Source organism: Paenibacillus oleatilyticus, from assembly GCF_018998565.1.
Taxonomy (GTDB): Bacteria; Bacillota; Bacilli; order Paenibacillales; family NBRC-103111; genus Paenibacillus_G; species Paenibacillus_G oleatilyticus.
Genome location: NZ_JAHNZO010000006.1, coordinates 115344 through 168057, shown reverse-complemented (window position 1 = coordinate 168057; position 52714 = coordinate 115344). Strand labels below are relative to the sequence as shown.

The 52714-nt window shown below is 33.3% G+C and carries 91 protein-coding genes and 1 tRNA gene (1 of these 92 running past the window's edge); 83 read left to right on the top strand and 9 right to left on the bottom strand.

Annotated elements, in window-relative coordinates:
- The 28 genes from KQX66_RS10225 to KQX66_RS10095 form a co-directional block, all read left to right on the top strand.
- Window positions 1–168, top strand: partial view of a hypothetical protein gene (locus KQX66_RS10225; protein ID WP_216792344.1) — the 3' portion only. It extends 63 nt beyond the left edge of the window; only the last 168 of its 231 coding nucleotides appear in the window; its start codon lies off the left edge, out of view; its stop codon occupies window positions 166–168.
- A gap of 519 nt (window positions 169–687) precedes the next feature.
- The gene (locus KQX66_RS10220; RefSeq protein WP_216792343.1) at window positions 688–888 is read left to right on the top strand and encodes a hypothetical protein; all 201 of its coding nucleotides are present in this window, start codon (window positions 688–690) and stop codon (window positions 886–888) included.
- Between the two features lie 415 nt (window positions 889–1303).
- Window positions 1304–2137: a hypothetical protein gene (locus KQX66_RS10215; RefSeq protein ID WP_216792342.1), complete on the top strand. Its 834-nt coding sequence runs from the start codon at window positions 1304–1306 to the stop codon at window positions 2135–2137.
- 100 nt (window positions 2138–2237) lie between these two features.
- On the top strand, window positions 2238–3017 hold the full coding sequence (locus KQX66_RS10210) for a DUF4367 domain-containing protein (protein WP_216792341.1): 780 nt from the start codon (window positions 2238–2240) through the stop codon (window positions 3015–3017).
- A gap of 289 nt (window positions 3018–3306) precedes the next feature.
- A tRNA-Ile gene (locus tag KQX66_RS10205) sits at window positions 3307–3388 on the top strand.
- Window positions 3389–3543: 155 nt separating this feature from the next.
- Window positions 3544–4662, top strand: coding sequence for a hypothetical protein (locus tag KQX66_RS10200; protein ID WP_216792340.1), 1119 nt, complete (start codon window positions 3544–3546; stop codon window positions 4660–4662).
- Between the two features lie 40 nt (window positions 4663–4702).
- Window positions 4703–5896: an AAA family ATPase gene (locus KQX66_RS10195; RefSeq protein ID WP_216792339.1), complete on the top strand. Its 1194-nt coding sequence runs from the start codon at window positions 4703–4705 to the stop codon at window positions 5894–5896.
- A gap of 118 nt (window positions 5897–6014) precedes the next feature.
- Window positions 6015–6512 (top strand): 3D domain-containing protein, encoded by a 498-nt coding sequence (locus tag KQX66_RS10190; protein ID WP_216792338.1) that lies wholly within the window; start codon window positions 6015–6017, stop codon window positions 6510–6512.
- A 13-nt stretch (window positions 6513–6525) separates the two neighbouring features.
- A complete protein-coding gene (locus KQX66_RS10185; RefSeq protein WP_308647209.1) occupies window positions 6526–6819 on the top strand; it encodes a hypothetical protein in 294 nt (97 codons plus the stop codon).
- On the top strand, window positions 6806–7150 hold the full coding sequence (locus tag KQX66_RS10180) for a dATP/dGTP diphosphohydrolase domain-containing protein (protein WP_216792337.1): 345 nt from the start codon (window positions 6806–6808) through the stop codon (window positions 7148–7150). Before KQX66_RS10185 ends, KQX66_RS10180 begins: the two co-directional genes overlap by 14 nt.
- A gap of 430 nt (window positions 7151–7580) precedes the next feature.
- A complete protein-coding gene (locus KQX66_RS10175; RefSeq protein ID WP_216792336.1) occupies window positions 7581–7850 on the top strand; it encodes a hypothetical protein in 270 nt (89 codons plus the stop codon).
- A gap of 39 nt (window positions 7851–7889) precedes the next feature.
- Window positions 7890–8321: a hypothetical protein gene (locus tag KQX66_RS10170; protein WP_216792335.1), complete on the top strand. Its 432-nt coding sequence runs from the start codon at window positions 7890–7892 to the stop codon at window positions 8319–8321.
- Entirely contained in the window at window positions 8318–8680 is a 363-nt protein-coding gene (locus KQX66_RS10165) for a hypothetical protein (RefSeq protein ID WP_216792334.1), read from the top strand. The genes KQX66_RS10170 and KQX66_RS10165 overlap by 4 nt, the downstream gene beginning before the upstream one ends.
- 43 nt (window positions 8681–8723) lie before the next feature.
- Entirely contained in the window at window positions 8724–8915 is a 192-nt protein-coding gene (locus tag KQX66_RS10160; protein ID WP_216792333.1) for a hypothetical protein, read from the top strand.
- A gap of 87 nt (window positions 8916–9002) precedes the next feature.
- Window positions 9003–9563 (top strand): hypothetical protein, encoded by a 561-nt coding sequence (locus KQX66_RS10155; protein WP_216792332.1) that lies wholly within the window; start codon window positions 9003–9005, stop codon window positions 9561–9563.
- Window positions 9564–9714: 151 nt separating this feature from the next.
- On the top strand, window positions 9715–9915 hold the full coding sequence (locus KQX66_RS38800) for a hypothetical protein (protein ID WP_498047043.1): 201 nt from the start codon (window positions 9715–9717) through the stop codon (window positions 9913–9915).
- Window positions 9916–9929: 14 nt separating this feature from the next.
- Window positions 9930–10172, top strand: a complete 243-nt coding sequence (locus tag KQX66_RS10150) for a hypothetical protein (protein ID WP_216792331.1) — start codon at window positions 9930–9932, stop codon at window positions 10170–10172.
- Between the two features lie 553 nt (window positions 10173–10725).
- Window positions 10726–11013, top strand: coding sequence for a hypothetical protein (locus KQX66_RS10145; RefSeq protein WP_216792330.1), 288 nt, complete (start codon window positions 10726–10728; stop codon window positions 11011–11013).
- Window positions 11014–11130: 117 nt separating this feature from the next.
- The gene (locus KQX66_RS10140) at window positions 11131–12279 is read left to right on the top strand and encodes a phosphoadenosine phosphosulfate reductase family protein (RefSeq protein ID WP_253957051.1); all 1149 of its coding nucleotides are present in this window, start codon (window positions 11131–11133) and stop codon (window positions 12277–12279) included.
- Between the two features lie 704 nt (window positions 12280–12983).
- A complete protein-coding gene (locus KQX66_RS10135; protein WP_216792328.1) occupies window positions 12984–13379 on the top strand; it encodes a hypothetical protein in 396 nt (131 codons plus the stop codon).
- 32 nt (window positions 13380–13411) lie between these two features.
- Window positions 13412–13765: a hypothetical protein gene (locus tag KQX66_RS10130; protein ID WP_216792327.1), complete on the top strand. Its 354-nt coding sequence runs from the start codon at window positions 13412–13414 to the stop codon at window positions 13763–13765.
- Between the two features lie 290 nt (window positions 13766–14055).
- A complete protein-coding gene (locus tag KQX66_RS10125) occupies window positions 14056–14223 on the top strand; it encodes a hypothetical protein (protein ID WP_216792326.1) in 168 nt (55 codons plus the stop codon).
- A 30-nt stretch (window positions 14224–14253) separates the two neighbouring features.
- Window positions 14254–14457 carry a hypothetical protein gene (locus KQX66_RS10120; protein ID WP_216792325.1) on the top strand — a complete coding sequence of 68 codons (204 nt, stop codon included), beginning with the start codon at window positions 14254–14256 and terminating at the stop codon, window positions 14455–14457.
- Between the two features lie 39 nt (window positions 14458–14496).
- Window positions 14497–14721: a hypothetical protein gene (locus tag KQX66_RS10115; RefSeq protein WP_216792324.1), complete on the top strand. Its 225-nt coding sequence runs from the start codon at window positions 14497–14499 to the stop codon at window positions 14719–14721.
- A 273-nt stretch (window positions 14722–14994) separates the two neighbouring features.
- Window positions 14995–15807, top strand: a complete 813-nt coding sequence (locus KQX66_RS10110) for an HNH endonuclease (protein WP_216792323.1) — start codon at window positions 14995–14997, stop codon at window positions 15805–15807.
- A 51-nt stretch (window positions 15808–15858) separates the two neighbouring features.
- Window positions 15859–16281 carry a DUF6884 domain-containing protein gene (locus KQX66_RS10105; protein ID WP_216792322.1) on the top strand — a complete coding sequence of 141 codons (423 nt, stop codon included), beginning with the start codon at window positions 15859–15861 and terminating at the stop codon, window positions 16279–16281.
- Window positions 16282–16285: 4 nt separating this feature from the next.
- Complete coding sequence (locus tag KQX66_RS10100; protein ID WP_216792321.1) at window positions 16286–17098, top strand: hypothetical protein; 813 nt, start codon at window positions 16286–16288, stop codon at window positions 17096–17098.
- Window positions 17099–17109: 11 nt separating this feature from the next.
- A complete protein-coding gene (locus tag KQX66_RS10095) occupies window positions 17110–17628 on the top strand; it encodes a VUT family protein (RefSeq protein WP_216792320.1) in 519 nt (172 codons plus the stop codon).
- Window positions 17629–17739: 111 nt separating this feature from the next.
- Here KQX66_RS10095 and KQX66_RS10090 read toward each other — a convergent pair whose 3' ends face one another.
- On the bottom strand, window positions 17740–18141 hold the full coding sequence (locus KQX66_RS10090) for a hypothetical protein (RefSeq protein WP_216792319.1): 402 nt from the start codon (window positions 18139–18141) through the stop codon (window positions 17740–17742).
- Window positions 18142–18337: 196 nt separating this feature from the next.
- On the opposite strand from KQX66_RS10090, the gene KQX66_RS10085 reads away from it, so the two are divergent.
- Entirely contained in the window at window positions 18338–18874 is a 537-nt protein-coding gene (locus tag KQX66_RS10085) for a hypothetical protein (RefSeq protein ID WP_216792318.1), read from the top strand.
- Window positions 18875–18882: 8 nt separating this feature from the next.
- Here KQX66_RS10085 and KQX66_RS10080 read toward each other — a convergent pair whose 3' ends face one another.
- A complete protein-coding gene (locus KQX66_RS10080) occupies window positions 18883–19107 on the bottom strand; it encodes a hypothetical protein (protein ID WP_216792317.1) in 225 nt (74 codons plus the stop codon).
- A 94-nt stretch (window positions 19108–19201) separates the two neighbouring features.
- On the opposite strand from KQX66_RS10080, the gene KQX66_RS10075 reads away from it, so the two are divergent.
- Window positions 19202–19366, top strand: a complete 165-nt coding sequence (locus tag KQX66_RS10075) for a hypothetical protein (protein ID WP_216792316.1) — start codon at window positions 19202–19204, stop codon at window positions 19364–19366.
- Window positions 19367–19401: 35 nt separating this feature from the next.
- Entirely contained in the window at window positions 19402–19635 is a 234-nt protein-coding gene (locus tag KQX66_RS10070) for a hypothetical protein (RefSeq protein WP_216792315.1), read from the top strand.
- Between the two features lie 320 nt (window positions 19636–19955).
- Here KQX66_RS10070 and KQX66_RS10065 read toward each other — a convergent pair whose 3' ends face one another.
- Window positions 19956–20261, bottom strand: a complete 306-nt coding sequence (locus tag KQX66_RS10065) for a hypothetical protein (protein ID WP_216792314.1) — start codon at window positions 20259–20261, stop codon at window positions 19956–19958.
- A gap of 101 nt (window positions 20262–20362) precedes the next feature.
- Here KQX66_RS10065 and KQX66_RS37785 point away from each other — a divergent pair, with 101 nt between their 5' ends.
- Together KQX66_RS37785 and KQX66_RS10055 are read left to right on the top strand one after the other, a co-directional pair.
- Window positions 20363–20491 carry a DUF3797 domain-containing protein gene (locus KQX66_RS37785; protein ID WP_216792508.1) on the top strand — a complete coding sequence of 43 codons (129 nt, stop codon included), beginning with the start codon at window positions 20363–20365 and terminating at the stop codon, window positions 20489–20491.
- Between the two features lie 40 nt (window positions 20492–20531).
- Entirely contained in the window at window positions 20532–20885 is a 354-nt protein-coding gene (locus KQX66_RS10055) for a hypothetical protein (RefSeq protein WP_216792313.1), read from the top strand.
- Window positions 20886–20932: 47 nt separating this feature from the next.
- Here the strand turns inward: KQX66_RS10055 and KQX66_RS10050 are convergent, their stop codons facing one another.
- Window positions 20933–21253 carry a hypothetical protein gene (locus KQX66_RS10050; protein ID WP_216792312.1) on the bottom strand — a complete coding sequence of 107 codons (321 nt, stop codon included), beginning with the start codon at window positions 21251–21253 and terminating at the stop codon, window positions 20933–20935.
- Window positions 21254–21345: 92 nt separating this feature from the next.
- Here KQX66_RS10050 and KQX66_RS10045 point away from each other — a divergent pair, with 92 nt between their 5' ends.
- The 34 genes from KQX66_RS10045 (at window position 21346) to KQX66_RS09885 (ending at window position 40622) form a co-directional block, all read left to right on the top strand.
- Window positions 21346–22011 (top strand): hypothetical protein, encoded by a 666-nt coding sequence (locus KQX66_RS10045; RefSeq protein ID WP_216792311.1) that lies wholly within the window; start codon window positions 21346–21348, stop codon window positions 22009–22011.
- A 44-nt stretch (window positions 22012–22055) separates the two neighbouring features.
- A complete protein-coding gene (locus tag KQX66_RS10040; protein WP_216792310.1) occupies window positions 22056–22295 on the top strand; it encodes a hypothetical protein in 240 nt (79 codons plus the stop codon).
- Window positions 22296–22333: 38 nt separating this feature from the next.
- A complete protein-coding gene (locus KQX66_RS10035; RefSeq protein ID WP_216792309.1) occupies window positions 22334–23212 on the top strand; it encodes a Rha family transcriptional regulator in 879 nt (292 codons plus the stop codon).
- A 13-nt stretch (window positions 23213–23225) separates the two neighbouring features.
- Window positions 23226–23543, top strand: coding sequence for a hypothetical protein (locus KQX66_RS10030; RefSeq protein WP_216792308.1), 318 nt, complete (start codon window positions 23226–23228; stop codon window positions 23541–23543).
- Window positions 23544–23566: 23 nt separating this feature from the next.
- Complete coding sequence (locus KQX66_RS10025) at window positions 23567–23800, top strand: hypothetical protein (RefSeq protein WP_216792307.1); 234 nt, start codon at window positions 23567–23569, stop codon at window positions 23798–23800.
- A 120-nt stretch (window positions 23801–23920) separates the two neighbouring features.
- Window positions 23921–24136: a LexA family protein gene (locus tag KQX66_RS10020; protein WP_216792306.1), complete on the top strand. Its 216-nt coding sequence runs from the start codon at window positions 23921–23923 to the stop codon at window positions 24134–24136.
- Window positions 24137–24151: 15 nt separating this feature from the next.
- Window positions 24152–24529, top strand: coding sequence for a YhjD family protein (locus tag KQX66_RS10015; protein ID WP_010497798.1), 378 nt, complete (start codon window positions 24152–24154; stop codon window positions 24527–24529).
- A 3-nt stretch (window positions 24530–24532) separates the two neighbouring features.
- Window positions 24533–25801: a DNA polymerase IV gene (locus KQX66_RS10010; RefSeq protein WP_216792305.1), complete on the top strand. Its 1269-nt coding sequence runs from the start codon at window positions 24533–24535 to the stop codon at window positions 25799–25801.
- The gene (locus tag KQX66_RS10005) at window positions 25798–26136 is read left to right on the top strand and encodes a YolD-like family protein (RefSeq protein ID WP_216792304.1); all 339 of its coding nucleotides are present in this window, start codon (window positions 25798–25800) and stop codon (window positions 26134–26136) included. The genes KQX66_RS10010 and KQX66_RS10005 overlap by 4 nt, the downstream gene beginning before the upstream one ends.
- Window positions 26137–26283: 147 nt before the next feature.
- Window positions 26284–27114: an ATP-dependent DNA ligase gene (locus KQX66_RS10000; protein WP_253957050.1), complete on the top strand. Its 831-nt coding sequence runs from the start codon at window positions 26284–26286 to the stop codon at window positions 27112–27114.
- A 9-nt stretch (window positions 27115–27123) separates the two neighbouring features.
- Window positions 27124–27687 (top strand): YorH family phage-derived protein, encoded by a 564-nt coding sequence (locus KQX66_RS09995; RefSeq protein ID WP_216792303.1) that lies wholly within the window; start codon window positions 27124–27126, stop codon window positions 27685–27687.
- 186 nt (window positions 27688–27873) lie between these two features.
- Complete coding sequence (locus KQX66_RS09990; protein ID WP_253957049.1) at window positions 27874–29238, top strand: replication protein; 1365 nt, start codon at window positions 27874–27876, stop codon at window positions 29236–29238.
- Window positions 29239–29260: 22 nt separating this feature from the next.
- Complete coding sequence (locus tag KQX66_RS09985) at window positions 29261–30343, top strand: DNA primase (protein ID WP_216792302.1); 1083 nt, start codon at window positions 29261–29263, stop codon at window positions 30341–30343.
- 252 nt (window positions 30344–30595) lie between these two features.
- Window positions 30596–30889, top strand: a complete 294-nt coding sequence (locus KQX66_RS09980; RefSeq protein WP_216792301.1) for a hypothetical protein — start codon at window positions 30596–30598, stop codon at window positions 30887–30889.
- Between the two features lie 38 nt (window positions 30890–30927).
- On the top strand, window positions 30928–31428 hold the full coding sequence (locus KQX66_RS09975; RefSeq protein WP_216792300.1) for a hypothetical protein: 501 nt from the start codon (window positions 30928–30930) through the stop codon (window positions 31426–31428).
- 9 nt (window positions 31429–31437) lie between these two features.
- Window positions 31438–31992 carry a hypothetical protein gene (locus tag KQX66_RS09970; RefSeq protein ID WP_216792299.1) on the top strand — a complete coding sequence of 185 codons (555 nt, stop codon included), beginning with the start codon at window positions 31438–31440 and terminating at the stop codon, window positions 31990–31992.
- A 272-nt stretch (window positions 31993–32264) separates the two neighbouring features.
- Window positions 32265–32573: a hypothetical protein gene (locus KQX66_RS09965; RefSeq protein WP_216792298.1), complete on the top strand. Its 309-nt coding sequence runs from the start codon at window positions 32265–32267 to the stop codon at window positions 32571–32573.
- A gap of 119 nt (window positions 32574–32692) precedes the next feature.
- Window positions 32693–33460 (top strand): hypothetical protein, encoded by a 768-nt coding sequence (locus KQX66_RS09960; RefSeq protein ID WP_216792297.1) that lies wholly within the window; start codon window positions 32693–32695, stop codon window positions 33458–33460.
- Between the two features lie 9 nt (window positions 33461–33469).
- Window positions 33470–34495 (top strand): hypothetical protein, encoded by a 1026-nt coding sequence (locus KQX66_RS09955; protein WP_216792296.1) that lies wholly within the window; start codon window positions 33470–33472, stop codon window positions 34493–34495.
- 4 nt (window positions 34496–34499) lie between these two features.
- Window positions 34500–34913 (top strand): hypothetical protein, encoded by a 414-nt coding sequence (locus KQX66_RS09950; RefSeq protein WP_216792295.1) that lies wholly within the window; start codon window positions 34500–34502, stop codon window positions 34911–34913.
- Between the two features lie 29 nt (window positions 34914–34942).
- The gene (locus KQX66_RS09945; RefSeq protein ID WP_216792294.1) at window positions 34943–35686 is read left to right on the top strand and encodes a hypothetical protein; all 744 of its coding nucleotides are present in this window, start codon (window positions 34943–34945) and stop codon (window positions 35684–35686) included.
- A gap of 60 nt (window positions 35687–35746) precedes the next feature.
- Entirely contained in the window at window positions 35747–35911 is a 165-nt protein-coding gene (locus KQX66_RS09940) for a hypothetical protein (protein WP_216792293.1), read from the top strand.
- 761 nt (window positions 35912–36672) lie between these two features.
- Window positions 36673–36897 carry a hypothetical protein gene (locus KQX66_RS09935; RefSeq protein WP_216792292.1) on the top strand — a complete coding sequence of 75 codons (225 nt, stop codon included), beginning with the start codon at window positions 36673–36675 and terminating at the stop codon, window positions 36895–36897.
- Between the two features lie 93 nt (window positions 36898–36990).
- Window positions 36991–37212, top strand: a complete 222-nt coding sequence (locus tag KQX66_RS09930; RefSeq protein WP_216792291.1) for a hypothetical protein — start codon at window positions 36991–36993, stop codon at window positions 37210–37212.
- A 36-nt stretch (window positions 37213–37248) separates the two neighbouring features.
- Window positions 37249–37431: a hypothetical protein gene (locus KQX66_RS09925; protein ID WP_216792290.1), complete on the top strand. Its 183-nt coding sequence runs from the start codon at window positions 37249–37251 to the stop codon at window positions 37429–37431.
- A gap of 53 nt (window positions 37432–37484) precedes the next feature.
- The gene (locus KQX66_RS09920; protein ID WP_253957048.1) at window positions 37485–38267 is read left to right on the top strand and encodes a PD-(D/E)XK nuclease family protein; all 783 of its coding nucleotides are present in this window, start codon (window positions 37485–37487) and stop codon (window positions 38265–38267) included.
- A 27-nt stretch (window positions 38268–38294) separates the two neighbouring features.
- On the top strand, window positions 38295–38522 hold the full coding sequence (locus KQX66_RS09915) for a hypothetical protein (RefSeq protein ID WP_216792289.1): 228 nt from the start codon (window positions 38295–38297) through the stop codon (window positions 38520–38522).
- Window positions 38523–38573: 51 nt separating this feature from the next.
- Window positions 38574–38819, top strand: a complete 246-nt coding sequence (locus tag KQX66_RS09910) for a hypothetical protein (protein WP_216792288.1) — start codon at window positions 38574–38576, stop codon at window positions 38817–38819.
- Between the two features lie 16 nt (window positions 38820–38835).
- Window positions 38836–39012 (top strand): hypothetical protein, encoded by a 177-nt coding sequence (locus tag KQX66_RS09905; protein WP_010497757.1) that lies wholly within the window; start codon window positions 38836–38838, stop codon window positions 39010–39012.
- Window positions 39013–39057: 45 nt separating this feature from the next.
- A complete protein-coding gene (locus tag KQX66_RS37780) occupies window positions 39058–39189 on the top strand; it encodes a hypothetical protein (protein ID WP_284439799.1) in 132 nt (43 codons plus the stop codon).
- Between the two features lie 191 nt (window positions 39190–39380).
- Window positions 39381–39737, top strand: a complete 357-nt coding sequence (locus tag KQX66_RS09900) for a hypothetical protein (protein ID WP_216792287.1) — start codon at window positions 39381–39383, stop codon at window positions 39735–39737.
- Between the two features lie 25 nt (window positions 39738–39762).
- Window positions 39763–39990, top strand: a complete 228-nt coding sequence (locus KQX66_RS09895; protein WP_216792286.1) for a hypothetical protein — start codon at window positions 39763–39765, stop codon at window positions 39988–39990.
- A 16-nt stretch (window positions 39991–40006) separates the two neighbouring features.
- Window positions 40007–40225: a hypothetical protein gene (locus KQX66_RS09890; RefSeq protein WP_216792285.1), complete on the top strand. Its 219-nt coding sequence runs from the start codon at window positions 40007–40009 to the stop codon at window positions 40223–40225.
- Between the two features lie 43 nt (window positions 40226–40268).
- Window positions 40269–40622, top strand: coding sequence for a hypothetical protein (locus KQX66_RS09885; RefSeq protein WP_216792284.1), 354 nt, complete (start codon window positions 40269–40271; stop codon window positions 40620–40622).
- Window positions 40623–40662: 40 nt separating this feature from the next.
- Here the strand turns inward: KQX66_RS09885 and KQX66_RS37775 are convergent, their stop codons facing one another.
- Window positions 40663–40794 carry a hypothetical protein gene (locus KQX66_RS37775; RefSeq protein ID WP_284439798.1) on the bottom strand — a complete coding sequence of 44 codons (132 nt, stop codon included), beginning with the start codon at window positions 40792–40794 and terminating at the stop codon, window positions 40663–40665.
- A 194-nt stretch (window positions 40795–40988) separates the two neighbouring features.
- On the opposite strand from KQX66_RS37775, the gene KQX66_RS09880 reads away from it, so the two are divergent.
- The 10 genes from KQX66_RS09880 to KQX66_RS09835 all read left to right on the top strand — a co-directional run bounded on the left by KQX66_RS09880 (window position 40989) and on the right by KQX66_RS09835 (window position 47873).
- Entirely contained in the window at window positions 40989–41159 is a 171-nt protein-coding gene (locus KQX66_RS09880; protein ID WP_216792283.1) for a hypothetical protein, read from the top strand.
- A gap of 259 nt (window positions 41160–41418) precedes the next feature.
- Window positions 41419–41766 (top strand): hypothetical protein, encoded by a 348-nt coding sequence (locus KQX66_RS09875; RefSeq protein ID WP_216792282.1) that lies wholly within the window; start codon window positions 41419–41421, stop codon window positions 41764–41766.
- Between the two features lie 39 nt (window positions 41767–41805).
- A complete protein-coding gene (locus KQX66_RS09870; RefSeq protein ID WP_216792281.1) occupies window positions 41806–41952 on the top strand; it encodes a hypothetical protein in 147 nt (48 codons plus the stop codon).
- A 32-nt stretch (window positions 41953–41984) separates the two neighbouring features.
- The gene (nrdI, locus tag KQX66_RS09865) at window positions 41985–42374 is read left to right on the top strand and encodes a class Ib ribonucleoside-diphosphate reductase assembly flavoprotein NrdI (RefSeq protein WP_216792504.1); all 390 of its coding nucleotides are present in this window, start codon (window positions 41985–41987) and stop codon (window positions 42372–42374) included.
- Window positions 42310–44433, top strand: coding sequence for a class 1b ribonucleoside-diphosphate reductase subunit alpha (gene nrdE / locus KQX66_RS09860; RefSeq protein WP_438804187.1), 2124 nt, complete (start codon window positions 42310–42312; stop codon window positions 44431–44433). The genes nrdI and nrdE overlap by 65 nt, the downstream gene beginning before the upstream one ends.
- An 18-nt stretch (window positions 44434–44451) precedes the next feature.
- Window positions 44452–45426 carry a class 1b ribonucleoside-diphosphate reductase subunit beta gene (gene nrdF / locus KQX66_RS09855; RefSeq protein ID WP_216792280.1) on the top strand — a complete coding sequence of 325 codons (975 nt, stop codon included), beginning with the start codon at window positions 44452–44454 and terminating at the stop codon, window positions 45424–45426.
- 37 nt (window positions 45427–45463) lie between these two features.
- Complete coding sequence (locus tag KQX66_RS09850; protein WP_216792279.1) at window positions 45464–45967, top strand: pyrophosphohydrolase domain-containing protein; 504 nt, start codon at window positions 45464–45466, stop codon at window positions 45965–45967.
- A gap of 53 nt (window positions 45968–46020) precedes the next feature.
- Window positions 46021–46896 (top strand): thymidylate synthase, encoded by an 876-nt coding sequence (thyA, locus tag KQX66_RS09845; protein WP_216792278.1) that lies wholly within the window; start codon window positions 46021–46023, stop codon window positions 46894–46896.
- Between the two features lie 211 nt (window positions 46897–47107).
- Complete coding sequence (locus tag KQX66_RS09840; RefSeq protein ID WP_216792277.1) at window positions 47108–47644, top strand: CPBP family intramembrane glutamic endopeptidase; 537 nt, start codon at window positions 47108–47110, stop codon at window positions 47642–47644.
- A 4-nt stretch (window positions 47645–47648) separates the two neighbouring features.
- Window positions 47649–47873, top strand: coding sequence for a hypothetical protein (locus KQX66_RS09835; protein ID WP_216792276.1), 225 nt, complete (start codon window positions 47649–47651; stop codon window positions 47871–47873).
- A 153-nt stretch (window positions 47874–48026) separates the two neighbouring features.
- On the opposite strand, the gene KQX66_RS09830 is transcribed toward KQX66_RS09835, so the two are convergent.
- Both KQX66_RS09830 and KQX66_RS09825 read right to left on the bottom strand, forming a co-directional pair.
- A complete protein-coding gene (locus KQX66_RS09830; RefSeq protein WP_216792275.1) occupies window positions 48027–48659 on the bottom strand; it encodes a hypothetical protein in 633 nt (210 codons plus the stop codon).
- 12 nt (window positions 48660–48671) lie between these two features.
- Complete coding sequence (locus tag KQX66_RS09825) at window positions 48672–49004, bottom strand: helix-turn-helix domain-containing protein (protein ID WP_253957067.1); 333 nt, start codon at window positions 49002–49004, stop codon at window positions 48672–48674.
- A 111-nt stretch (window positions 49005–49115) separates the two neighbouring features.
- On the opposite strand from KQX66_RS09825, the gene KQX66_RS09820 reads away from it, so the two are divergent.
- The 3 genes from KQX66_RS09820 to KQX66_RS09810 all read left to right on the top strand — a co-directional run bounded on the left by KQX66_RS09820 (window position 49116) and on the right by KQX66_RS09810 (window position 50488).
- Complete coding sequence (locus KQX66_RS09820) at window positions 49116–49310, top strand: hypothetical protein (RefSeq protein WP_216792273.1); 195 nt, start codon at window positions 49116–49118, stop codon at window positions 49308–49310.
- A gap of 116 nt (window positions 49311–49426) precedes the next feature.
- Window positions 49427–50260, top strand: coding sequence for a hypothetical protein (locus KQX66_RS09815; protein ID WP_216792272.1), 834 nt, complete (start codon window positions 49427–49429; stop codon window positions 50258–50260).
- Window positions 50261–50290: 30 nt separating this feature from the next.
- Window positions 50291–50488, top strand: coding sequence for a hypothetical protein (locus KQX66_RS09810; RefSeq protein WP_216792271.1), 198 nt, complete (start codon window positions 50291–50293; stop codon window positions 50486–50488).
- A 51-nt stretch (window positions 50489–50539) separates the two neighbouring features.
- On the opposite strand, the gene KQX66_RS09805 is transcribed toward KQX66_RS09810, so the two are convergent.
- Window positions 50540–51121 carry a hypothetical protein gene (locus tag KQX66_RS09805; protein ID WP_216792270.1) on the bottom strand — a complete coding sequence of 194 codons (582 nt, stop codon included), beginning with the start codon at window positions 51119–51121 and terminating at the stop codon, window positions 50540–50542.
- A 101-nt stretch (window positions 51122–51222) separates the two neighbouring features.
- On the opposite strand from KQX66_RS09805, the gene KQX66_RS09800 reads away from it, so the two are divergent.
- The 3 genes from KQX66_RS09800 (at window position 51223) to KQX66_RS09790 (ending at window position 52293) form a co-directional block, all read left to right on the top strand.
- The gene (locus KQX66_RS09800; protein ID WP_216792269.1) at window positions 51223–51657 is read left to right on the top strand and encodes a hypothetical protein; all 435 of its coding nucleotides are present in this window, start codon (window positions 51223–51225) and stop codon (window positions 51655–51657) included.
- A 77-nt stretch (window positions 51658–51734) separates the two neighbouring features.
- Complete coding sequence (locus tag KQX66_RS09795) at window positions 51735–51968, top strand: hypothetical protein (RefSeq protein WP_216792268.1); 234 nt, start codon at window positions 51735–51737, stop codon at window positions 51966–51968.
- A gap of 1 nt (window position 51969) precedes the next feature.
- Window positions 51970–52293 (top strand): hypothetical protein, encoded by a 324-nt coding sequence (locus tag KQX66_RS09790; protein ID WP_216792267.1) that lies wholly within the window; start codon window positions 51970–51972, stop codon window positions 52291–52293.
- A gap of 25 nt (window positions 52294–52318) precedes the next feature.
- Here KQX66_RS09790 and KQX66_RS09785 read toward each other — a convergent pair whose 3' ends face one another.
- Complete coding sequence (locus tag KQX66_RS09785; RefSeq protein ID WP_216792266.1) at window positions 52319–52672, bottom strand: RhiA family protein; 354 nt, start codon at window positions 52670–52672, stop codon at window positions 52319–52321.
- Window positions 52673–52714 lie beyond the last annotated feature (42 nt).

Sequence of the window (52714 nt, the reverse complement as noted above, 5' to 3'; positions counted from 1 at the left end):
GATAAAGAGAAATTATTAGTAGTCTCAAATGAATGTTTAGGCATCGTAAATACGCTTGATCAAATTGAGCATCTAATAAAAATTAAAAGTATAGTGAAAGAACCTAAGCCATTTCATTTGCAGAGTGAAGAGTATAAAAAGGGAAGCATAGAATCCATGAACGATTAAAGCATAAATGGTGAATTTTATGAGGAGGGTAAATAAGGAATGTACATGATGTTTATTTAAGTTGATGGGAAGGCTCATAATAGCATGGGAATTCGCGGAGAACTTGAAGAACTATATACTATTGCAGCACAAGAAACGAAGAAATTATTTGGAACCAATCCAAGAGCAGAAATTTCAACTAAAATTACAATGTATATTTAAGCCTATAAACGGATTTCATTGGAGAGGAATATAAGAAAAACAATAGCTGATCACATGATTGATGTGTTGAAAGAAAATAAACGTGATGGAGTATGGTATGGGAATTTAGACGAAATTCATGATTGTGCACGTAGAAGTGGGATGTACGATTAAGGAGCCAAACATCATCCATTGTTGATAATCAATAAGTGCATTGGACCGTAGCAAAAAGTTTGATAAGTTTAATATTAAACATCTTGGTCGTCCAGCACGTAGCTTTAGATTAAAGGAAGAATTCCGATGAATCATGCATTTTATTAAGAAATAGAAGGTGTAATGATGAGTTTCGAATTGGTGAAGTATTATGATACAAATTGTGATAAGTGCGGAAATTGGGCCAGTCATGATTTCCATCCGTCTGATATTGGATCAACTAAAAAGGCTGCTGAAAAATTCTTAAAAAATATGGGTTGGAAAAGAATCAACGGAGAAACTTGGTGTGCGTATTGTATTCAGGGCAAAATTAGATTTTCACAGTAAATTTCCAATAAAAAGTACATTTTAAGGGGTGAAGTATGGGAGTATTTATAAATGGATCGGTGTTTGTAAATCAAAAAGACAGAGTTGTTGTTATAGGTGATAAAGTAATACCTTTTCCTGATGGTATGAAAGGTACTAATGTAACTACTATCAATGGTAAGGTATACATTGATGGATATGAATACAAGAATGGGAAGTGGAAGAGGACATTAATTGCATTGTGGCACAAATATTTTTAGGCAATAAAACTCATGTTTTATTTGGTTGAATGCTGGAGGTCTTGCGAGTGAATTATATAAACAAAATATGCAGATAAAATTTAATATTCATGATTATAAAGTATAATAATGTAAAATAAACCATATATATTAAATAAACTTTATAAAGCTTGCCTGAAAAGGAATGTTAGTATAATATGGAAATTAGCGGAAGATTCGCTGATTTAATTAGAGATGCATGCATTCTATTAAATCGGACCTACATTTTCTCTAACCGCGGATTGGAGAAAAATGTGCTGGACCTTTCCAGAATTCAAACTAAGATGGGCGGGGTGATTTTTTTGAAAAAATTATCAAAGGTGCTCCTGTCGACAGTTTTAACTTTAGCTGTCTCAGTTCCTACTCTTGTCTCTGCTGAAAAAGTAAGCCCTCAAAATGAAAGGAACATCCCAGTATACTTTGCAAACAATGCTGAAAACAACCTTTCTCCTGAAGACATTTCTAAAATCACCTCTCAGTTGGGTCCGACAGCTAAGAGTGTCACGATTGTTGATTCTATGCCTGTTGCAAACAAATCTAAAGATATCTCTCCTATGGGTAATGTTTGTGAGCCGGGTGATCAATTTTTGGATGCAACACCGAATGGGACCTTTATTTTTAAAAAGGGTAGGGAAGGTACCCGCTATGTAAACAAGACGGGGAGTTCTTTGACGTATACTTCTACATTTACGGAACAGTACGGGCTTAGTGGAGAAATTAATGGCGAAGGAAAGTTCGATTGGGGACCAATTGAAGCTAAAGTGGGGTTTAAAATAGGTGGCTCCATTACATGGGTCGAATCTGAAGCTTCAACAATAACTATCAGACCTCATTATCAAGGTTGGAATGACTACGGCTCTTTGGTTGATTATTGGTCAGGGTACTATGCATATGTATATAATGATTGTTCTACTGGTTCGAAAAGATTTATTTCTGTAATGGGTCCTCGCCAGAAAGCAGTTGTTGCAAACGAAGTTTGGGCTAACTATTAAAAATTAGTTCCTTGATGAGAAAAGTAATTATCCATAAGTGGTTAATTACTTTTCTCATCACTTCTTTGTAGTACAAAATTACTTATGCAGGATGTGGATTATGCTTAAAAGAACAGGTTTAATTTTCGTTGCAACGATTTTGATATTAGTCGCAGGGTGCATGTCTAATGCAACCGATAATGCTAATATCAATAAAGACAAAGAAAACAAGCAAAATGAAATTGTGAACAATAAAAACAATAAGGTGACTTTAAATGAGATTGTTGGAAATGAGACCTCACCAGAGAAAAAACAAACATTGGAGGATTCAGTAACAAATCAAATAGAATGGAAGCTATCAAACAATAAAACACTTTCTGCTTCAAAAGATAGAATTGTTTTGAAGACTGAATTCGGTAATAATGGTGTCGTTGTTTTAAAAGTACCTGAAACAACTATGAAATGGTATAATTTTATCGTGCTAAGAAATAACAATAATATGTGGGAGATTTCAAGTGTTGTGGATATGGCAATATCAGAAAACATGCATACGGAAAAGCAAGGTCTTGATTTACCAATGGATAAATTTATTCATACTAAACTTAAAAGTTTAGATTCTACAGCAGATAACATATGGACTTTTGCAAATGAAGATAAGTTTGTGGTGATTGGGAGATATCCAAGAGAGTCGTTCGTATCTTCTTCTGATACTCAGGAAATATCAATAAATGGTCACAGTGCTTGGATTAAAACCGATAAGAATGGTTCACTCCTCTATTATTTTGACAGCGATTATCTTATTTGGATGACTGGGAATCTGACTAAGGAAGAAGCTGAAAAATTAGCAAATTCACTGCCTTCCTCTTCATCAGCATTTTTTCCTGCGAAAGAACAGGGCTGAAAATATCAGCCCTTAAAAGATTCCCAAACTTCAATTATATTAAAAATAAAAGATGAAAAAATAGAAACAAAAACTATTGACTTTTGTGGTGAGAATTTGGTAAAGTAAGGATACAAATTGAGAGGTGAGGAAAAGGAGGCAGAAGCATGAAAAGTGAAATCCAATAAAGCATACATTTTATCGTGATTTAGCATAGTATATACATACCATGTTCTAGACATGTTTATATATAAATTATGCACTTTGATAAATTCATATAAACAAGATCGTTCCTCTTGTTATCAAACAAGGAGCTTTCGCCTAGTCTGGTCGATGGCAACCAGCTCATAACTGGTCATCCAACATCGTTGGTTCGAATCCAACAAGCTCCATTAAAAATAACACCGAAAGGTGATTATATAGATGCTGTTCTTCAATGAAGGTATTGAAAGGATGTGAGAGTATAGATAGTACTCGTGATCCACCAATTCTCCCAATCACTTAAAAACAAAAAATATAAAAATGAAATGGAGAATTGAAAATACAAATGGCCTCAAATAATAGATATAAAATCAAAACAAATAAAAATCACGGTGGAAAAGAATTCACAAGTTCATTTCATTTCGTTGGAAAGATCAAGCCTGTTAAGAATCAAGAAAAAGGAACAGATAATTGGGTAGAAGTACCATTCTATCGGCTTGAGGAGGAGGGAAAGAAAAAAGTCTTAGAGTTTGTTATAGAGACAGCGTTAAGTAATGATCTTAAACTTAAACTTACTGGAAAAGAAAAGGATTTTGTTTACCCTTATAGTAGAAAAGAAAGTAAGGCTGCTAAAATTAGTTGGGAAGATCGCTTTGATAAAGAGAAGTATCCAAATGATACATATCACTTAATTGATGTTGAATGGGATAAGATTGATAAATTGAAAGAGCTGGTTCAAGCAGATACTTGGGTTGAAGTCAAGGGGAAATACAGTCCTTTTGAGTTCACGGATGAGCAAAATAGAAATATAAAAGGTTTCACTAGAACAATTAATTACATTAATCCAATTGTAGATGGAAAAGTGAAAATTGGAGAAGAATTAAAACCAATTAAAGTTAATGAAAAAGAAATTACATATGTTTGCGATTTTGAATCTCCTGATTTTGTTGAAGTAAATACATTTAATATGCAAATTGGAATTAAAAGCACTTATCAAAACGAGAATGATAAGAGCACAAAAGTAAATGCAGCTTACTTAGTCAATGGAGTTAAGAGATCCGATTCAAGAGATTTGGAATTGGTTGTATATTACAAAGAAACTGATGATGGGAATATTCCATTGGCAGATGCATTTGCAACATTGAATCGAACTGATTTTATTGAGGTTACTGGCACAGATAATAACCGTGCAACTTTTGGATGGGTTGATATTGAATCGAGTATGGACGAAAATGATCCATTTAAAAAAGTTTCTTCTCAGTCCACAAAGCCCAAAAAAGAAAGAGTTGTAAATGGTGAGAAGAAGGGACTTGAAATTACAGGATTCGTTGAGCCGTCTCTTATGAGAAACTTTTTGACAGAAGAAGAAATGAAAAAGACAGTGGAGATTGAGCGAGAACAAAACCCATTTAAACAGGATGATGAACTACCAGTTGATATTTCTGATGACGAATTGCCGTTTTAAAGGTAAATAACGAAAAAATACTAATTATAAGGAGATTTGAATGGGATACAGAGACAAAGTGAAAAATAATACGCCGAAAGTTGAATTACATAGTATTGACTCATTGATTGTTGGAGGATATAAAACTGGGAAAACAAGGCTTTGGAAAGAAGTTACTGAGCGCCATTATCTAAATCCAGAAGAAGCCTTGTTGATTGCATTTGAGGCAGGGTATGAGACATGGGAACTTGATAATATTATCCCAATTCATGAAGAAGGTTCTGACGAAGAGCTATGGAAAGTTTGGGATGTATTTAAGAAAGAAATTGTCCCCGATCTTGTTAAGGAAGCTAAAAATGGAAGAGTAGTGAAATTGGTTGGTATTGATACTGCTGATCGTTGCATCGATGCAGCAACAGCTTGGCTTCTAAATGATAGAGCCAAAAAATATGGAGTTGCAAAAATTGCATCGCTTCAAGAACTAACCGAAGTCTCTAATGGAAATGAGAATGGCTATACAGTTCTTTATGAAGAAATGAAAAAGCCTTTCGATTCTTTGAAAAATGCTGGTTATGGCAAAGTAACTCTCGCATGGACCAAAGAAAAAGAGACAACTTTGTACAATGGTTTGAAATATAATTCTATTGAACTAATGATGCATGCTACTGGTAAGAAGATTTTTGAATCTCAAGCAAGTTTAATTTGTTGTCTTTTTAATGAAGTTGTAATTTATGATAAGAACGGCCAAACAGTAACTGAGAATGCAAAAACTAAAAAAGGAAAAGAGAAAGGCAGTAATTTTCATGAGACAAGAACTGTAATGGTGTTTAGACCTACGGAATACATTTCAATCGCTGGAGGTCGATACACTGAATTACCTAATGATCCTGTTGAATATAGTGCAGAAAACTTCTTGAAAGTTTTTGAGGATGCAGTAAAAGGGCAATTAAAGAAAACAAGAAAATCCCTTGATGAATTAAAAGAGGAACAAAGCCTAGAACGAGATGAAAAAGCCAAAGAGTTTGCTGATATGGTAGAAGCAGCAGAGATTGAGGCAAGTAAACCTAAAGCAGAGGACTACCATGAAAAGATTAAAGAAGTTTTAAATAGCCTCTCTTCTGAAGTGAAGACAAATTCAATCACTCCAAAATTTAGAGAAATTTTAGGAGTAGCAAATTTTCTTACTGTAACCGATGTAGAGAAACTTGAGCAAGCATATGTATATGCCAAAAACTTAAAACCTGAGAATACCTGATAAAAGAATTATTTCATCGTAATTAAAAATAAATAATACATAATTAAATTAACTACCTAGATAGAGCGGCGATTCAATCTAGGTAGTGCTTTATACAATTATATTGTTGGGGGCGGATATGCGGAAGACGATCCTCTCTTCAATCGTTGCAATCATATTAGTTTGTGCTAATTCTAAGGTTGCAATCAGTATTGGAGAAACAAAAAACACGAACAAAGATATTGTGTTAACTGCTGAAGAAGAAAAAGTATTGACCAAATATACATTAATGGACTCTATTGAAGAACCAGAGCCAGTGGACAGTCCTGATGCATATAAGATATATAGTGTAACCGCGTTTACATCAGGATACGAATCAACTCAAAAGAAGAAGGGACATCCCCTATATGGTATCACGGCCAGCGGAGAGCGAGTGAAAGAAGGCGTCACAGCAGCATGCCCAAAGTCATTAGAATTTGGAACAAAAGTTTACGTTAAGGAACTTGATCACACATACATATGCCAAGACCGTGGTGGAGCAATTAAAGAAGGCAATTTAGATATCTACTTTGACGATTTAAAAAAGGCTAAAGAATTTGGAAGGCAAAAGTTGCATGTGAAAATAAAAGATGATTAATTAGGAAAGTGAAGTGAGGCAATTGTCATATTCTGCGCCAGAAAGAGAAACCGTTCTTCAATGTGATGATGAGACTAAAATGTGGTCTATTACTACTCTACAACCAACTGTAATCACAAAATTGAAAAAGGCCAATATAGAGGCTTACAAAGTGACTGAAGATGGCACCCATTGGTACAAAGATATTGATTTTAATCGCATATCGTTTCGTAATGAAAGCAATCGTCGGCCAATGACAGATGAACAGCGTAAAGCAGCCGCAGAAAGGCTTTTAGAAGGGCGCGTGAGAAGAAATGAGCAAGCATAAGATTATTGATTCCGGACAACGACAAGAGTATGATACAGGATCACTAAGAGAACCAAGTAAAGGTAAGGGGAGGTTTGACTTGATTTCTCCTCACGCTTTAAAACGAGTAGCTCAGAGGTATGAAGCAGGTCTTGAGAAGTACCCTGAACGTAATTGGGAAAAGGGGCAACCAACTTCAAGATGTCTAGATAGTGCCCTCAGACATTTGAATCAATATATGACTGGTATGGATGATGAGGATCATCTGGCAGCAGCCGCATTCAATATCTTTGCAATTATGCATTTTGAAGAAGTATTACCAGATATGCAGGACTTACCAAATAGAAAATAACTCTTTGTTTGGAGGCTGCTCAGTGAGAAAAAAGAAAGCAAATGATGAAAAAGTTAATAATACATATTCCAAGTTAACAAGAAATGATGAGGTTCTGAAGAAGTGTTTAGAGAGTGGTTATATTCTGAATATTCAAGGATTGAATTCGACTAAGTTTTATGATTTGTATACATAAAAGGATTAAGATTGAAATGAAATGACGCTTTCATGGGGATTGGGGTGAACATTTAATGAAATGGGCTGTGATGATTTGTGAAGAGTGTGAAAACGCATTTGCAATTCCAGTAGAACCAAACTTTCAGACATGTCCTTATTGTGGATCAGAGGAAACAGCGGGGACAGGAGAATACCTGTCGGATACATTGTATACTGCATCAGGTAAGAAAATTCAATAGGTCATAAAAGTAAATATTCATAAGGATAGAGGTGGATGGAAGTGGAAACAAACAAAGATGATTATGTTGAATCTCTAGAAAATCTACTTATATTTATGTGTCAAGTTTATCAAAAGAACCATGAAAAATTTTTCAACATGATGTTCAATAAAGAAAACGATGCATATATGAAGCTCTCTACTGTGCAAGGTAGCCATCATAGATTCGCCATTAAAGATTTAAGTGAACTCAATTTTTCTGAACCTGTGTATGGATTTAGAAAAGTTTTCGAGGAAATTATTGCAAAACGAAAAGAAAGCCTATGAAACTAGATATTCGTTTGTAATATGAGAGGGGCAAAATAAATGGGAAAGTATGGAGAGGAAATAGTAGCGAGATTAAAAGAAAGTGCCAGCCTTCCAAAGGAAGAAAAGTCTTACCAATATTGTTTGACTCATACACATGATCACGAACCACGTAGATATTATATAGAAGCTCCGTATACACCAGATATCTTTGAAGCAATTTGTGCTTATATTCAATTTGAATGTGCTGAAATTGAAGATACATATTCGATGGATCAAACTGACGTAATAGAAATTCTTGAGAAATTCTATGAGTGTAAAAGTGTCAAAAGAACAAAAGCAAACCAAGTTGACTTATATCTTAATTGGGAATATTTTTGTGGATCTCAATTGCAAATTGTTGAATGTTTGAAACGTGATGGAATGAATGAGTATTTTCAAAAGTATATCGATGAGTATTTATTAAAAATAAAAAATGGTGAAATCAAATGAATGAAAAGAAAACTTATAGAGAAATATGGGAAGATTACTGGCGACCATTTTGCACAAATGAAGATGGAACTCTTAATCTTGATCAGATTCAACGTGAACTTGCTGATTATGCATTTATACTTGAACAATTGCCAAGTGTTTATTCCGAAATTACTGGTGGAACCTTATCGAAGCCCAATTACCATGCAAAAACAGTAATTGCAGTTTATGAAGACAATGTAAATGAAATTGTAAAAAATCATGTTGAAGAAATTATTGATCATATTGATGATATGAAGTTCGGTAGCCAACCTTTTGATGAGTTGCTACAGGAGGTTATTGACTTCCTACAAGAAGAATATGAACTTGAAAGGCGATAAAAGTTGGTTTTTATCAGGATAAAGAGGAGGGTTTGTTGAGAGCATGAAAATAAAGCTCGAACAGCCGATATTAATAGGCTCCAAAGAAGACATTTGCTTCATGATCGTTGAATTTATCGAGATTGATCAACTCATGGCAGACACCCAAATCAGTTATTACGGCAAAGTCTATAATTATGACGAGTTTACTCCCGAAAACGAACGTGATGGACAATGGGTTACGATCTATCATTAAATGTCTGCTTAACTAAAGATGAACACGGACAATACGATTAAATATGCGTAGACCGAAAATTCAAATACATGGGGAAGGGTGAAATCTATGGATAGACGATATACATGTTGGCTCACAAAAGAGGGAGTCGAGAGAATCACCGAGGAACGTGATGAGATCCTAAATGTAACGATTAAGAACATTTATGGAGACGACAAAAAGCGAAAGGTTTTATTAGGGCGTGTACTTCGTCTCAACCGTATGCTTAACTACAATGGAAATCATAAGTCAAGAATTATCCAATATCCTTCTGTCAATGAAGTTAAGCAACGTCATTCATCTCCTATTTATGAAGACAGGATTAAACCAGAAGAGATTGTAATCGATAAAATAAATATTTGGAATGAATTGATCGCTCAAAAAAAGAAGGATCTAGATGTATTTATGAGTTATGACACACCTATTAAGCAAGTTGGATTACTTACTGCGAATAAAGTTATTGAGCTTGAAGATGAGATTGAAGAGCATGAGCGAGAATGGCGTACATTCATTGAAGATGCAAAGTTTATGGGTATTCTGAAAAAGTGTGATTGTGGAGTCCTTTCCAGTAAGCTAAAATGTTATGAATGCCAAGATTCGAAGGACTACGAATTGGGTGAAATGAGATGAAACGACAACCTGATGAGGTAAAGCAGAAATGCCAAAGAGAGCCTTGTGCCCGAGAGAGATATGAGCTTGTTCAATCACCAGTCCCTAATGACAAAAGATTTGTTTGTTGGAATTGCTGGAACTATCTTTACAAGCGAGCCAAAACAGCAAAATGAGCATCATAAAGGAGACTACTATGTACGGCATATGGAATGGCATGAGAAAAGAATTTCAATTTGGAATTGCCGAAGAGACGAAGTCTAAGGCATTGAATAAATTGAGGGGTAAGACTGGCAGAGACGCTAACAAGTGGAGATTTGAAGTTAGAAAATTGCCAGACGATCATAAGCTTGTAAAGGTTTCATGTTGTTAGGAGGGACGTAAAATTTGAAGATAAATAAGAGCACGGAAGAGATTTATGCTGTTGGAGTCTACAACAAAGGGTATCTGCGAGAAGATGGTACAATCATTAATAATGTGCTTAAAGCAAACTTTTTTGATGCTTTAGATGCAGCCGAATTAGTACGAGATATTTATAACCAGTCACAATCTGATGATACATATGCTTATATTGCAATCTTCAATTTAAAATACAAAGGGACTCATGAGTTCGAGTATCCATATTATTAATGGTGAAAATGAGGTAATGAAGATGCAAAACATCTCAGAAAAACTCCTGTCTTATCTGGAGACGTTTCGAAAAATGAGAGACGAATTAAATCAATTCAAAGGTCGGAAGTTTTTGATTAAAGGTAGCGCAATTGGCTCGGATATGAATGAAGAATTAATCACGATTGAATCAATTGAACTCAATGAGAATTGTATTTGCTTTACATATTATGATCCAACAGAGAAGGAAGAGTTATGGGACGCAATGTCCATTAAAAAGTTTGTGAATAATATAATCACTCGATGAAATCAATTTTAAACGGAAGTGAGGCGATAAAGTGTTTTGGTTAATTATTGGACTGATTTATATAATTTGTGGGATTGTATGGTTCTATTGGGCAACAAGAGATAATGGGAGTGGATTTTTTGATTTTCCTAAGTGGTGGTATCTTATGTTGTCTATTATTTGGCCATTTAATTTATACATATACTTTGCTCCAAAGATTGATCGCTATCTTTTCAGTAAAAGAAAATAAAACAGATGTTTTATTAGGAAATGGATGGGGGCAGTCATATGGAAACATTACTTGAAATGCATACAAAATGTTGTGAATATAACCAATATATTTTAGATACTCAAAGAATAATGATCGAGAACTACTTAGGAAAAATTTATAGTTTAGATGGTGAAAGATATAGAGTTAATCTAATTGATATCACCGGCAGATGGTCTGGGTATCCAGTAGTACAATTGCAGAGTGTAAGAGAGATTAGTCACGGCATGGTAAAATCCAAAGAGCTAACATTTGAAGAATTTAATGAATTAATGAAGGGTAAAAAATGGGTTTGTAGTAATACTTAAGGCAGTTAATAGGGTTGAAGTTGATTTTGAGTAGTAAACTGTGTTTCAAAGAGATATATATAAGGGAGTTGTTATATGAAAGTTATACATAATTATGCATTACAGGTGAATCCCACAATGGAAGAAAAATTAAATGATAAAGGTAAGAAAATTACTAGGTGGAATGGAACTAGGGCCGATAAGGAGACAAGATATGCTCACTTTAACATACATAAATACACTATTTTAAAAGATAAGGAAAGATGGTCGATTGACTTAATTAAAATGTCGCTTCAACGTTCCGTGAAGCCAGTTATATCCTGTTCGTTTGGAATTGATAGTATTATTGATGTGTATTTAACAAGGAAGGCATTGATTGAACTTGGTCGAGATCCATCAGACATTGATATTGTGTGGAATGATACAGCAAATGAATTCAAAGAGGTTAGGCAATATCAAAAATACATAACTGAATTATGGAAATTAAGATTATATGTAACCAAACCTAAGAAAACATTAAAACATATTATAGATGATAATGGTGGAATAACAAGCGATTATTTTTTTACAAGAAAAGGAGACAGGCGCGGTGGAAGACCATTATCAGAGAAATGTTGTGGCACTCTGAAACATGATCCTATGAAACGTATCACGAAGGATATGCAATGGGATTTACTTGTAGTTGGGCTGAGAGCAGATGAATCATCTCAACGACTCAAGGCTGGTCTACGTGATGGGGAATACTTTTATAGTAGCGCTGAATGGAAAGCATTTGTTGTAAGACCGATTCTATGGTGGACTGAAAAAGATGTTTGGGAGTACGTTGAGCAAGAGGGTATTCCATACAATGAATTATATCTTAAAAATATGATTCAAGAATATCCCATGAATACAGAGGAGATTGTTTTTGCTAACAAAGAATTAATTGAGAGTGTTGGATTGGATTATTACGATCTTGGGGACAGAGAGACGCAAATAGTTAATCGAAAGCAAGCAATTATTTTAGAGAAATTGGGATTCAAACTTTTCACTCCAAGGACTGGCTGCATGATGTGTCCGATCCCTGTTAAGTATGGATATATGCAATGGATAAGGTTAAACTACGATAAGGTTTATAATGCAATGGTTTATAATCTTGGTTATGGAGAAGCTTTGGTTAGTATGATTCCAAAAGAAGTAAGAGAAGAAATTGAATACATAATGGGAATTGAATTAACACCAGAAAATATACATATACACCTAAGAGAAATATTAGAAGTAAAACCATGCACTTTTGATAAATTTTAAAAATAAAAGACAATAAAACCAATTTTTTATGGGGAGAGGAGGGTTGGAATGATTTGGTTAGGAGTTTATCTACTGATCGGAATCGTATTGCTCCTATTGGTAAGAGGATATACACATTTTCCACCACCATCTAGGCTAGTAAAACAAGAAAGTGGGATGTATCAATTTAAGGATTATATTCCTATGCCTGAATGGGTATGGTGTATTGTTTTGACAGTTTTTTGGTTGCCATACATAATTCTATTATTTATAGACATTCGAAATAATTTTAAGTTATAACACAATGAAAACTGAATTGGAGGAACGCAAACTGTCTAAATATCAATTTAAAGATCCTTTAAAACATGACTATAGAAAATTCAAACTTTCGAATAAGCAACACAATAAACTATTCAAGTATCGTCAAATTCGTTGGACTGATAAAAGTTATATAGTCAGAAGAAATATGGCAGTTTTGTTAGCGACTCAATTCCTAGTAAAACTGAAGGCATGAGGAAATCATGAGAATTATTTCGGCAAAAAGAACTTGAAATTGGACTTTTAAGTAAAATTGGAGTTGATTTAGTTGAGGAGAATTGATGAAGTCAAGAATAAGAAAATGAAGAACGTTAAGACAGTTGAAGTGATCGATAAGCAAAGATTAAAGATTACATTCTCCAATGGAGCGTTTATTGTAGTTAAATCTTGTGCAGAAGACTATGGGTATGATTCTGGATTATACATTGAGGCTGACACAAAGAAAGAAAAGGTCGAGCATTATTGTGACTGCTGTTATTAAATGCAATGAAATGGATCATTTATCTGAATCAAAGAAACGGAGACAGAATAAATTGAAAAAATACGATAATACATATGTTTATCACAACGACAAGTTGCTGTTTATATTCCCACGTCCTCTGAATTTTCAAGTTGGAGAGGAAATTGAATATCTTGATAGGAGTTTTAATGTTATACATATTACTAGAAATGAAAATCTAATTATAAAAATTGAGGATTCAGAAGAAATTTTTAAAAATACTTACATGATTAATGAAATGACTATTGCTCAATTAGAGTATCACCTGAACTGTTTAGGATATAGATTAGTGAAAAACCATTAAAAAGCGAATTTTATAAAGAAAGGTGAAGAAAAATGAGTTGTGATGAGTTTAAAACGTCTATCCGAGCAGAATTGAAACAATTGCAAGGTAAAAGTAAGACTCAAGTATATGAGTACTTCAAAAATTTAATTGGTGAAGCTGAAGAAGTTGATGTTTATGATGATGGAACTGTTGAGTGGTTTCATTATGAAGACAAAGCAGGTGAATTTTGTCCAGTTTATTCATATAAAACAGGTCAGTGGGGAGTCGACTATATACACTTTCTCATACAGATGACTACTCCAATTCCAGATCCAATGTTAATCTCTCAATTGACGAAATTAAAATGTAATGTAGGCTACTCGAAGACAAATTTGGAGTATCCGAAGAAAATTGTAAATTGGTAAGTTATTCGTGGTACAACGGAGCAGATGAGCCAATATTGTTTAGGTCATAAAGGTATATTTCAAGGGAATGCGAGGTGATATAGTTGGGGTTCAGTCCTTTTCCTGAAAAATTTATAGATATTTTTAAACCGAATACATACACAAAGTGGTATTACATGCCGAGTGGAATAGTCATTATGCTAATCCTCTGGGCATATCTAGTGGTAGTCGAATTACCAAATCGCCGGTTAAACAAAAAGAGATGAAAATAGGAATCCAATAAAAGGTAGATTTCATAAGGAAGTGATACTTTGAGTAAGTACAAACTTAGTGGATCTCAAATACGCTACATAAAAAGAGAAAATGAGAGTACATTGATTATCAAACTATATAACGGAGAGCAATTACAATTGAAGGCCGAACCAACTGATTGGGGCTATGATGCAGCAATTCGGATAAAAAAATTGGATGCTAAATAAAGATGAGCCTTTAAAAAGGGAGATAGAAACATGAATTATACGAAACATGATAAATATCTATTAGATAAGATTATGCAAGATAAGAAGCGGTATGAGATTATTGCTGATAATGATTCTGTGCGCATAAAAGACAGACAAGATGAAGAGGAACATTGGATCACATTTGACCAGTATGGAAATTACTTCATAGTCTCCCTATTACAATACTTGGGATTCGATGCTGACTTCGTATAATACAATAAAACAGTGCTTTCTTATGAAAGGAGTCTATATATGCCAAAATCATACACACAAAGAGGTTTCGCAGTCTTCGATGATTTTGAATCTGCTTATTGTGGGAATATATGTGTAGTTGAAAGTAGTCTAGCAACTGATCATTGTGTTTGGATTCAGTTCGATGAGTATGGATCAAATGAAAAACAAGAGGCTTTGCACTTAAACAAAGAAGAGGCAAAAAGAATTATTGCTGCACTAAAAGAATTTGTTGAATATGAATAAGATAATAAAATACATAAACGAACAGGAAATAGAAGATATGGTTCAGACCATAATTAGGAGTGGCAGGGATTTGGATGAGATCGATAAATCAATTCGTATGGCAAGAGTCGAATTTCAGACCAAGTCCCAATATCTTCAGTGGGCATTGCAGAAAGCAAAAGAGACGATGAAATAGCGTTATCCTTTGATGACATCATTAAGGTTGGGGTAGCTGACTCACCTTAGATATGGTAAGCTTATCTAGATACCATATTCAGGAACATAGGTGACAGAATGTTAATTCATACACTCGACCAACTATTAAAAAATATTGAGAAGTTAATGATATACAAGGATTCTGATATTCCAGAAGAACAATCTTTTTTCAGAGAAACAGTGGAAAGAGGAAAATGCTACGTAGTTGTTAAAAAAGGAAATGATATATCTTTTTCACCAAGTCGCTTTATTGGTTACATTGACAATGATATGTATAAGCATAAGTTAAATGATTCCAAACATGGCGGTTATACAAATATTGAGATAGATAAAATACTAGGAAAAAAATATTATACTGATGAGATTGAAAATTTATTTCAAACTTACTGTGCAATTAATGGTCTAAGAGTTCTGAAAAATAAGAGGACTTATTGGTTCGTTAATTTGGATGATGCTGAGAAAAGTTTAATTGATGATATTAAAGATATTATTAACCTTACTCCTTCCAAAACTGATCGTGAAATATTATCATTGGCCAGAATTGGTCAAGGCAAGTTTAGAAAGGATTTAATTAACTATTGGAATGGGTGTGCAGTAACAAAATGCAAGACTTTTGATTTACTAAAAGCCTCACATATAAAACCATGGAGAATAAGCAGCAATGAAGAGAGACTGGATTTGTACAATGGATTATTGTTAACACCCAATTTAGATGCACTATTTGATAAGGGATACATATCATTCGATAAATTAGGAAAGATAGTAATTTCTACGTTTTTGAAAAAAGATGATATTAAATTGTTCGAGTTGAAGAGTAGTATGAGCATAGAAATATCATCAGAACATGAGAAGTATTTAGAATATCATCGAAACAATGTATTTAAAAATTAGAATGTTTAAGTAGAATTCTATTAATTGAACCAATGAAAGGTCCGTGATTCTATGAAATCTATTGCACTAATTGCTTGTAGTAAAACTAAAAATAAGAAACCATGTTGCGCTAAAGAATTGTATACAGGTGACAAGTTTAAGAAGTCTAGAAGATATGTTGAAAAGGTTCATGATGAATGGTTTATTTTAAGTGCTTTGCATGGTCTGGTTCGTCCAGATGAAATTATTGAACCATATGATTATACATTGAAGACGGCAAAAAAAGCCGAAAAGGAAAAATGGTCTCAAGAAGTGTATTCAGAACTGAAAAATTATATTGATAACAAGTACGAAGTGTACATTTATGCAGGTGACGATTATAGAAAATATTTGTTACCTTTACTTGAGAAGGATGGCTATAAAGTTAAAGTGCCAATGAAGGGTCTTTCGCAAGGACATCAAAATTCTTGGCTAAAAAAACAACTTGGAGAGTGATTGTTTGAGACTATATCTTTCAAAATGTAATGATAAATTGAATTCAAGAGACTTAGACACTGAATTTATAAGCGAATATATATGTATCAATCCAAAATATAAGAGCATAACCATAAAAAATAAAAATGTTAAAATGCTAATTGATAGCGGAGCATTTCAAGATACTGAGAATGAAAAAAGAATTACTTTTGAAGAGGCACTAAACCGTCAACTAGCCTTAGAAGAAAAAGTGGGGTTAATTGGAGAAAGAATTGTTGCATATGATTATATAGGAAACATTGAAGAAACAATTAAGGCCAATCAGTTTCTTGCTTCCAAACGCGAAGAACTGAAGCCAAGACAGTTAGTATTAATGGTCCAAGGGATCACCACAAGAGATTATATTCATTGCCTTACTGAGACCTTAAAAGTGGCCTCATCTGAAGATTGTATTGGTTTTGGTGGGGTGGCAATGTCAGGAAGGATTAACGAAATCAAAAATAAGCTACTTGATGCAGTTAAAATTGGCCTTCCTATTATCTACAATAATAAAGTAAAAGATATACATATTTTTGGAGTTGGAACATTCAGTGTATTAAAAGAAGTATCAAAAATAAAAGATGTATTCAGTATGATCGGTATTAATGTGAATGAGTTGAATATAAGTTGTGATACTTCTGCATTTGAAATAATGTCTACTATGGGGAATGTAATTGATGAGGATCAAGAGAGGTGGGTAAAAGTTTTCAATAAAGATCAAAAGTATGTAGATTATCATCCTGCCGATTTAACAAAGGAAAATAGTAAAAAGGCATTGAAAATTATCAATCAATATTAGGAGATATTTTAATGAGAATTCTGTTTTATATTTTAGCAATAGTAATTGCCAACGTTGTGACAGCGTCTTTTGAACCTTTAAATATGGGTATCTTACTGATTCCGTGGGGAACTTTATTCATTGGCGTGACATTTATTTTACGTGACTTAGTTCAAAATCAATATGGACGAACTACAACGTACAAAGTCATTATATTAGCATTAGCAATAAGTGCAGCCTCATCTTACTTGCTTGGAGATACGCTTTGGATCGTTATTGCTTCTGCAATAGCGTTTATTGTAAGCGAAACAACTGATACTGAGATCTATACGCGATTGAGACTGCCTATGCCATGGAGAGTTTTTTATAGTGGAGTTTTCGGAGGTTTATTCGATAGCGTGGTATTTGTAATTATTGGGTTATCTCCATGGGGAGCAAACTTTATTCCTTGGGCTGCTGTTCCAATGGCAATTGTGGGCCAAGTAATTGTTAAAGTGATTCTTCAGTCTATTGGAGCTGGAGTAATCAGCCGAATTAAAAAAGGGATTTAAATCCCCTTAAAATAGTGTTTTCATCAAGAAATATGGATGGTACGTCTAGATGAATGGAAGATCTTTGAGAACTTTTGTGGGGTGTCGGCTAAACAATGGATATATTATTTATTAATTGTAATATACAGTGCCCGTACCTTTAATATAAGCTGAACCTTTAGTCAGGTTAACAAATTTAATTTTGTAGTCGCCATCTGGCAAGTAGTAGGGCCAACTTTCATAATCTACAACAAACCAGCCTCCAGAAGTATTTTTTAATCGATCATGAGTCGTAGACACGACTACTTCGTTAGTAGATGCGTTTATAACATCTACTCTAATAGTGCTGTCGGAGTCCAATTCAAATTCTATACTATGAAGATTCTTGAAACTATTTCCACCATTAACATAAACATAATTAGAGAATGTTGTACTACTAAGACTATAACTTGATGCTGCTGCGGCGACGGATGCAAAAATTAGAAGCAATGTTAACGCTAAAGAAATGCTTACAGTATTACGAATTTTTTTCAATTGAATCTTCCTTTCAACTACCAATTAGTTTAGCCGACAAGTAAATATTAACATTAAATTCCTGTAATATCAATGAAAAATACCCTTATTTATGTAAAAATAGAATAAAATAAGCGATAGTATATTAAAGAGAAAAGACAATTTAGATGAATGAAATAATGAAATGGTAGTTTTATCAGTAAAAGGAGGCGGTAATTTGAGTGTTGCTGAATGGACTAAAGAGGTTGATGAAATTAAACTCCTAAGTAAGTCGTTGAAAAGTTTGGCAGGTCGTCAAGCTCTTAGTGATGCAGTGTATAAGTTAAATAGAAAGATCAAAGATGAACAAAATCGATTGAACTGTAAGTTTGAAACAAAATTGATTGACAACGTAAAATATGAAATTCCACAGTGCATGAAAGAGAAAAATTTCAATAAATTTACTTTGAAAGTAAATGGCGAGGTGCTTTACCTCATCGATAAGCGCAAGAAAATGGATGAGGATATGAGTTATCATTGGTATCATTACGCATGGATTCCTAATGGCAATAAGTATACGAAATTGCTTGTGAGGACATTGGGGGGTGACAAATATGGAGACAGATATTTCGCTGAAACTTTTCATTACAAACATCCTGCTGATGATTTTCCATATCAGAATAGACGACTAGCTCTTGATAATAAATCATATAAGCTACATATAGAATACATATTGAATGAGTTGGATCTGTTGGGAAAAATCAAGCCTCGTTAAAGTTTCTCTTATACATATTCTTTGTAAAGATTGAAACCTAAAATAGCAGTTGCTGCTGCAAGCAACCAATTCTGATTCCAAATAGAATAAACAAGTATTGTAAAGAGTATCAAGGAGACAATGATCTTAACAGGCTTAAGGCCAAACTTTTTCTTTAGAATATATAGAATCACTATTGCTCCAATTGCATAAAACAATAAAATTGCCATCAAGCTTATAAAGGCGAGTATCATTGTTAAGCCTCCAATAATGAATGACTTTATTGTAATTATAACACATGTAATTTGTTGGAATAAAATTCTTCTATATGGGTGGTGCCAAAAAATAATGAGCATTAGTAAAAAAGAAATTGAAATTCTTGAATTTGCAAAAGATTGTATTTTTGATGAATTTAATAATAGTGACTTTGATAAAAAGATCATAAATGAATTTAAGTTTTATGTGGATTATGCAATAGGTCGTATTATCCACGATAATATGTATGACCTATAAGAAAATAAAAACCTTATTTCATGAGAGGAATTTATATGGGGAAACTACTGACCAAAAATATTACAAATATTTATGCATGGGATGATTATGGTGGAATTGTAGTGATTGAATTGGATTGGCAGCAAGATGTAACATGGGAACGAGGAGAACTAAATGATGGTTACGATTCAATTCAAGATTATTTCAATAACAAAACAAGTAAATGGTACGAAACAATAGAGGATTGCTTTAATAAAGTTAGTCACTTTACAGGCATTGAAAGCCAATAAAACCTGTATTTCAATGGGAGGAAAATATGCCAGTTGAATGTATCAAAGATGTAATCATGGAATTGGCAGATGAGTATACAGGGAAGACTGCTTTCGTTAAAGGAAAGGCATATAAAGCATATTATATTGACATCCCAGATAATTAAGAATGGATCACAACTGTTTGAGGGCATGTGGAGTAGATAATTGACAAGGTGGGATGATGTAATTAGCATGTTTGACGCAGAAAGTGAATGAGTACATATTCAAACACAAACTAATGGACACTACGCCATAGGAAATGGATTGCTTGCGTAGTGTCCATTGAAAAAACATCAGTCTTAATTAGCTTTTACGAAAACGTCATAGTCCGTATACCTTCCATTAGAATATACACGAACTGTAGCTTGTCCTGGGTATAATCCCATAACATACTGACCATGTTGAACAACGATTGCATGCTGTGGATTATAAAGGATGGAGACATTGCCGTGAAAATTGTAAACTTCACCTACGCGCAGGATTACATTTGGATTCGCGTAAGGAGAAACGGAGTCTGTATTAACAGGGGAAGCACTCACATTCACACTTCCAAATAGCATAGACACACCTACTAAAGCACCGATAGTTAAAGATTTGATGTTCATTAATATAATTCCTCCTTTGAGTTAATATATGTATACAATACCATAACATGTAAATATAAACATGGGTATTTGGTCTCGTTTAGTAGAGTGAAAATGAACTTATTGGCAATGGTAAAGGCACATTAGAGGTTGATGATAATATTATTAAACGAACCTGCAAGTGTGGATTTAACTTTGTATATGATGTAAATAAAGGAACCAGCAATCGAGGAAGCATTGCAGTTAGTTGAATAATAAAATGAAAAATGCAATTTAATAAGGAGATATGATGTGGAGAAAATTCAGTCGCATGAAATAAAGGACATTTGGCGTATTCAAGAAGGGTTACTTGTCGAGGTACATAAATATAAAACATTAGGGTATCACATACATAGTAAGAAATCAGAGAAGAGAGTAAAGGGGTGCAAGGGACTTACGATTTTAACAGAAGATTATACAGATTCTTATTACAAAAAAACTATTCCTAAAGGAACTTTATTTTATTATAGTTCTCCTGTTGAGCCTGTGACAGATAGGAACTTGTTTAAAATTGAAATCAAGTCAAGTGGTGGATCTATTCTTGGAACAATAACTGAGACCGAAAAAGTGTTGAGAGATCTTGAATCATTGATTAAACAATACTGATGTAACATGATTTAAAAAAAGTAAAAAAGCACCTTTTTAGAGGTACTTTATTTCTCATCATAAAAAAATGAACGAAGTTGTTGACGCATAAGTTTTCTTGCAATCTCGCTTTGTTCCATGACATAAAATATGTTCGTGCCGTTGCGAGCTTGAGCGTCTAAGTCTGAATTAATATAGTTTTTTAGGTTACTAGTCATGCCAATTTGTAATGGAGCAAGGTTATCAAAATCTTTTTTATAGACTACGAGCACACAGGGAACAGAAGGCAAATTTTCATAAGGATATAACGGAATGTCTTGCCAATTCCAATTAAGTATTTCATCTGGCAATGCTTTCCTTATAACTGCAAAATGATTTATTCTATTCACAGCAACACCTTCTTTTTTAATGTTAGGTATATTATAGCATTTAATAGAAATTGTTTGGTAAATAAAATAAAGATAATATAAGGAGAGATTGAATGACTAAATTTGTTAGCAAATTAGATAAAGCAGTATTCGCAAATGAGCAAGAGGCATTTGAACATTTTAAAAATACATATCTTGTCGAACATAAAGAAGATGCAACAGTAAGCGAAGAAATTGATATCTATAATGCTCTAGCCGATGCCTTTCCAGATGCCATTGTTTCAGTAACTTACACCAATAATTCATGGGGAAGATACAACATTAAGTTAGACTTTGGAGATGTGAATTTTGATGAGTATCTTTATCGAAACGACAAAGAAAGTTATTCTTCGGCACATGAAAATATATCAGATTTCATTGAATTGTTCAGGGATCATTATAGAGATGCAAAATACATATTGAATGAAGTGAAAAGCAAATATAATTTTAAGGAATTTCAATTCTCAAGATATCACAGTGATTATAGTAATGGGCATTATCTGGATTTCTATTATAAAACTCATGATGATTATTCTGAATACAAAACATATGAGTCACATAAAGACATTAATGTTTTTATAAATGAGTTCAAAGAACATTTTATTACTGAATTAGAAGGCGAATGTGAGGTTAGATATGACGAAGGTTATTTCGATGATTACTATGTAAATGGGTTGGCAGTTGGAGGTATTTTGAGAAGAGCAAAAGATGGTAGAAAAGTTAAGATTGAATTGCTATAAAATCGTGAATTTATTCAGAAAAATTGATAGGAGAGCAGATAAATTTGTTGTTGCCAGCTAGACCAGTACCGTTCCCTGTTGGCTCTATTTATAAAAAAGATGACTATATTTTCGTCAAAGATGAGAAAAAGGTCTATAAAATTGTAGCAATGTTTGATGAAAATACATATGCGGCGTATAGAATTGATGGTGGAGGAAGTAGATTTTTTGATATAAAAAGAAAACACTATCGTAAAGCAAAAGAAGACGAAGTTTTGCTTGCAACACATAAAATCAAATATTGATGAAATTGTAATTTCAAGAAAAAAAGGAGAATAATGAATTGGATTTTAGTGTTATAAATTTCAATGGAAAGTTGTACGTTGATAGTCGAGACGTAGCTGCTATGGTAGAAAAAGAGCACGACCAATTGATGAGAAGCATTAGAACATATGTTGAATATATGGAGTCTGCAAAATTGCAGAGTCGAGATTTTTTTATTCAAAGTAAATATATAAATTCCCAAAATAAAGAGCAGCCGTGTTATTTTGTTACTCGCAAAGGCTGCGACATGATTGCGAATAAAATGACTGGTGAAAAGGGAGTCCTATTCACAGCAGCATACGTCACCAAGTTTGAAGAGATGGAGAAAAAACTGCTCCAATTATCTCCACTTGAAGTAATGCAATTAGCTATCAATCAGCTTGTTGACCATGAAAAGGAGTTAAAGAATCATGAAAAAGAAATTGATAGTCTTAAGCACAATGATTTGAAGTTAACAGAAGGTCTCATTAACCTAAGAGAAAATTTTGAAAAATACACAATTAGAACTGGCGATAAGTCAGGATACATTGTCGCCAGAGAATTAAAGTTGTTTTCTTCTAATGATAATCCTCATTTTAATTTTGTAGATGCTGTAGCAAAGAAACTTAACATCTATAGTGGCAATTTAGGAGATAGAAATGAATATGTGAATGTTATTATGGAAAATACCCATAATGGAAATTCTGGAGTGGCTGTTTACTATACTGCGACTGCTGTCCATCTTATTCAGGAGTATCTCTCAGAAAATTTTAAACTTGATGTAATTCCATATCAGCGGAATACAGGAGAGTTTAAAAAAGGAGAGCCAAAAGAATTTGTATTTAAACTTAATAATAAAAACTGGCAATTTAACAAAAAGACATATGAACATTTTTGCAATGAATTAGGAATTTTATGAGGAGATTTAAATATTGAAACTCAATGAATTGTTGATTGGACAAATAGAAAATGCACTTAATGTTAAATTAACTGGTGATCAAAAAGGGTATCTTCTAACGAATGAAGTCTATTGTTGGAGTGGTGGAAGGAGTAGCGGTAAAACTTTCGCACATTGTATTAAACTTGCACTGTCTGAGGGTGAGCCATTGGATATGAGTAACCCTGAAAAATTTTCTGATTATGGTGATGGAACAAGAAGATACGCAAGAGATTATTATAGACGAATGTTTATGTATATTTGGTATCAACTTCATGATTATGGTTTTCCAGTAAGGGAAGTCAAGAAATAAAATATATAAAAGGAGAAAGATAGATGGAATGCAATAATCAATATTGTTATTGGAATTATGAAATGCACTGCTGCCCAGAGAGTGAAAAAGCTTACAATAATGCTGTTCCAGATACTCTTGATTGTCCTTCATCTTTGAGAAAGGATTTTGAGGAGCAGTTATATATTCTACATAATGAGTGTGTCCAGCTGCTAAATAAACGCAATATGAAAGAATTACGTGAAATCAAGAAATTTATTGAATCACAAAGGCAATAAAACGAGAGTTTTATCACAATATTTTAAGGTAAAAATTTCCCCTCTTGAATATCGAACGTGTGTTTGGTTATAATAAGAATCACTACAGCAAACATACGTTCGATTACTGGAGGGGAACACATGAAACCACGACACGAACAAATCTTGTTCGCAATAAATTTGTACATGAAAAAATACAACTATTCGCCTTCTGTTCGAGAAATTGGAAGCATGGTTGGATTAAAATCTGTAAGTGCTTTACACAGACATCTTGAAATCTTAAAGGGTAAAGGGTTAATTATGTGGGAACCATCCAAGCCACGGACATTACGATTGGTGGATACTCAGAATAATTAATTGGGAGTGCTTCACATGAGCAAGACACTTTTGGAAACGGAAGAAGACTTGACGCTTGTAAAAGACTTGATCATGCTTCCAATTGTTATGAGTGTGCTTGAGTTAGATATCACAAAGATTAAGTCAGCGGGCTTCAAAGTGCCAGCGGTTTATATAAGTATGTTGAAAACAGTTCAATATCTGATCACATGTGACATGTACTCAACTAAGAAGCGAACAAGGGAACTGGGAATAAAAATTATTGAGCATCAAAGTACAAAAACGGGTGTTGAAGCCTCTTACCTTGTCAGAGGATATCAACATAAAATTTCGATGCTATCCAGCGTAATTAAATCGGAAACACAACTAAGACTCTGCAAATACATGGGGATTCATAAGCTTGAGGAGGGGTGATAGGTGAGTAAACAACAAGTGAGGATCATAGGACTTGCTGATTGTCAATCGTTCTATGCAAGCGTAGAAAAAGCTTCTCACCCTGAATATCGTGATAAACCACTTGTAGTAGCAGGTGACCCTGAGAGAAGGTCAGGTATTATTCTTGCGGCTTGTCCGATTGCAAAAAGTTATGGTGTAACAACTGCTGAAACTTTGAGAGAAGCATTATCAAAGTGTCCCGAATTGATTATTATGAAGCCTAGAATGCAGCATTATATTGATGTTTCCATGCAAATTACTCAAATTTATAGGGAATATACAGATCTTGTTGAGCAATACTCAATCGACGAACAGTTCGTTGATTTTTCCTTTAGTCAGAAGATGTTTGGAGATCCTGTTGAGGTCGCAAAAGCAATTCAGGCAAAAGTTCTTATGTTTACGGGAGTGAGAATAAGATTTGGTCTCTCCTCCTCAAAGGTGCTTGCAAAAATGGCCTGCGATCTGTGGGCCAAAAAGAATCAGTCAGGCATCTTTATGTTAAAACAAGAAGATCTGCCATCTACTCTTTGGGAACAACCAATTGATAAGGCATTTATGGTTGGCTCCCGAATGACAGGACATTTTAGTGCGATGGGGCTTACAACAGTCGGCAAATTAGCCAATACTCCTTTGCCAAAGTTAAAGGAAATGATGAAAAAAAGATTTAAGAAATCATGTGATATTGATGCTGAGATGTACTGGAGGATAGCTAACGGCATTGATGATTCTCCAGTTAGTCCATACACTCACGAGATTCCACCTAAAAGTATTGGGCATATGATGACTTTGCCTAGAGATTACAGAACCTTAGATGAGATTTTAGTACCCATACTGGAATTAACTGAGTTAGTATGCCAAAGGAGTAGATCAAAGGGGTTCATGGGCCATGTGGTTTCTGTAGGCTGTAGAGGTGCAGACTTTGATTACCCTACAGGTTTCCATAGACAAATGAAAATGGCTGATCCCACAAATGCCACAAAACATGTGTATGAAGAAGCAGTGAAACTCTTCAAACAACATTGGGATGGACTTCCTGTTAGACAGCTCGGGGTTGGTTTATCTCAATTAACAAATGAAGACCAGTATCAAATTTCTATGTTTGATGATCGAGACAGAATAAGAAAATTAGAGCGTACAACTGATGCCCTAAAACAAAGATTTGGTGACACAATTATTGTGAGGGCAGCATCAATCAGTCAAGCAGGTCAAGCAAGAGATCGAGCAGCACGAATCGGAGGCCACTACAAATGAGTAAAAAACTTCAAGGAAATGGTCTTTGGGAATCTTCACGGATGATGTTGCCCGAGCATAGGTCTCAGATTCTAAAATCAAACAAAGAATTAACTAGGTCGAAGATGCCTGTACTTCATGAGGACGAGATAACACTTATCAATGAAAATGTGGCTCGATCATATGCTCAAAAGGAAACACTGGAAGTGTTGATTTTTGGAGAGTGGGGCAATCGCAAAGAAATTGGAGTTGTTACTTCGATTCATCATCAGAAGAAATTCAAGTTGGATTTTGATGAAGGCTACGAGTGGATCGATTTTTCTGAGGTTTTATCAACGAAAATTGTTGATTCATAAATAGAAGTTTTCACGGACTAGGTTCCGTGAATTGTCGATAAACATAAAATATTGTGATTACCCAAGAAATAATGTGTGTATAATTTCCAGTAATAATCTGTGCAAATGATAGGCTAACAGGAGTACAATGGCATTGGGTGATAGTTGATGATAAAGCCAATGCTTTTACAGTATGCAAAAAATAACTTGCCATTTGATGATCCTAACTGCATTACAGAGTTGAAACTGGATGGCATAAGATTAATTGTCTCTAACATGGAAAGTTTGAGGCTCTATACAAAAAATACAGATGCTACAGATAAATACCCTGAGTTGCATGATGCTCCACTTGAAAAGGGAACGGTCCTTGATGGGGAACTGATTGTTACGGATGAACAAGGCAAGCCAGATTTTGAAGCCTGTAATGCGAGATTCAAATCTAAGAAGTTGAAGCATCAAGTGACATTTTGCGCTTTTGATATATTGATGTATCGAGGGATCGATGTTACAGGACTTCCACTTCACCGCCGTAAGGAACTTCTGGAGGAATCCTTTGAGGAGACACCTTACTATACACGGGTAAGGCCTGTAACTGGCAGTGCAACTCAATACTTTGATATTGTGAAGCAATATGGTCTTGAAGGGATTGTAATCAAGAAGAAGCAAAGTAAATATGAAGTAGGAACAAGATCATGGTCTTGGGTTAAAGTGATTAACTGGAAAGAAAGTGAAGTCTTTATTACGGGATACAATAAGAAGGATTTTTCGTGGTTAATTGGTGTTAAAGAAGGAAATAAAATTAGGCCAATGGGAACTATGGAGCATGGAATCACAAAAGAAGCAAGGGTTTTGGCTTGGCCTATATTGAGGCGAAGTAAAATCAGTGAAAACAATCAGTTTATATTTGTTGAGCCATTGCTTAAATGTAGGGTTAAGTTTAGAGATTATTATAAATCTGGATTAATGAGAATACCTGTTTTTCAGGGGTTTTTGACATGAGGTGATACTTTGGCAAGAAAAACCAAGTGTAGAAGATGCTTAGTACTTGATGAATCCAAAAAAGTAAAATATAATAATATGTACTTTCATGAAAGGGAGTGTTTAAATGAGTATATTGCTCATAAAAGGTTTTTAGAAAAGGAACAAGAGCAAAAAGATGAATTATATTATAAATTATTAAAAATTCATGGCATTGAAAAAACAATTGATATTCCTCCGTTGTTTTATATGAAAATTGAAGAAATAAGAAATGATTCAGGACTATTAGGTAAAGTAAATAAAAAATATAAATGTGGCGTTCCGTATAATGCACTAAGTTATACATATGACTTTTGCAAAAAGAAAATTGAAGATGCTCTTCTAAACATGACTTTTGAAACGAAGCTCGGAGAAATGTATTATTGCCTATCTATTGTGAGAAATAGTTTAATAGATGCTTATAATCACAAATTAAAACTTATGAAGCAGGAGAAATTACAAACTAAAATAATTGATAAAGATATGTCATTAGATTATGAATTTACAGCATCAAAAAAGAAAAAAGATGAAACGGATATATCGGAACTGTTGTGAGGAGTGATTTAAATTTCTGTTAAATACATTGAAGAATTCGTAGTTCCATCCGAAATTCATGAAAGCATGTTCTGTGGGTATCTTTGGAATAAGCCAACTTTATACACGAAATATAAATCTCACAAGATTGTAAAAGAAACTTTTACAAAGAACATATGGCACTTTTTTTATTACATAGGTAAAGAAATGTATGAAAACGGCATTAGATCATTTGAGGATACAACAGTATATTCTTTCTTGGTGTCTAGACCAAAGGAAATTGATAAAAAATCTTTACTTGAAATATATAATGATTTTGGTGGATATGAAACAATGGCAGCGCTCATGGAAGAGTGCAATAAAGACCAAGGGAACGATGAGTATCATTTCAGCGAGGTTCAAAAGTATGAGAGTCTGAGAAATCTTCAAGAACTAGGATTCTTAAATGTACATAGTACAGAATTTATACATAAATTAGCGAAAATGTCACTGAAACAGTTATTGTCATTTTGTCAGCATAAATTTAAAACTGCTTTTTCACAGATTAATTCAGGCGATGTAGTTGAGTATAATCTAACAGAAGATATCGAAGAAGTTGTAGATGAACTTGATGAGGGTGAAGAGGTAGGATTGCCTTTGTTTGAGTCTCCAAGACTGTCTAAAAAAATTAATGGGCAAAAACTTGGAAATCTAATGTATCTTGTTTTATCATCCGGTGTCGGGAAAAGTAGTATAGTTACGGAAAAATATGTATTGTCTATTTTTGAGCATAATGTAAAAGCACTTGATCCAGAAAATAATTTGAGTTTTGAGAAAGCGCTGATATTCGTTAATGAGGAAGGTAAAAAGAGATGGCAAGCTCGCTTGCTTGCAACTGTTGCTTCTAGAATTCTCAAGAAACCAATACCTCGCGATGTAGTAAATAGAGGAAAGTATTCAGAAGAAAATAAAAAAATACTTAAAGAAGCTGCCGCGTGGCTTAAGCAGAATCAGCCTGATTTTATCAAACTTATTGTTCTTAAAAAGTATCGGATAGAAGATGTAATCAGTCGTATTGAGTTATATAGACCGCTTGGATATAAACATATTTATTTCGACACTTTTAAACCAGACCTCACTCAAGAAGGCGACAGATGGCTTGCATTTTCTAATTCCGCACAAGAATTGTACGATTGTATCAAAGAAGAGGCAAATAATTGTGCCACCTTGGCAACTGTACAGATGAAAATCGGAAAAGAGTTTCGCTACATTGATTTAGACAGTATTGGCAAGTCTATGGAGATTGTTGAAGTTGCAGCTATTGTTATGGCTGGTAGGCTAATTTATTCAGATGAGTATGATGGCGAAAAAAATGCAATTTATGCATACAATTATGAGAAGAATAAATCTGATGGGAAGTGGCATAAGGAAAAATATGTACTTGACCCTGAGAAAAAGTATCTGATTCTCTTCTTACCAAAAAATCGTGAGGGATCTGAAGACGAGCAAATAATTTTTGAGGTTATTTCTGACTTGAACATCTGGAAGGAAGTAGCCTATGCGCAGGTTAGAAATAATGGTGTAAATAAATAAGCTTCTTAATGGGAAGTGAAAAATGGAGAATGAATTTAAATTAATAAAAGATAGAATTTTAAATGAAGACAGATTCGAAGAAATTTTAGTGCGTATGGAGTGTGAACATATTACCCCAAAAGGTAATAGATATGAGGCACAACTACCACATAAATTTAATTCGAATAATAAAAGAAGTGTTCAAATCTATGTAAATGAAAACTTATCTTGCCGTGTACGCTCTAAAGGATTTTCTCAAGGGGATATCTTTGGGCTTGTCTCCTTTATTGTTTTTGACTGTTATAGTGAAGAGCAGCAGAATAAAAATTTACCCAAAGCTAAACGTTGGATATGTGAAAATCTAGGATACAAAGAACTTATAACCAATACTCACAATAGTCCAGTTGAAGATCCTTTAAAGTGGTTAAAAGAAGTAAAGAAGAAGAGAAACAAAAAAGTCTTAGATGATACATATGAAAATTTAATTCTTCCTGATGAGATAATGAATCAATTTGTGTTGTATCCTTATTTACCTTATATCCAAGAAGGAATTAAATATGAAATACAAGTTGAATTTCAAGTTGGTTTTGATTTGCTTACTGAAAGAGTAGTGTATCCAATACATAATCAATATGGAGATATTGTGTCTGTAAAGGGGCGTACAATTGATCCACTATACAAACAAAAAGGGATATATAAATTTCTCTACCTTTACAATTTTAATAAAATGATTGAGCTTTATAATTGGCATAGAGCACTGTATTATATCTTAGAAAAAAAAGAAATTATCATTTTTGAAGGGGAAAAATCTTGTTGGTTAGCAACACAGTTTGGATATCGCAATTGTGTTGCTATTGGGGGGGATGACCTAAGTATTTATCAAATACAGATGATAAAGAATTTGGGTATCGAAATAAAAATAATATTAGCACTGGATAAAGATAAGAATCCAGATGATTTCAAAAAACAAGCAAAGAAATTTACAAATGCAAGATTGGTTTATGCAATGTGGGATGGAGAAACCAACCTGTTATCTGAGGATCTGAAGCATAGTCCTGTGGATCTGGGGAAGGATGTCTTCAATGAACTTTACCAAAAAAGTTATAAATATAGAATTTTTGCTTAGGTAAAAACCCTTATAAATACTGACTTTTTTGATCTAGGTATTCCGATGAAATCCACCTTTTATCGGAGATTTAAGAAGTAAAATAATTAAAATTGCGCAAGTCTTAAATTACTGCTTGCGCAATTTTTGGCAATATGCTATATTTTACTCATTAATAAAATATGGAAATGAAGGTGGTTAAGAAGGGAAGGAAAGCAGTAGAGATGAGAAATTTGAAGGAAGTAAATAATACATACTTATGAGGTGTAAAATATGAAAATATCAAAAAATGTAGTTGATAGCTTTCAGGTGAATTGCCCTCTCAGTTCCAGCAAATGTGATAGCTTTAGCGAAATTGAATATAAGATTAAACGTGCGGTAAGTCTCGGCAAGGTGTTGGTGCTACATAATGATGGATCAAGAACACTTGGCTATTATCATTTGAGATTCGTTGTTAAAAGTAATAAAGTCATGGACATGTTCAAAACCGAAGATAACAAGATTATTAATGTAAGTGAACAAGAAAAATATGAATATGATGTAGCAAACAATAAATTAATAGTTTAAAAGCATAAAAAACGATCATTAAGACGAAGAGGTGCGAAATGAAGCAATGCTTTAAGATTAAACGAGGGACCAATTACGATAAAGCGATTAAAAAACACCTTGAACAAAGACCACTATGGAAAAATGTATTTGCTAAAATTGGTGCATTACTGAATGAAAATATAACTGAAATGGCTTTGGTAGTAGATGAACTATGGATTAATACGAATCAACTTACTAGAGATGAAAATAAAAAATTGTTTAATAAAAATGGAAAGTTAAAAAGTAATACAAAACGTGCAAGAGAAATTATGGATGCCTACAAGAAAATAATCGCTGATGAGGGTCTTACTGATTTCCAAGGATTGCAGACTATTAATTTTATGTATGGAGTAATGATGCTTCAAGGACAACACCTAGAAAGCTTTGTAACAAGTGAGAATGACATTTATTATAAAACCGATTTTAATTTGGAAGAAAGAACGAAGGGGCTTGTTGAGTCAATCACTGAGATCGAGTATGAAGAAAAGTACTTAGAAGAATTGAAAAAGAGGAAGTGATAACAATAAATGATTCTTGATAATGACTTTTTACAAAAAATTAGGCCTAATTCCAATGATGAAAATGGAAAGCATAATCGTAAATTATATAATCTATTTAAAGGGATTTCAAAAAGAAAAAACAATAATTTAGAACAAATAAAAATATGGTTTAATGCAAAAAGTCGTTGGGATGGCTCCCATATTGAATTTCACAAGAATATACACAAAGAGCAAAACATACTACGACAAGTCATGATTGACCCAGATGGGCAAATGATTTCTGGCTATTTTCTTATGGATGCATTACGGAAGAATAAACCAACTCGATTCTCCCTATGTACGTTTCTTCCTAATCATATGATTGATGTAACAGATTGGTTTCTAAATACATATATAAGAATTGGGCGTTGCATGTTCGATTCTGAACATTATGACTTTAACAATCAATACAATAACCGTTATTACATAATAAATAAAAACAATCGCAAGTGTAGATGGTGTGGTGAACACTTCAATAGAAATATCATTAAAACAGTAAAAATAGACAAATATGAATGCTGGAAAAGTTCTATTCGAATGTAGAAATGATTAGTATAGAAAGCAAATAAATCTACAATTTGATCGGAATATAAAGGAGGATAAAATGAAAGCATGTAAAAGATGTAGAGTGAAATTTAGAAGTGGCACTTGTCCACGGTGCAGAAGTAGTTATAATGTCGTATCAGTTACAAATAGCTATTATAGTTCCAGTAACGATGTCACTACATATCCTTTGATCGACAGTATTATTGAAAGCTCGTCATATTCAAGTTCGAGTTCTGATTGGAATAGTTCAAACGACAGCGGAAGCTCATATGATTCTGGTTCTTCTTACGATACAGATAGTTCCTATGATTCGGGAAGCAGTTCGTCAGACTGATAATAAAACAACGATTGCATCGGGAGTTGAGAAAAGTATGTTTTCAATTTATTTTAACATCACAGATGGAGCTATGTATAACGAACAGGGACAACAGATATCCATTGAAGATCTAATAAAATTGTACGAAGAAAATGGAGGCAAAGTGGAAAGAACGCATGAACCGAGAGAAGTAGTTTTACTCGATGGCTTGAGCTTTATTAAGAAAAAGGAAATGTGTGAAGTACTTAAATTTAACCTATAAGACACTATTTTTATAAGGAAAATGAAAGGATGATGATAATGAAAACTAATATATTTGTTCCAGAGAAAATTAAGGGTGGCTTTCAAAAGAGAGAGGATACATTGATAGGTGAATAATATATGACAGTAGAAAGAGAAAATAATATTTATACGAATAGACAGGGTAGTGAATTTATAATTATTAAATACACTAACACCCGAAATATTAGAATAAAATTTTTGGATAAATTCGGGTATGAAAAAAACGTAAAATGGGATCATATAAAAAAAGGATCTATTAAAAATCCATACTTTCCTTATGTATTTAATATAGGGTATATGGGAAATGGCAGGCATAAATCAAAAATTAATGGGAAAACAAATTTATTTTATTCTAAATGGATTAACATGCTAAATAGATGTCATGGGGATAAAATCAAAAATAATACATCCTATACAGATTGTACAGTATGTGAAGAATGGTATAATTATCAGAATTTCGCAAAATGGTGTGAGGAAAATTATTATAATATTGATGGCGAACAACTTGAATTAGATAAGGATATTCTTTATAAAGGTAACAAGATTTATTCGCCAGAAACTTGTGTTTTTGTACCACATAATATTAATTCTATATTAGTTAAATGCAATACAAAAAGAGGTAAATATCCTATAGGAGTACATTACGACTCAAAAATAAATAAATTAAAAGTACAATATATGAATCAAATAACTAACAAAAGAGTTTGTATAGGAACTTTTGAAATAAATGAAGAAAAGAAGGCTTTTAATTGTTATAAAACATATAAGGAAGCACATATAAAAGAAGTTGCAAACAAATATAAAAATAAAATTCCGAATAATTTGTATCAAGCACTTTTAAATTATGAGGTTGAAATAATTGATTAGGAGGATACCATGAAAAGTACTATTTTTATACCAAAAATAATCAAAGTTGGATTTCAAAAAAGAGAAGGGACATACACAGGTAAGTTGGCATACATAATTTATTATGATGAAAAAGGCAAGTTAAGAAAAGAAAACTCATGGAATAAATGGGTAGATAAAAATATTGAAACAATAGAATTAGAAAATTTGCCTACAAGCGGATTTGTTTTAAATAAAAAAGTAGGTGGCTATTCATCCGGGTGGAATCATAGGCAAACATATTGCAGAGTACATGATGAACGTAATTTTGAGTTTGAAATCAGTGTTCTAAATCTCTTATACATATTGGAAAATACAAATTCAATCAAAGGAAAAGGGTTAGATGGTGAATTTGTCTATGGTTGGGATCGTGACGAGCTTATTCTAATCCCAACAAGTTCCCCAGACTATGTTGAAATTTCACAATTCACTAAAATTCTTCAAGAGAAAAATTATATTAAATCTAAAGATTTAATTATTGGAGCAACATATCGAACAAAAGACAATGAAGAATGGATTTATATGGGCAGATATGATTACTATGGTTACCGTGGCGATAATGAAGGTAAAAAATATTACTTTTATAAAAAAGGAAAATATTACTCGCATTTCGAAACAAGAAAATCGCTTGGAGATAAAATCATTGGTGTCATATCTGAAGATTGCGTCGAAAATTATGCTGACTTAATAGATAAACTTGAGAGAGACTATCACTATTCGCCAATCGATGATTCAAAAGATGAATATGTGTATTATGACTTCGAGACATTTGAAAACAAGGTAAATTCATATGGATGGGGAACCGCAGTTTATACAAATGAAAGTAACTACAATTTAATTAAAATTCGAAAATCAAATGAACCAAATAATTTCGTTGTTTATGTAGAAGGTACAGATTATTGGAGACGAGAAAATAAACTTTTTGAGGGAACTCTTATGGAAATATATAAACACTATAAGCCAATGTACAAAAACAAATATCTTGCCAATGGAAAACTGTATCAAAAAGGAGAGTAATTAAATGGCAAACAATAACGATCAAAAAATCTTGGAACTGAAGAAACAGATTGAGGAAAAGAAAAAGAAGATTGGCAAGTCTCAAAAATTTACGCCGACAACAAACTGTTCAATCGAACTCGATGGTGTAAGACACAATATTCAAGTTTTGCAGAAGGATCAAATCATTCAGCTTATGGTTAAGCTTAACTCATATGCAATGTCAGCGAGGGACTTGAGTGTTTTAGATGAGTACTCAATCAGTGGATACAATGCAAAGGACTGGATTAGTGATTTAAAATCAAAACTTGATTTCATGAACAGAAAAGAAGAAGAACAAAAACTTAAAGCGGTGGAAGCAAAGTTGGATCAACTCCTTTCTAACGATAAGAAGGTTGAACTTGAGATTAACGCAATTGAGTTTCTATTGAAAGATTAATCATAAAATATAAAGGGTGATATATACATATGACAATTGAAGAAAATATTAAAAATGTGATTACCACAAAATTGAATGATGGAACCATTGAGAAATTAGTATGTGAACAATTTGAAAAATGCGTTAACAATGCACTTGATAATTTATTTAGATCATATGGAGACATTACTAAAACGATTGAAAAGCAGCTTATGTCTACAATTACGCCAATGGTTGAGGCATATGACTTTTCCGAGTATCTTGTGAAATTAGATACTGTTCTGACAGACGTGTTAAAAAATACAACTCAAGAAAATAAGGCACTTTTGAATAATTTCAAAAAATTCTATACGAGTGAAGCGCCTAAGCAAATCAAAACATCTGAGTTATTTGATAAGTGGATGAAATATGTTGAGGAAAATGTTGAAACTGATGGACTGGAAGTAGATTATGACGATGAGCCAACTTATGAGTATGTGCCAGTTACATTTGAAGTTCAGCACGATGAAGGTAGATCGTGGAGTTCACTGGAATCTGCAAGCCTAATTTTTGAGTGTGAACATGATGAAGAAATGAACTTTATGGTCAAGATAAAGAAGTGGAAAGACTCGTCATGGTCAAAATGGAATATTGAACGCAGTAGTGTTTCAGATATTAAATCATTAAGAAACATTAATGAATTTGAAGTGTTCTTAAATCTATTGGCTCAATCAGGCACAGAAATTGTCATCGATGTCGATTCAGATGATGGTGAAGTTCGACCAGAGCAAAAGCCAGAAGCAACATTTAGTTAAAAACATACATAAAAGATCCAATGAATTAGCGATTTTATTATGAAAAGGAGTGGGAGTTTATTGAAGCAATTTTTATTAGACCAGTTCTTTTGTGATGAATGTAATTTTGAATTTTATGTACCAGAACAGCACTCCCCTGAACACTGCCCAAAATGCACAGGCATGTTATTATCTGATGCACAAACAGTAAAAGCGGAGCAATGGCGCGGAGAACAATTGCTTTAGAATGTCTCTTCAGTAATAAAAGAAAGGAGAACGTAAAGAATGTATGAGAGACTAAATAGGTCTAAATTTAGAAGAAGACACAATTTACTTTTCAAACTAATAACTGTAATGATAATTTTAACCGTTATATTTATTATATCGTGGTATGCGTTTGTTGGAACTATTTTATATCAAACTATAGAAGATCCTTCTGAAGTAGGAATGTGGATCGGCAAGCTTTTGAATGGTGTTAAGGAGCAAATAAAATAATGGTTTCATGTGAACATGAGGTGCTGAAATGTGGTTGACTGATATTGAATTATGTAATGGGAGTCTGCTGAAAGATTGCCACATTTTCAAAGAAGACTTAGATGTTAATATTATTAGGATGGTTTGTATCGGCAGTAAGGAAGTAATTGAAGAACAGTTTAGTAAAATGCCATGGGGAAATAGACATAGGTTTGTGTTCTTTCAGAACGAGGATATGAACGGAAAAGTAAATGTAATGAACATCAAGAATTATACAATTAGAGAATCAATTACATCAAGATAAAAGAACTCTTTTATGGGGAAATTGAGGTGATTATAATCTCGATATTGTTCCAACTATTAATTTTATTTGGCATATGGGTTTTGTTTATTTGGTTAGCTTCCGAAAAGAATCTTAGTTTAGTTGCAACGATTCTCTTTTTGTTATATCTAATTGAGCTTGGAAGTGAATATAAGCCCATATCATGGATTTCACAAGGCATTAAAGTTTTGATTTCAAAGTGGGGTTAAGTATGAAGCAAATTGAAAAAGACATGATTATTATTAATGCTTTATTTTATTTATTCCGCAATGAAAATGACAATGACATAAAGCGTATCATTCCAGATTTTGATGCTGAAGGAATAAGAATGTTAGCAAAAAGACTGGAGTGTTATAAAAGCGATAAAAAATTAGAAGAGGCAATAATAGAACTTGCTAATGAAACTTATAAAAGATTAAAGAAAAAAATCAAGTGACTTTTAAAAATAAAAAATAAATTTATAAAACTATTGACTTTGGTCTGTAAAATTTGGTAGATTGTTTTCACCAAAGGAAAAGGAGTCGTCAGAGTGAAGAACTTAGTCATAAGCAAAAGTGAGGAAACAATAAGTCAGACAGTTGGAACCTTCACATTCACAGAAACGAAGCTTAGGGATCTTCATAGTGCAGTGATGAAATCCTTAGAAGCTGCACATATGATGGATAAAGAGTTAGTTTTGACCCCTAACGAAGCATTAGTGCTTGGAAGGATAATGTTTGATATTGAAGAGGCTGGATTCGTAAATACATAAAGTATGAAAAATTATACATATGAGGAGTGTTGGGGGATGAATCAGCATGCAGATTCGAATGAAATAATCGAAATAAGATTAAATAGTTTGATGGAATCAGTATTTGAATTGATTGATGAAATGTATCAAAAAGATGAAGAGACGATGAGTAAAGGAGAAAAAAGGTTTTTTGATGCGTTTCATGACTATATGGAAGCACTTGATGACTCAGACGAATAGAATTGAATTCATAATTTTATCAGGTTGCCTACTAAAACAAGGAGAGTGATGAATTGCTTGAAGAAGTAAAAAACGAAACTGTTTGGTCATGGTCAAGATTAAACTCTTATGATATGGCCGAGAAATGCGAGGGTTGCTACTATAATTTCTTCCTTCAGTACTACAAGGGTGATAGAGGGGAGGGGAATTTCTTTAGTTCCTACGGAACACTGGTTCATGAAACTATCGAAAAACTGCATAATAATGAATTGTTTGCGTGGGACTTAGAAAAGGAATTAATGAATGGCTGGAAAAAGCTCGGTCACAAGCCACCATTTCCGCGTATGGGTAAGTCTTATGAAGAAGCACTGTTTGATTTTTTTAAAGAGGGATGCTATAACTACATATTCGATCAATATCAGATCCTTGAGGCGGAGGAGGAAAAGCTATTTGAAGTAGATGGCATAAAAATTAAAGGATATCCTGATTTAGTAGCTCAACACAATACATATAATCTTGTCATTGGTGATTATAAAACTAGCAAAAAGTATGAAGGTGAAAAACTACATCACAATATAATGCAATTATATCTTTACAGTATACCCATTAAAGAGAAATATGGTAAATATCCTGATTATCTTATTTATATATTTCCTAGAGAAAAAGGTAAAAAAGAGTTTGCTTATCCCTTTAAACTAGAGGATTTGGAAAGAACAAAGACTTGGGTTAAAAGAACTGTAGAAAAAATTGAAAATACATATGAATGGAAACCAAGGTGTATTGATGTAGACGGAAAGAAAGATTTTTTTGCAAACAATCTCTGCAACAATAGATTCGGTTGCTCTTATAAACACTAATTATACATAATAAAAGGAGAATTTGAAATGGCAACTTACTACGGACTGGCACTAACACAAGAAGGTAAATCTGTAATTATTGAAAATCTTGCAAATGATTATCTAACGGCATATAAGGATGCTGAACAACAAGCAGCGAAAGAAAGGCTTTATTTCGAGGGTTTGCGAATCGTAAAAGGAACACAAAAAGGCGGAAGCACAATGCAAAAGCGTTTTACAAGTGGTGAGCCAACTCCCAGAGCAAAAAGAAAATGAGGAGTCGTTTATACGGCTCTCCGTTTTCGAACGGAAATTGAGGTGAACAACATGAAAATTAAATTTTCTGAGCATGCAGTAAAGAGGTGCAGACAACAAGGAATTTGTATCAACAAAATGAAGAAAGAATTGAATGGAATTCCGGACTTCATTGAAAAAATCAGATGGCTTAGTACCGATGGACATGTTGCAGTACTTTACAAGGTAAAGAAGAACAGTGTTAAAGTTGCAACAGTAATTGGACTTCATAAGTATGATCCTAGAACCAGACATAAGGGTAGGATCGTGACCATCTAAGTAAGGGGAAATAGGAATGGACAAGTTTAAAATCCTTGAGTTATTAAAAAATGAACAACTGACAAATTATCATGATCATGGAAGCGAGATTATTCTAGAGTTTGGAGATAAAGTTTTAGTGGTATCTGGAACTTACACAAAAAATGTTTATGCAGAACTGAAGCGAAAAGTTGTTTCATATGAAAGCCTTTAAAAGACAAGTTTTATGGTGATATAAAAAATATGGGAGAGTATTTAGTTGAAAAATAATGAAATGTATGCAGGTATTAAAACATTTATTTCAGTTACCCTGCTAATTGCTTTAGCACTTTTTATTACACCAGTAATTCATATTGGCTTCGGGTACCTTGGAGGTCTCGTTGCTAAGTAGGTGTTTGGTGGGATTATTACAGATGGGCTAAATATTTTGTTTGGCACTAATAGATTCAATGAAGATCATATTCCAATTATTGCAGCAACATTAGCAATGATCGCTAGTTATTTTAAATCAACATCGAGTCAAAAGTAACTGTAGAAAGAAAATGAACTGCATATTTTATTAGAAAAGGATGAGTATTAGTTATGGCACAAAAAGTAAGTAAGAAAATTGCAAATGCAATTGATTATGTATTTATGAATAACGATGGTAAAGCAATTATTACAAATATCAATAACCTTGTATTTTGTGACCCAAACCAATTGAATAAGCAAGGTAGGCTATTACAAGAGCATTATATAGATAGTGGCGAATTTTTAAGTCTACTAGACGTTATTGTAAATGGATATGAAATTGAAGAAACCCCAGAGGAAAAAGTACTGGAATTGTATGAAAGAGCGACTTGCCTAAAAATTATTGATCGTTCCGAAGCTTACCGTTCGGGCATGAGAGATTTTGCGCGAATCTATAATATCCCTATTAACTGGACTGAAATTGATTAATTAACCAACAAAAGGAGAATTACGATTGTTTAGTAACGGAACAGAACATATGTGTTTTCAAGAGGCTAATTGTTATAAATGTGAATTTTATGTTCATCCTGAGGATGCTACTGAAGAAGAGCCAGTTTGTGATGTTGAAGAAAGAATTGCTTTGGCCCTCGAAGAAGATTTCCCTTTCGAATGGCTTGATGAGAATATACATATCAGCAGATATTTTTGTAGGAAGAGACTTGGTAAAGAACCAAAATCTTAAAAAGGAGATGTAAAGTATGGATGAAAGGATGAAAGAATACATTTCTGACACGCTTAGACATCGAGAAAAAGAAGCATTGAAGACCGTTGTGAGTGCAATCTATTTTATGGATAGCTCTGATTATCTTACGGCACTTTGGGAAGCAGCAAATGAATTACTTGATGAAAAAATTCCTGAGAACGCTGGCAATGATTTTATTTGTGATTTATATGATTATTTGAGTGATGAACTATAAAGCGATAAAAGAGCCATTTCATAAGGAGAAAGGGAGGTGTCAAATGGGAGTTCGCAGCCATAACTTCATACTAATTGGATGTAACATTGGATCAGAATATTATAATGACGAAGAATGGGAAAAAGAAGATTCACTATACACAAAGTACGACTTTAATCGTAAAAGTAAGTCAGGAGACATTGTAATTTTAGACGATGTTTACAGTCAAAAATACTTCATTGTTGGAGAGATCATACAAATAGATTATGACTGTGAAGGATCTGGATTAGAAATGACTGTAATAGATGAGAGTACCGAACAATTTAAAAAGGCTGCGCAAAGAGTGAAGTCATTTATTCTGGACACTTATAACCTAGATGTTGAACCGAAATATATCGTTTTGACACATCACACATAAACCAATGAAATCATGTTTTTATTAGAAAAAGAAGAGGAGATTACTCCTCTTCGGGAAGAATAATTTCCTCAACTTCAAAGCCTTTTGCAATCCAAGTTAATAAGAATTTTTCAGTAGTTTCAATTCTAGCATCATTCTCTTTGTTTATCATAATGTACTTTTTTTCTGCCATATTGTTTTCACCCCCTATAACTATATTTTACTAGATTAGTACAAATTGTGCTGAGGAGCGGAGTCCGATTTCTCCACAATGCTTCTATGTGACTCACTGTAAAATCTCTTTATTTTGCCCTTTTTCGGTATTAATTAATAACTTTGAGAAAGTCAATAAAATTAACATTTTATCCTGTAACAGAGGTGAGGAAATTGCCGTTATTAGATCAAATTAAAGAAATTCTAGCATTACTTGAAACCGCAAAAGATGATTTGCAAAGTTGGATTGATGATTTTGGTGATGACGCAGAAGAAATGGGAGTAGAATCAACACGCAATTTAATTTCCAGCATCGAATCAACATTACACGATATAGGATATTAAAAGCACTTGAAACTGTTCTTTAATGGGTTTCTAGAGAGGAGGTGATAAGATGTTAGTTGTATTATTACTAATATTTAGTTTGACAGTACTCGTTAACTCAGTTAAAAGCATTTTGAAATTAATAAATAATGAACAGTTATCAAAGACAGATATTTTTATTCATGTTACGGTTTCAATCTTGTTATTTGCACACTTAACATCGAGATATGCAATTGAGTTATTAAAATAAAATAGTTTTTTGTTGTAAAGGAGAATTTGGATGGGAATGTTTAGTTGGACATGTGCTGTTAGTGGTAAAAGTTTGGCAAACATACATAGTGGAATGCCTCCAAAGCAGAGCAAGTGCTATCTTGTTACGCCAACAGAAACAATTTACGAAGATGCATATGATGGATATGGAATTTTTGGTGGGAAAGATGTATATGAACTATTAGGGAATGGCGATAGAAATAAGGGAATTAGTGAACATTTTTCAGGCAAAGGAAAGTTTGACATAAAAATTGTGCTCAAAGAGAATTATTGTGGGCAAACATATGAAGAATTACCACAGTCCGGAGATTGTGAATATCAAGGATACTTCTATGATTTTGATGATGAGGAAGAATGAGAAACAGATGAAATTATGATTAGGGGAGGTGAACAGGACATGGAGTTAAACGAAGACGTACTGATCGAATATGTGCAGAGTAAACTACTGAATCAAGGTTATGCAGTTGATAAAGAAGCTTTGAGACTCATTTTTGATTATGAGATGCAGTACATGCTTGAGAATGGATTTGCTGAAGAAATGTAATGAAATAGTTATTTTATCAGGGAATGTGATGCATTTTGATTATTGTTTTTGATTCCTTAACTGGAAACGTTGAAAGGTTTGTAAAGAAGATACAAGGATTTAATAAAGAAAAAATACATAATACCTTGATTGTTAATGAACCATATGTTCTTGTTACATACACTACTGGGAAAGGGCAAGTCCCAAGATCCACATTAGATTTTTTGAATAATAACTATAAATACCTAGTTGCGGTAGCAGCCAGTGGGAATAAGGGCTGGGGAGATATGTATGCATTAAGTGCCGACATTATCTCTTCTGCTTATGAAGTGCCAATATTACATAAATTCGAGTTATCAGGTTTAAAATCAGACGTTGATATATTCACTCAGGAGGTACAAAAGCTTGTCACAAATTCCAAAATGGATTCAACTGAACAATGAAGTCATTCTGAAGAAAGATGGACAATTTCAATTCGAAAAGGATAAGGAAGCAGTTAAGAGTTATTTCATTGATCATGTAAACCAAAATACTGTTTTCTTTCATGATCTAAAAGAGAAGTTAGACTATCTCATCGAAAATGAATATTATGAAAAAGAATTTTTAGATAAATATACTTTTAAGCAAATCAAAGAAGTATTTAAAATTGCTTACGATAAAAAATTTCGTTTCCCATCATTCATGAGTGCGTTCAAGTTCTATAATGACTATGCTCTCAAAACAAATGATAGAAAGAAAATTCTTGAGCGTTACGAAGATAGACTTTCTATTATGGCCCTATTCTTAGCTGAAGGTGATTTTGAAAAGGCCAAAAAGTTAGTAAGAATGTTCATTGAGCAAGAGTATCAACCTGCAACGCCTACTATGCTTAATGCAGGTAGAAAACGCAGGGGCGAACTGGTGAGCTGCTTCTTACTGGAGGTTGGCGATTCTTTAAACGATATCTCCAAAGCAATTGATATGTCCATGCAATTATCGAAATTGGGAGGTGGAGTTTCCTTAAACCTTTCAAAGATCAGAGCAAAAGGCGAATCGATAAAGGGCATTGAGAATGCAACAAAAGGAGTTGTGGGTGTAATGAAACTCCTAGACCATGCATTCAGATATGCTGACCAAATGGGACAAAGAGCAGGTTCGGGAGCGGTTTATTTGAATGTATTCCATCGTGATATCAACGATTTCTTGGATACTAAAAAAATCAATGCTGATGAGGATGTTAGGGTTAAAACATTGTCAATTGGTGTTGTAATCCCAGACAAGATGATTGAACTTGCAAGAGAAGATAAGGATATGTATGTATTTTATCCTCATACTGTATATAAGGAATATGGTGTTCATCTTGATGACATGAATATTTCTGAGATGTACGAAAAACTTATTGATAATCCAAATGTTCGAAAAGAGACAATTAACCCACGTAAACTGCTTGAAAAGTTAGCAGTACTTCGATATGAATCTGGGTACCCATATATTATGTTTCAAGATAATGTGAATAAGCAACACGTACTGAATGAAGTATCAATTGTAAAATTTAGTAATTTATGCTCTGAAGTGCTTCAGGTATCTCAGGTTTCCCAATATAACGATTATGGAAACGAAGATAACATTGGCCTAGATATCTCATGCAATCTTGGTTCGTTGAATATTGAAAATGTGATGAAAAATAAGTCCATTAAGGAGACAGTAAAGTTAGCGATAGACTCTTTGACGACAGTTAGCCAGAATACATGCATTGCTAATGCGCCAGCAGTGCAGAAGGCTAATAAAATCATGAGGTCCGTAGGATTAGGGGCAATGAACCTTCATGGTTTTCTCGCAAAAAATAGAATTCAATATCAAAGTCCAATTGCCAGAGATTTTGCAAATACCTTTTTTATGATGGTGAATTATTACTCATTGGAGCGTTCTATGGAACTCGCTGTAGAAACCAATTCAAGGTTTAATGGATTCAAGAATTCTACATATGCAACTGGTGAATATTTTGATAAATATATTAATCAAGATTATTCACCTCAATATGAAAAGACGCAGAAGCTTTTTGAGAGAGTTTATATTCCAACAAAAGAAGACTGGCAAAGTCTAAAAGAGCAAGTTATGCAAAATGGATTGTTTCATAGTTATCGTTTAGCCATCGCCCCAACAGGATCAATCTCTTACGTTCAATCTGCCACAGCATCTGTAATGCCAATTATGGAACGAATTGAAGAGAGAACATACGGTAATTCCAAAACATATTATCCGATGCCCTTCCTCTCTGCTGATAACTGGTTCTTCTTCACCGAAGCATACGACATGGACATGTTTAATGTTGTTGATATGATTTCAACAATTCAACAGCATATCGACCAAGGGATTAGTTTTACCTTATTCCTAAAGGATACTATGACCACAAGAGACCTAACAAAGATCGACCTTTATGCTCATCATAAAGGAATTAAGACGCTTTACTATGCGAGAACAAAAGACACCTCAAGAGACAATTGTTTGTCTTGCCAAGTATAAGAGAAGGGGATTTATCAATTGACAAAAGTATATGACGCTGCGGATTGGTCAAGAAATGATGATAATTTCACTCAAATGTTTTATGAGCAAAATGTAAGACAGTTTTGGCTTCCAGAGGAAATTAGCTTGAACGGCGATTTACTAACATGGAAGTCGATGTCCCAAGCTGAAAAAGATGTATATAAGAAAGCACTAGCTGGACTTACCTTACTTGATACTGAGCAGGGTAATACAGGCATGCCTCAGATTATGAGTCAAGTAAAGGGACATCAAAGAAAAGCCGTTTTGAACTTTATGGCTATGATGGAGAATGCAGTTCATGCAAAGTCATATTCAAATATCTTTCTTTCATTGGCCTCGCTTGAGGAAATTAGAGATGTCTTCGAATGGGTTAAAAGTAATAAGTATCTTCAGAAGAAGGCTTCAATTATTGTCCAAGTCTATAATGAGATTAAAGAAAATGATGAACCGTCTTTGTTTAAGGCGATGGTAGCATCTGTATATCTGGAAAGTTTTTTGTTTTATAGCGGTTTTTATTTTCCTCTACTTTGTTATGGTCAGGGACGACTAATGCAGAGTGGAGAGATTATTAACTTGATCATTCGTGACGAGGCGATTCATGGCGTATATATTGGGTTATTAGCTCAAGAGATTTATAATAGACAGCCAGCAGAGGTTCAAGACGAACTGTATCAATTTGTCATCGATCTGTTGAACAAATTGTACTCGAATGAAGTTGATTACACTGAGGATTTGTATGGGAGTATCGGACTTGCTCATGATGTAAAAAAGTTTTTGCGATATAACGCCAATAAAGCTTTGCAAAACCTTGGCTTTGAGCCATTTTTTGAAGAGGAACAAGTAAATCCAGTGGTGCTCAATGGTTTAAATACAAAAACAAAATCGTATGACTTCTTTTCGTTAAAAGGAAACGGATATGTAAAGGCCAATATTGAATCAATAAAAGATGAAGATTTTATTTTTAACGATTAATTTATAAAACCCAATGAAAGGAGAATTCAAAACTTATATGACAAAATCCAATTATCAGAAGGTTCAAGATTTTCATCGTGCATTTAACATTGGAATGCCTATCGTTCCAACCCCAATGAACAAAGAATTGCTTCTTAATCGTCTTGGATTTCTTACCGAAGAAATTATTGAGATCCTTCAAACGGTTTGTAAAGATGAAACTGAATTTCAAGAAGTCTATACTGAACTTCTTGATCGAATGGACACTTCGTTTGTTAAACAATGTTCTAAGCCGTATCCCAGAAATGAAAATGAGGTCCTTGTTGGACAATCAGACGGATTTACTGATTTAAGTTACTTTAATGAGGGGAATTTTACATTAATCAATGTTGAACCTCAATCACTATTCGATATTGTCCATAATTGTAACATGGCTAAAATATGGCCTGATGGTACTGTTCAATACAACGAGCAAGGAAAAATTTTGAAGCCAACAGAATGGCAACCACCAGAAGAAGAGTTAGAACGAGAAATTCAGCGTCAAATAGAAGCAGCACAGTAAGATACAAAAGGGAGATTCATAAGAGTCTCCCTTAATTCATATGAGGTGATTAAATGAGCAAATACGATCAGATCTACAAAGAGTTAGTAGAAAATATTATAGATAATGGTGTATGGGACAGAGATCAAACGGTTCGTACTAAATGGGCTGATGGAAGTCTTGCATATACAAAAAGTGTGATTTCAAAACAGATTGTTTTTGACAATACTGAAGTACCAATTTTGACAACAAAGAAAGTGGCTTGGAAGACTGCTATTCATGAATTACTATGGTTCTATGTGCATCGTACGAGTGATGTAACTTATCTAAGGGAACACAATGTTAAGATATGGGAAGAATGGACAATGTCTGACGATACAATTGGGAAGGCATATGGATATCAACTTGGGAAAGAAATCTATACAGGAGAATATGAAACTGTTAGAGAAAATGGTTTGCTTACCTATGAGCCAGTAGTCACAAATCAGGTTCATAATCTTATAGAAGAATTGAAAAAAAATCCAGCATCTCGCCGTCACATAATTTCGCTGTGGAATATTGACGATTTGCATCTAATGTCTTTATATCCTTGTGTATGGCATAATCAGTGGCTCGTGAAGGAAGGGAAACTTCATTTGGTTGTAGGAATCAGGTCAAATGACATGGCATTAGGAAATCCTTTTAACGTTTTTCAATATTATGTGTTACAAAGAATGATTGCTCAAGTGACAGGATATGATGTGGGTACTCTTACATTTAATATAAATGATTGTCACGTTTATGAGCGACACATAGAACCACTTAAAGAACAATTAAATCGAACTCCATTAAATCCTCCTACACTATGGATCAATCCTGAAGTGAAAAACTTTGACGATTTCACCATTGATGATTTCAAATTGTTAGATTATGTTCATCATCCAAGTATTAAGATGGAAGTTGCGATTTAAAGTAAAAAATATATAATTGACTAAATTTAAATGTGATGATATGATGATAACTAACAAGAGGAAAAACTTGTTAGTTATTCTTTTATAGAGAGGTGAGGCCATAAACATCGACTGAATATTAATTATTAAAAAGTAATAAGACAGTGAAAGGGAGATTCTCATAAATAAAAAACTTTTGGTATTATTGATTTTCTTTATGCTACTTTGGACCATGGCTGCTTATCCAAGTAATTACACTATTGTTTTATTTCCGCTTATAAACTTTATAGCAATTTGTTTTGCTTTCAGAAACGAAATAGTAGAATTTGATTTTAACAAATACATAAAAGATAGATATTTTTGGATATTAACTTATCAAACCTTGATCATTGGAGCTATTGGGCAAGCAATCGCAAATATTGCTATTCAATTGATCGGAATCAGCTCGCCAGACATTAGTTTTGCATATCACATGGTTGCTGCTCCTGTAATGTCTGTAATATTTTCATCAGTAAACGAAGAGATCATCTACAGAAAAGTCATATTCGGATACTTAGATAAAAAGTTTGGATTTTGGGCTGGAGCTGTGTTGAGTTCTCTGATCTTCGCATTGAGTCATTACAATTACGCTGGCTGGATTGGATTTCTTGCCATAGGACTTGTTTGGTGTTGGGCTTATAAACGGACAAATAATATTGCAATAAACATTCTTTCTCATATGGCTCTTAACTTAATCTTTTTTATCAAAATAACATTCATGGGAGGATGAATAAGTGACTTCTGAGGCTGCACAGTTTTTTATGGATAGATGTTATGAAGGAAAACAGATAAGATCAATCCATCCATATTTTAATGTTAAATATGAATTTGAAAATAAAAAATATATATTCACAAGAGAATTACTTGATGAAATTATCCAAAGTGGTAAAGTCAAAGCGACATATGTAGGCGATAAAAGTGTTAATCTTGTGGGAATCGAGGGAATGAATGAAAGGTAAAAAGAAACAAGCATACGCTAAGAATTGTTTTGAAAGTTATTATGAGAAGTATGATGAACATCTAATTTCAAAGATAAATAAAAAATACATATTAAGTTGTAGAAAATTAGGATAAAATACTTGTTTTATTGAGAAAAAAAGAACTCCGCTATTTTAAAATAGGGAGATGTACAATTTCTGATACTCATTGATTAAAAAACTTTGTTCCAATTCAAGCTTTTCAATGTTTTTTTGAAGAGCATTTATTACTTCCTGATAATTATTTTCTCTTATATTACGAAGAGCAGTGATGGCCGAATAGTTTTCATCGATTTTGATATCAAGGCGATTGATTCTATACTCGACTTGAAACAATGGTGAAAAAGATGAAGGAGTACCCACATTTAATCTTTTGGCATCTTTTCCAGTATAGTCAGTGAAAAGCAGTATGTTTAGATTCGTAATGTGGGTTAAATCATTCCTCTTTATGATAACATTAGATACCGTCGCAATAAAATTGGTTTGAAATTCTTCAGGTACTTTTTTTATCTCGATAAATTCATTTATTTTTAATGATCCACCAGTATATTCAATGTACTTGACATTTTTAGAATTTAATTCGAATAAATCAATTGATTTTTTGTTTACAAGGTTAAGTTCAATTAAGCAGTTATCATCTTGTTGCTTAAACTTAAAAATTATGACGTAATCAAACACATTCCTTGGAGTTGCATCATAACTTGGAATAGATTTCATTCGAACAATGAAATAATCATCGCCGCCTGTGAAATTATATGTACGAAGCATAAAAGTCTCCCTCTAATTAAGATTATTAATGTATTTCCAGTATCTCATGATTTCATCTCTCTTTTGGCTAGGTGAGGCTTGGACTTCAGCAAAAAATTGCAACAGCTCTAAATCGACTTTTACTGGTTCTTTATGCTGATTAAAATCTCGTCCAACCAATTTATCAAGAGTGATTTCATATAGGTCAGCCAACTTAATAAGTGCTTCAAGATCTGGTTTTCGAGAACCTTGTTCCCAATTTGAATATGTTGTTGGATTGATTCCTATAAGCATGCAGAGATACTTCTGCGTCCAGTTACGTCTTTCTCGTTCATTTCTAAGCTTAACATGTAACTCCATCAGCATCACCAACACATATTATATAGATCCTAAAGAAATATTAATTATTTCAACACAATCATAGGTTTACAACACAATATGTGTTGTGGTATCTTCAAATTGTGGAGGATGATTAAATTGGAACTCAAGGAAAAAATTGATGCTTGTAGAAATTTAGAAACACTTCGATCCCAAGTAATTTATTGGACGCAGCAATTGGATAAAGCCGAAAATGTAGAACAAAAGGAATATTGCTTCAAAAATCTTGAGAAGTTTGTTTCCGAAATGGCTTCCCAAGTTGCAAAATATAAATATAATCATTTGCAGAAGTAATCTTAGTGTATATAAATAAAAGCTTCATGTCTATTTTTTTTAATCATATTAAAGTGTACATTATTAATTTTATAAATAAAAGATGCATCTCAATGAAATTTTGGAGGAATGGTAAGTTGAACGATAAAAAGAAAATAATACTATGCAATAATATATGTGCCAGTTATTTAAATAATCTAAATTGGATAATAAGGCTAGGATATAATGAGAATTATGTAAAAACAAATGTAAGAATTTCGGAAGAAGATATGTATAAATATGATTTTTCAGGTAATGCATGGTTGTTGGATGAAAAGTTTAAAGGTGTTTATGAAGAGCATTCCTATAAAAGATACTTTCTTTATTTAGTAAGAGATTTTTGCAATTTTATTAATGAAGCACTAAGAAGTTTAACTCAAATGAATTACAACATAGCACTGACTCTATTAAGAAAACCACTAAAAGATAATCTCATGCTTATAGAATGGTTGTATGTTAACCCAAGTGAACTAATAGACCGATTACTGTACAAACAAGCAAATGTATATGCCCCGGATCACCTTAAAGAATATCAGAAAAAGTCAATAATTGATAAGGCTGTAAAGAAATCTGGTTGTGTAATTATGTCTTCAGACTCGATTTATAATACGAGATATTCGTCGAATATAGGAAGTCTGGATAATTTCTGGAATAAGAGTTTGCATATCGTCACAACCAGAGGAGAGGGAATTAGAATAACGAGAGATGGGGATTTAAATTATGTTTTCACTGATTTTGAAGAAGCTAAAGAAATTACGAAGATTGTATACATGATCCTACCAACATTACTTTATTACACAGTAGAGATGTGCGAGGATATCTTTTATGGAATAGCTGAACATAAGAGATTGTCTTTTGATTATAGGAAGAGAAGACAATCCAATAGAATTATTAAGTTTTTAGATTTTTCTCAAAAAATTCAATTGCGATAAAGGGCGACTTTCGTCAGGAGAGGAGAAGATATGAATCAAAGGATAAATGCATTTGAACAAATATATCGTCGGTGGATTGGCGGATTCATTAGTGAAACTCGCGCTATGTCTGAAATCCATGAAGTTATGAATCGAAAGTTTGTTACAGTAAACAGCATGAAAATTGTTGATACATCTACGGGAGGGATCATGTATGAAACAGGTTATACAACTTTTAGTTATCGATAAGTCAATAAATAACTCCATTTTATAACAATAAAAACGGAGATAGGTTTTCACCTAACTCCAATTAAGATTCCAATCTTTAAAATCGCCAGCTACAAAGAAATTTCCAAATGTATCACGATTGGGAAAGCCTTCAGGATGTGCTGGGTAAACATTTAGTTCATGTTGACATCTATGACACCAAGTTCTTTTTGAGTCCTGATAAACCCAATAGTTTCCCCTGTTCCAGCATGCGATGCATTTGTAGTGTAAGCGATAGAGTTTAGTTCCGTCTTCTCTTTCTCTAATACCTGTTCTAATAAATTCAGGTTGATCGTCTGTTTCCTTGTATGTAGTTTCTAATTCTTCTTTATTTTCAGTAAACCCTTGAATTAGTTTTTCTTTAATTTCATTCATGTCCGATTCAATCTTATTTATTGTTGTTGGTTCTATTGGTTCAATTTGATTAAAAAAGGCACTGTAGGCTTCACCAATTCTTTGATAATTTTTCGCCATCTCCATGATATCTGAATCTATTCCAAAGAGCTGAAACACATTTTGAATAATCACTAACTTACTTAAGTTATCAGTTTCATTAATTTCAATATCAGCTTTTTTACCAGCCCCGTCATCAATAGAGATTTTTACTTTTAACATGATTCCACCTCCTCAATCATTCATGATACAAAAGATAAGGAGGCCAAACAAGTTAAATGCCAATAAAATTTGAATTTCGTTAGAAAAAGGAGAGTATAAAAATGAATGAAATGGTTAGTAAATGGATGTATAATGCTGGTCAAGATAATGAGAGCTGGCGATGTGATGAAGGAGAATTTGATACAAAAGAAGAAGCGATTGAAGCGGGTCGCAAAAACTTTACAGAGCCAGATGGCTATAAAGATTATGAAGGAGAAAAGTATGAGGGTACTTCATTTAACGTAGGTCAAATATTCTATCCAGATTATTATATTGATGCATGGCATGCCATTGAATCTGCTCAAGAGCAAGCATACGATCAATGTGGTCATTGGGCAGAATCATGGCTTGAAAAAGTAAAAAATGAGGATGAAAAAATGCTAAGTAATATGTTGACAGAGACATTTAAAGAATGGTTAAAGAAGACAAATAATGAACCTCATTTTTTTACAATTAAGAATGTAGAGGCAGTTGAACTAGATTCCAATAAAAACTAGATTTCATAGGGATTAAATACAATTTAATAATCAATGTTAAGAAGTTGCCGAAAAACGAAAAGGAAGAGTTAGTTAATATGAAAAAAGTAAAAGTTACATATTTTAAGCCAAGTGGGAAGTATTATACTGAAGAATTTGTTGAGATTCCTGTTGAATTAAGTGGCTACGATGCATTGCACAAAGAGTTGCCAAAACACCATCGCATTAAAAATATGTTCATGCTCGTTCAGAACAGTGAACCAGACGGAGAAGAGCAAGAACCATATATCGTACCACATCTATTTCATCCTATAGAATCTTGGGGTGAATGAAATGAAAAAATATGATCAGAAGTATATAGTAACAACAGAAAGTGGATCAATACATATTGCATATTTCAGAAAAGGTGAGGATTATGATTGGTGGGAGGAGGAGACAACACAGGATGAAATCAGAGGTATAGTATCTTATGATGAAATTAAGACAGGCTTAAATGAAAAACAAGTAAAACTGCTCAACTGGATGTTTAATTACTGTCGAATTGCAATGCTTAAACGAAACGACGAGCATTCAAATTCAGACATTCAAAAATTAACTAAATACATATATGAGAGATTTCCATCAGAAGCATCACTGATTACAGAATTACTTTTCTGAATACCCATTTGAGTAAAAAGAGAGGCTATAGCCCCTCATCGTTATTATTGCTTGTCTCACGAATGACTATCTTATTACCTTCATAGTTCAGTTCAAGATTGATATCTGTTGATTGAAGATCAAGTGGTTGAATACTCATCAAGTCTTTTTGATTTAATGTTGCACCACTGTTTTCTTTATCAGTAGCCCCTATGAATAAATTATTAGTAAACTGACTATAATCAATATTCCATGTAAGCGTAGAATTTGCTGGTGTATCAAATGTTTTCCAAGCTAGGGAAATTGACGCTATCTGATTCGTATTTGGTACCTGTTGAAATATGACTATACTGGAATCACGATTTGAGTTGTTAATAAAATTGATTGAATAATTAGTCATGGGCTTTCCTCCTCATGCTTCAATAATTTTATTATATCAGTT

Excerpts from the sequence above, each read along its gene's own strand:
- thyA (WP_216792278.1), top strand. The coding sequence starts at position 46,021 with ATGAGCAAATACGATCAGATCTACAAAGAGTTAGTAGAAAATATTATA.
- KQX66_RS09975 (WP_216792300.1), top strand. The coding sequence starts at position 30,928 with ATGAAGCAATGCTTTAAGATTAAACGAGGGACCAATTACGATAAAGCG.
- KQX66_RS09935 (WP_216792292.1), top strand. The coding sequence starts at position 36,673 with ATGAAGCAAATTGAAAAAGACATGATTATTATTAATGCTTTATTTTAT.
- KQX66_RS37775 (WP_284439798.1), bottom strand. The coding sequence starts at position 40,794 with ATGGCAGAAAAAAAGTACATTATGATAAACAAAGAGAATGATGCTAGA.
- KQX66_RS09795 (WP_216792268.1), top strand. The coding sequence starts at position 51,735 with ATGAAAAAAGTAAAAGTTACATATTTTAAGCCAAGTGGGAAGTATTAT.
- KQX66_RS09970 (WP_216792299.1), top strand. The coding sequence starts at position 31,438 with ATGATTCTTGATAATGACTTTTTACAAAAAATTAGGCCTAATTCCAAT.
- KQX66_RS10190 (WP_216792338.1), top strand. The coding sequence starts at position 6,015 with ATGCGGAAGACGATCCTCTCTTCAATCGTTGCAATCATATTAGTTTGT.
- KQX66_RS10195 (WP_216792339.1), top strand. The coding sequence starts at position 4,703 with ATGGGATACAGAGACAAAGTGAAAAATAATACGCCGAAAGTTGAATTA.
- KQX66_RS10210 (WP_216792341.1), top strand. The coding sequence starts at position 2,238 with ATGCTTAAAAGAACAGGTTTAATTTTCGTTGCAACGATTTTGATATTA.
- KQX66_RS38800 (WP_498047043.1), top strand. The coding sequence starts at position 9,715 with ATGAGCATCATAAAGGAGACTACTATGTACGGCATATGGAATGGCATG.
- KQX66_RS09915 (WP_216792289.1), top strand. The coding sequence starts at position 38,295 with ATGGCAACTTACTACGGACTGGCACTAACACAAGAAGGTAAATCTGTA.
- KQX66_RS10130 (WP_216792327.1), top strand. The coding sequence starts at position 13,412 with ATGAGTTGTGATGAGTTTAAAACGTCTATCCGAGCAGAATTGAAACAA.
- KQX66_RS10120 (WP_216792325.1), top strand. The coding sequence starts at position 14,254 with ATGAATTATACGAAACATGATAAATATCTATTAGATAAGATTATGCAA.
- KQX66_RS10145 (WP_216792330.1), top strand. The coding sequence starts at position 10,726 with ATGGAAACATTACTTGAAATGCATACAAAATGTTGTGAATATAACCAA.
- KQX66_RS09945 (WP_216792294.1), top strand. The coding sequence starts at position 34,943 with ATGACAATTGAAGAAAATATTAAAAATGTGATTACCACAAAATTGAAT.
- KQX66_RS10065 (WP_216792314.1), bottom strand. The coding sequence starts at position 20,261 with ATGAACATCAAATCTTTAACTATCGGTGCTTTAGTAGGTGTGTCTATG.
- KQX66_RS10165 (WP_216792334.1), top strand. The coding sequence starts at position 8,318 with ATGAATGAAAAGAAAACTTATAGAGAAATATGGGAAGATTACTGGCGA.
- KQX66_RS10115 (WP_216792324.1), top strand. The coding sequence starts at position 14,497 with ATGCCAAAATCATACACACAAAGAGGTTTCGCAGTCTTCGATGATTTT.
- KQX66_RS10160 (WP_216792333.1), top strand. The coding sequence starts at position 8,724 with ATGAAAATAAAGCTCGAACAGCCGATATTAATAGGCTCCAAAGAAGAC.
- KQX66_RS10070 (WP_216792315.1), top strand. The coding sequence starts at position 19,402 with ATGGGGAAACTACTGACCAAAAATATTACAAATATTTATGCATGGGAT.
- KQX66_RS10175 (WP_216792336.1), top strand. The coding sequence starts at position 7,581 with ATGGAAGTGGAAACAAACAAAGATGATTATGTTGAATCTCTAGAAAAT.
- KQX66_RS09955 (WP_216792296.1), top strand. The coding sequence starts at position 33,470 with ATGAAAAGTACTATTTTTATACCAAAAATAATCAAAGTTGGATTTCAA.
- KQX66_RS09985 (WP_216792302.1), top strand. The coding sequence starts at position 29,261 with ATGGAGAATGAATTTAAATTAATAAAAGATAGAATTTTAAATGAAGAC.
- KQX66_RS10220 (WP_216792343.1), top strand. The coding sequence starts at position 688 with ATGAGTTTCGAATTGGTGAAGTATTATGATACAAATTGTGATAAGTGC.
- KQX66_RS09800 (WP_216792269.1), top strand. The coding sequence starts at position 51,223 with ATGAATGAAATGGTTAGTAAATGGATGTATAATGCTGGTCAAGATAAT.
- KQX66_RS10155 (WP_216792332.1), top strand. The coding sequence starts at position 9,003 with ATGGATAGACGATATACATGTTGGCTCACAAAAGAGGGAGTCGAGAGA.
- KQX66_RS09965 (WP_216792298.1), top strand. The coding sequence starts at position 32,265 with ATGATTCTGGTTCTTCTTACGATACAGATAGTTCCTATGATTCGGGAA.
- KQX66_RS09825 (WP_253957067.1), bottom strand. The coding sequence starts at position 49,004 with ATGCTGATGGAGTTACATGTTAAGCTTAGAAATGAACGAGAAAGACGT.
- KQX66_RS10110 (WP_216792323.1), top strand. The coding sequence starts at position 14,995 with ATGTTAATTCATACACTCGACCAACTATTAAAAAATATTGAGAAGTTA.
- KQX66_RS10045 (WP_216792311.1), top strand. The coding sequence starts at position 21,346 with ATGACTAAATTTGTTAGCAAATTAGATAAAGCAGTATTCGCAAATGAG.
- KQX66_RS10215 (WP_216792342.1), top strand. The coding sequence starts at position 1,304 with ATGGAAATTAGCGGAAGATTCGCTGATTTAATTAGAGATGCATGCATT.
- KQX66_RS10025 (WP_216792307.1), top strand. The coding sequence starts at position 23,567 with ATGGAATGCAATAATCAATATTGTTATTGGAATTATGAAATGCACTGC.
- KQX66_RS09785 (WP_216792266.1), bottom strand. The coding sequence starts at position 52,672 with ATGACTAATTATTCAATCAATTTTATTAACAACTCAAATCGTGATTCC.
- KQX66_RS09900 (WP_216792287.1), top strand. The coding sequence starts at position 39,381 with ATGGCACAAAAAGTAAGTAAGAAAATTGCAAATGCAATTGATTATGTA.
- KQX66_RS10020 (WP_216792306.1), top strand. The coding sequence starts at position 23,921 with ATGAAACCACGACACGAACAAATCTTGTTCGCAATAAATTTGTACATG.
- KQX66_RS09805 (WP_216792270.1), bottom strand. The coding sequence starts at position 51,121 with ATGTTAAAAGTAAAAATCTCTATTGATGACGGGGCTGGTAAAAAAGCT.
- KQX66_RS10000 (WP_253957050.1), top strand. The coding sequence starts at position 26,284 with ATGATAAAGCCAATGCTTTTACAGTATGCAAAAAATAACTTGCCATTT.
- KQX66_RS10080 (WP_216792317.1), bottom strand. The coding sequence starts at position 19,107 with ATGATACTCGCCTTTATAAGCTTGATGGCAATTTTATTGTTTTATGCA.
- KQX66_RS10140 (WP_253957051.1), top strand. The coding sequence starts at position 11,131 with ATGGAAGAAAAATTAAATGATAAAGGTAAGAAAATTACTAGGTGGAAT.
- KQX66_RS09905 (WP_010497757.1), top strand. The coding sequence starts at position 38,836 with ATGGACAAGTTTAAAATCCTTGAGTTATTAAAAAATGAACAACTGACA.
- KQX66_RS10105 (WP_216792322.1), top strand. The coding sequence starts at position 15,859 with ATGAAATCTATTGCACTAATTGCTTGTAGTAAAACTAAAAATAAGAAA.
- KQX66_RS09875 (WP_216792282.1), top strand. The coding sequence starts at position 41,419 with ATGGGAATGTTTAGTTGGACATGTGCTGTTAGTGGTAAAAGTTTGGCA.
- KQX66_RS09810 (WP_216792271.1), top strand. The coding sequence starts at position 50,291 with ATGAATCAAAGGATAAATGCATTTGAACAAATATATCGTCGGTGGATT.
- KQX66_RS09885 (WP_216792284.1), top strand. The coding sequence starts at position 40,269 with ATGGGAGTTCGCAGCCATAACTTCATACTAATTGGATGTAACATTGGA.
- KQX66_RS09925 (WP_216792290.1), top strand. The coding sequence starts at position 37,249 with ATGAATCAGCATGCAGATTCGAATGAAATAATCGAAATAAGATTAAAT.
- KQX66_RS10170 (WP_216792335.1), top strand. The coding sequence starts at position 7,890 with ATGGGAAAGTATGGAGAGGAAATAGTAGCGAGATTAAAAGAAAGTGCC.
- KQX66_RS09850 (WP_216792279.1), top strand. The coding sequence starts at position 45,464 with ATGACAAAATCCAATTATCAGAAGGTTCAAGATTTTCATCGTGCATTT.
- KQX66_RS09980 (WP_216792301.1), top strand. The coding sequence starts at position 30,596 with ATGAAAATATCAAAAAATGTAGTTGATAGCTTTCAGGTGAATTGCCCT.
- KQX66_RS10015 (WP_010497798.1), top strand. The coding sequence starts at position 24,152 with ATGAGCAAGACACTTTTGGAAACGGAAGAAGACTTGACGCTTGTAAAA.
- KQX66_RS09960 (WP_216792297.1), top strand. The coding sequence starts at position 32,693 with ATGACAGTAGAAAGAGAAAATAATATTTATACGAATAGACAGGGTAGT.
- KQX66_RS09890 (WP_216792285.1), top strand. The coding sequence starts at position 40,007 with ATGGATGAAAGGATGAAAGAATACATTTCTGACACGCTTAGACATCGA.
- KQX66_RS09790 (WP_216792267.1), top strand. The coding sequence starts at position 51,970 with ATGAAAAAATATGATCAGAAGTATATAGTAACAACAGAAAGTGGATCA.
- KQX66_RS10180 (WP_216792337.1), top strand. The coding sequence starts at position 6,806 with ATGAGCAAGCATAAGATTATTGATTCCGGACAACGACAAGAGTATGAT.
- KQX66_RS10135 (WP_216792328.1), top strand. The coding sequence starts at position 12,984 with ATGATTCTGGATTATACATTGAGGCTGACACAAAGAAAGAAAAGGTCG.
- KQX66_RS10005 (WP_216792304.1), top strand. The coding sequence starts at position 25,798 with ATGAGTAAAAAACTTCAAGGAAATGGTCTTTGGGAATCTTCACGGATG.
- KQX66_RS09840 (WP_216792277.1), top strand. The coding sequence starts at position 47,108 with ATGGCTGCTTATCCAAGTAATTACACTATTGTTTTATTTCCGCTTATA.
- KQX66_RS09870 (WP_216792281.1), top strand. The coding sequence starts at position 41,806 with ATGGAGTTAAACGAAGACGTACTGATCGAATATGTGCAGAGTAAACTA.
- KQX66_RS10095 (WP_216792320.1), top strand. The coding sequence starts at position 17,110 with ATGAGAATTCTGTTTTATATTTTAGCAATAGTAATTGCCAACGTTGTG.
- KQX66_RS09950 (WP_216792295.1), top strand. The coding sequence starts at position 34,500 with ATGGCAAACAATAACGATCAAAAAATCTTGGAACTGAAGAAACAGATT.
- KQX66_RS10075 (WP_216792316.1), top strand. The coding sequence starts at position 19,202 with ATGAGCATTAGTAAAAAAGAAATTGAAATTCTTGAATTTGCAAAAGAT.
- KQX66_RS09910 (WP_216792288.1), top strand. The coding sequence starts at position 38,574 with ATGAAAATTAAATTTTCTGAGCATGCAGTAAAGAGGTGCAGACAACAA.
- KQX66_RS10200 (WP_216792340.1), top strand. The coding sequence starts at position 3,544 with ATGGCCTCAAATAATAGATATAAAATCAAAACAAATAAAAATCACGGT.
- KQX66_RS09990 (WP_253957049.1), top strand. The coding sequence starts at position 27,874 with ATGTATGAAAACGGCATTAGATCATTTGAGGATACAACAGTATATTCT.
- KQX66_RS09830 (WP_216792275.1), bottom strand. The coding sequence starts at position 48,659 with ATGCTTCGTACATATAATTTCACAGGCGGCGATGATTATTTCATTGTT.